The 56,814-nt window shown below is 64.9% G+C and carries 50 protein-coding genes and 4 pseudogenes (2 of these 54 only partly in view); 38 read left to right on the forward strand and 16 right to left on the reverse strand.

Translation table 11 applies throughout. From position 1 onward, the window contains the following. A protein-coding gene (locus tag ACVWZM_RS24055) for an aromatic ring-hydroxylating dioxygenase subunit alpha (protein WP_456855134.1) crosses the window boundary here: on the reverse strand, window positions 1-67 show its beginning. 1,292 nt of this gene lie to the left of the window's left edge; the window shows 67 of its 1,359 coding nt (coding positions 1-67); its start codon is at window positions 65-67; the stop codon falls past the left edge of the window. Window positions 68-190: 123 nt separating this feature from the next. Between ACVWZM_RS24055 and ACVWZM_RS24060 the strand changes: the two are divergent. After that, a pseudogene (locus ACVWZM_RS24060) lies at window positions 191-977 on the forward strand (IclR family transcriptional regulator domain-containing protein). 146 nt (window positions 978-1,123) lie between these two features. Here the strand turns inward: ACVWZM_RS24060 and ACVWZM_RS24065 are convergent. Then, on the reverse strand, window positions 1,124-2,116 hold the full coding sequence (locus tag ACVWZM_RS24065; protein ID WP_256527828.1) for a helix-turn-helix transcriptional regulator: 993 nt from the start codon (window positions 2,114-2,116) through the stop codon (window positions 1,124-1,126). A gap of 80 nt (window positions 2,117-2,196) precedes the next feature. On the opposite strand from ACVWZM_RS24065, the gene ACVWZM_RS24070 reads away from it, so the two are divergent. The 4 genes from ACVWZM_RS24070 to boxB all read left to right on the forward strand — a co-directional run bounded on the left by ACVWZM_RS24070 (window position 2,197) and on the right by boxB (window position 8,026). Beyond that, complete coding sequence (locus tag ACVWZM_RS24070; RefSeq protein WP_456855135.1) at window positions 2,197-3,729, forward strand: benzoate-CoA ligase family protein; 1,533 nt, start codon at window positions 2,197-2,199, stop codon at window positions 3,727-3,729. 164 nt (window positions 3,730-3,893) lie between these two features. Further along, on the forward strand, window positions 3,894-4,703 hold the full coding sequence (locus ACVWZM_RS24075; protein ID WP_253588711.1) for an alpha/beta fold hydrolase: 810 nt from the start codon (window positions 3,894-3,896) through the stop codon (window positions 4,701-4,703). A 176-nt stretch (window positions 4,704-4,879) separates the two neighbouring features. Beyond that, window positions 4,880-6,568, forward strand: coding sequence for a 2,3-epoxybenzoyl-CoA dihydrolase (boxC, locus tag ACVWZM_RS24080; protein ID WP_456855136.1), 1,689 nt, complete (start codon window positions 4,880-4,882; stop codon window positions 6,566-6,568). Between the two features lie 21 nt (window positions 6,569-6,589). Further along, window positions 6,590-8,026 (forward strand): benzoyl-CoA 2,3-epoxidase subunit BoxB, encoded by a 1,437-nt coding sequence (gene boxB, locus ACVWZM_RS24085; protein ID WP_200844636.1) that lies wholly within the window; start codon window positions 6,590-6,592, stop codon window positions 8,024-8,026. A 197-nt stretch (window positions 8,027-8,223) separates the two neighbouring features. On the opposite strand, the pseudogene ACVWZM_RS24090 reads toward boxB, so the two are convergent. The 4 genes and pseudogenes from ACVWZM_RS24090 to ACVWZM_RS24105 all read right to left on the reverse strand — a co-directional run. Beyond that, window positions 8,224-8,513, reverse strand: a pseudogene (locus ACVWZM_RS24090) (type II toxin-antitoxin system RelE/ParE family toxin); the annotation flags it as partial. Beyond that, entirely contained in the window at window positions 8,510-8,818 is a 309-nt protein-coding gene (locus ACVWZM_RS24095; RefSeq protein WP_253588712.1) for a type II toxin-antitoxin system RelB/DinJ family antitoxin, read from the reverse strand. The gene ACVWZM_RS24095 and the pseudogene ACVWZM_RS24090, both read right to left, overlap by 4 nt. A gap of 137 nt (window positions 8,819-8,955) precedes the next feature. Next, a complete protein-coding gene (locus tag ACVWZM_RS24100) occupies window positions 8,956-9,756 on the reverse strand; it encodes an SDR family NAD(P)-dependent oxidoreductase (protein WP_057019459.1) in 801 nt (266 codons plus the stop codon). A 170-nt stretch (window positions 9,757-9,926) separates the two neighbouring features. Further along, complete coding sequence (locus tag ACVWZM_RS24105; RefSeq protein ID WP_057019458.1) at window positions 9,927-10,985, reverse strand: polysaccharide deacetylase family protein; 1,059 nt, start codon at window positions 10,983-10,985, stop codon at window positions 9,927-9,929. 169 nt (window positions 10,986-11,154) lie between these two features. On the opposite strand from ACVWZM_RS24105, the gene ACVWZM_RS24110 reads away from it, so the two are divergent. The 13 genes from ACVWZM_RS24110 (at window position 11,155) to phoB (ending at window position 23,191) form a co-directional block, all read left to right on the forward strand. Then, window positions 11,155-12,549: an OmpA family protein gene (locus ACVWZM_RS24110; protein ID WP_456855137.1), complete on the forward strand. Its 1,395-nt coding sequence runs from the start codon at window positions 11,155-11,157 to the stop codon at window positions 12,547-12,549. A 2-nt stretch (window positions 12,550-12,551) separates the two neighbouring features. Continuing rightward, the gene (locus ACVWZM_RS24115) at window positions 12,552-12,848 is read left to right on the forward strand and encodes a hypothetical protein (protein ID WP_057019456.1); all 297 of its coding nucleotides are present in this window, start codon (window positions 12,552-12,554) and stop codon (window positions 12,846-12,848) included. 107 nt (window positions 12,849-12,955) lie between these two features. Next, entirely contained in the window at window positions 12,956-13,546 is a 591-nt protein-coding gene (locus ACVWZM_RS24120; RefSeq protein ID WP_057019455.1) for a TetR/AcrR family transcriptional regulator, read from the forward strand. Further along, entirely contained in the window at window positions 13,543-14,451 is a 909-nt protein-coding gene (locus ACVWZM_RS24125) for a haloalkane dehalogenase (RefSeq protein ID WP_456855138.1), read from the forward strand. Before ACVWZM_RS24120 ends, ACVWZM_RS24125 begins: the two co-directional genes overlap by 4 nt. 19 nt (window positions 14,452-14,470) lie before the next feature. After that, window positions 14,471-14,701 carry a SelT/SelW/SelH family protein gene (locus ACVWZM_RS24130; RefSeq protein WP_456855139.1) on the forward strand — a complete coding sequence of 77 codons (231 nt, stop codon included), beginning with the start codon at window positions 14,471-14,473 and terminating at the stop codon, window positions 14,699-14,701. A gap of 328 nt (window positions 14,702-15,029) precedes the next feature. Continuing rightward, window positions 15,030-16,085 (forward strand): putative bifunctional lysylphosphatidylglycerol flippase/synthetase, encoded by a 1,056-nt coding sequence (locus ACVWZM_RS24135; RefSeq protein WP_026192163.1) that lies wholly within the window; start codon window positions 15,030-15,032, stop codon window positions 16,083-16,085. 84 nt (window positions 16,086-16,169) lie between these two features. After that, window positions 16,170-17,483, forward strand: coding sequence for a sensor histidine kinase (locus tag ACVWZM_RS24140; RefSeq protein ID WP_456855140.1), 1,314 nt, complete (start codon window positions 16,170-16,172; stop codon window positions 17,481-17,483). A gap of 135 nt (window positions 17,484-17,618) precedes the next feature. After that, window positions 17,619-18,629, forward strand: coding sequence for a phosphate ABC transporter substrate-binding protein PstS (pstS, locus tag ACVWZM_RS24145; RefSeq protein WP_076830985.1), 1,011 nt, complete (start codon window positions 17,619-17,621; stop codon window positions 18,627-18,629). 228 nt (window positions 18,630-18,857) lie between these two features. Beyond that, a complete protein-coding gene (gene pstC, locus ACVWZM_RS24150; RefSeq protein WP_057019452.1) occupies window positions 18,858-19,847 on the forward strand; it encodes a phosphate ABC transporter permease subunit PstC in 990 nt (329 codons plus the stop codon). Window positions 19,848-19,851: 4 nt separating this feature from the next. After that, entirely contained in the window at window positions 19,852-20,697 is an 846-nt protein-coding gene (gene pstA / locus ACVWZM_RS24155; RefSeq protein WP_050386784.1) for a phosphate ABC transporter permease PstA, read from the forward strand. Continuing rightward, window positions 20,694-21,512, forward strand: a complete 819-nt coding sequence (gene pstB, locus ACVWZM_RS24160; protein ID WP_074131128.1) for a phosphate ABC transporter ATP-binding protein PstB — start codon at window positions 20,694-20,696, stop codon at window positions 21,510-21,512. The genes pstA and pstB overlap by 4 nt, the downstream gene beginning before the upstream one ends. Window positions 21,513-21,618: 106 nt before the next feature. Next, the gene (gene phoU, locus ACVWZM_RS24165; RefSeq protein ID WP_016844066.1) at window positions 21,619-22,335 is read left to right on the forward strand and encodes a phosphate signaling complex protein PhoU; all 717 of its coding nucleotides are present in this window, start codon (window positions 21,619-21,621) and stop codon (window positions 22,333-22,335) included. Window positions 22,336-22,480: 145 nt separating this feature from the next. After that, window positions 22,481-23,191, forward strand: coding sequence for a phosphate regulon transcriptional regulator PhoB (phoB, locus tag ACVWZM_RS24170; protein WP_016844067.1), 711 nt, complete (start codon window positions 22,481-22,483; stop codon window positions 23,189-23,191). 295 nt (window positions 23,192-23,486) lie between these two features. Here the strand turns inward: phoB and ACVWZM_RS24175 are convergent, their stop codons facing one another. After that, window positions 23,487-23,999, reverse strand: a complete 513-nt coding sequence (locus ACVWZM_RS24175; protein WP_076830977.1) for a GcrA family cell cycle regulator — start codon at window positions 23,997-23,999, stop codon at window positions 23,487-23,489. Between the two features lie 487 nt (window positions 24,000-24,486). On the opposite strand from ACVWZM_RS24175, the gene ACVWZM_RS24180 reads away from it, so the two are divergent. From ACVWZM_RS24180 to ACVWZM_RS24190, 3 genes are all read left to right on the forward strand, one after another. Further along, entirely contained in the window at window positions 24,487-25,695 is a 1,209-nt protein-coding gene (locus tag ACVWZM_RS24180; protein ID WP_076831076.1) for an aspartate aminotransferase family protein, read from the forward strand. Next, entirely contained in the window at window positions 25,695-26,621 is a 927-nt protein-coding gene (gene argF, locus ACVWZM_RS24185; protein WP_456855141.1) for an ornithine carbamoyltransferase, read from the forward strand. Before ACVWZM_RS24180 ends, argF begins: the two co-directional genes overlap by 1 nt. A gap of 221 nt (window positions 26,622-26,842) precedes the next feature. Continuing rightward, a complete protein-coding gene (locus ACVWZM_RS24190) occupies window positions 26,843-27,844 on the forward strand; it encodes an Hsp33 family molecular chaperone (RefSeq protein ID WP_456855142.1) in 1,002 nt (333 codons plus the stop codon). 109 nt (window positions 27,845-27,953) lie between these two features. Here the strand turns inward: ACVWZM_RS24190 and apaG are convergent, their stop codons facing one another. Beyond that, entirely contained in the window at window positions 27,954-28,352 is a 399-nt protein-coding gene (gene apaG, locus ACVWZM_RS24195) for a Co2+/Mg2+ efflux protein ApaG (RefSeq protein WP_076830971.1), read from the reverse strand. A gap of 287 nt (window positions 28,353-28,639) precedes the next feature. On the opposite strand from apaG, the gene ACVWZM_RS24200 reads away from it, so the two are divergent. From ACVWZM_RS24200 to ACVWZM_RS24255, 12 genes and pseudogenes are all read left to right on the forward strand, one after another. Continuing rightward, entirely contained in the window at window positions 28,640-29,899 is a 1,260-nt protein-coding gene (locus ACVWZM_RS24200) for an OpgC domain-containing protein (protein ID WP_076830969.1), read from the forward strand. Then, a complete protein-coding gene (locus ACVWZM_RS24205) occupies window positions 29,896-30,678 on the forward strand; it encodes an SGNH/GDSL hydrolase family protein (protein WP_141339786.1) in 783 nt (260 codons plus the stop codon). The genes ACVWZM_RS24200 and ACVWZM_RS24205 overlap by 4 nt, the downstream gene beginning before the upstream one ends. Window positions 30,679-30,691: 13 nt before the next feature. After that, complete coding sequence (locus ACVWZM_RS24210; RefSeq protein WP_456855143.1) at window positions 30,692-31,681, forward strand: SGNH/GDSL hydrolase family protein; 990 nt, start codon at window positions 30,692-30,694, stop codon at window positions 31,679-31,681. Between the two features lie 364 nt (window positions 31,682-32,045). After that, window positions 32,046-33,549: pseudogene (glpK, locus tag ACVWZM_RS24215) on the forward strand (glycerol kinase GlpK). 201 nt (window positions 33,550-33,750) lie between these two features. Next, on the forward strand, window positions 33,751-36,195 hold the full coding sequence (locus ACVWZM_RS24220; protein WP_456855144.1) for a penicillin acylase family protein: 2,445 nt from the start codon (window positions 33,751-33,753) through the stop codon (window positions 36,193-36,195). A 745-nt stretch (window positions 36,196-36,940) separates the two neighbouring features. After that, a complete protein-coding gene (locus tag ACVWZM_RS24225) occupies window positions 36,941-37,198 on the forward strand; it encodes a hypothetical protein (protein WP_168858992.1) in 258 nt (85 codons plus the stop codon). A 206-nt stretch (window positions 37,199-37,404) separates the two neighbouring features. After that, complete coding sequence (locus ACVWZM_RS24230; RefSeq protein ID WP_057019444.1) at window positions 37,405-37,998, forward strand: GNAT family N-acetyltransferase; 594 nt, start codon at window positions 37,405-37,407, stop codon at window positions 37,996-37,998. 150 nt (window positions 37,999-38,148) lie between these two features. Continuing rightward, window positions 38,149-38,775 (forward strand): glutathione S-transferase family protein, encoded by a 627-nt coding sequence (locus tag ACVWZM_RS24235; protein WP_456855145.1) that lies wholly within the window; start codon window positions 38,149-38,151, stop codon window positions 38,773-38,775. Window positions 38,776-39,104: 329 nt separating this feature from the next. After that, window positions 39,105-40,520, forward strand: a complete 1,416-nt coding sequence (thrC, locus tag ACVWZM_RS24240) for a threonine synthase (protein WP_456855146.1) — start codon at window positions 39,105-39,107, stop codon at window positions 40,518-40,520. Then, window positions 40,520-41,809 carry a M16 family metallopeptidase gene (locus ACVWZM_RS24245; RefSeq protein WP_076830951.1) on the forward strand — a complete coding sequence of 430 codons (1,290 nt, stop codon included), beginning with the start codon at window positions 40,520-40,522 and terminating at the stop codon, window positions 41,807-41,809. The genes thrC and ACVWZM_RS24245 overlap by 1 nt, the downstream gene beginning before the upstream one ends. 213 nt (window positions 41,810-42,022) lie before the next feature. Next, window positions 42,023-42,610 (forward strand): GNAT family N-acetyltransferase, encoded by a 588-nt coding sequence (locus ACVWZM_RS24250; protein WP_026191927.1) that lies wholly within the window; start codon window positions 42,023-42,025, stop codon window positions 42,608-42,610. 115 nt (window positions 42,611-42,725) lie between these two features. After that, complete coding sequence (locus tag ACVWZM_RS24255) at window positions 42,726-43,376, forward strand: hypothetical protein (protein WP_057019442.1); 651 nt, start codon at window positions 42,726-42,728, stop codon at window positions 43,374-43,376. Between the two features lie 128 nt (window positions 43,377-43,504). Here the strand turns inward: ACVWZM_RS24255 and ACVWZM_RS24260 are convergent, their stop codons facing one another. The 5 genes from ACVWZM_RS24260 to ACVWZM_RS24280 all read right to left on the reverse strand — a co-directional run bounded on the left by ACVWZM_RS24260 (window position 43,505) and on the right by ACVWZM_RS24280 (window position 46,152). After that, window positions 43,505-43,990, reverse strand: a complete 486-nt coding sequence (locus ACVWZM_RS24260; RefSeq protein WP_076830947.1) for a F0F1 ATP synthase subunit B family protein — start codon at window positions 43,988-43,990, stop codon at window positions 43,505-43,507. Between the two features lie 3 nt (window positions 43,991-43,993). Continuing rightward, window positions 43,994-44,560 (reverse strand): F0F1 ATP synthase subunit B, encoded by a 567-nt coding sequence (locus tag ACVWZM_RS24265; protein WP_076830944.1) that lies wholly within the window; start codon window positions 44,558-44,560, stop codon window positions 43,994-43,996. Window positions 44,561-44,672: 112 nt separating this feature from the next. Continuing rightward, window positions 44,673-44,903 carry a F0F1 ATP synthase subunit C gene (locus ACVWZM_RS24270; RefSeq protein WP_016847054.1) on the reverse strand — a complete coding sequence of 77 codons (231 nt, stop codon included), beginning with the start codon at window positions 44,901-44,903 and terminating at the stop codon, window positions 44,673-44,675. A gap of 55 nt (window positions 44,904-44,958) precedes the next feature. Continuing rightward, window positions 44,959-45,708 carry a F0F1 ATP synthase subunit A gene (locus ACVWZM_RS24275; RefSeq protein ID WP_016847053.1) on the reverse strand — a complete coding sequence of 250 codons (750 nt, stop codon included), beginning with the start codon at window positions 45,706-45,708 and terminating at the stop codon, window positions 44,959-44,961. Window positions 45,709-45,780: 72 nt separating this feature from the next. Next, window positions 45,781-46,152, reverse strand: coding sequence for an AtpZ/AtpI family protein (locus ACVWZM_RS24280; RefSeq protein ID WP_028338953.1), 372 nt, complete (start codon window positions 46,150-46,152; stop codon window positions 45,781-45,783). A 274-nt stretch (window positions 46,153-46,426) separates the two neighbouring features. Between ACVWZM_RS24280 and ACVWZM_RS24285 the strand changes: the two genes are divergently transcribed. Continuing rightward, entirely contained in the window at window positions 46,427-47,050 is a 624-nt protein-coding gene (locus ACVWZM_RS24285) for a 2-hydroxychromene-2-carboxylate isomerase (RefSeq protein WP_057019439.1), read from the forward strand. Window positions 47,051-47,080: 30 nt separating this feature from the next. Then, on the forward strand, window positions 47,081-47,602 hold the full coding sequence (locus tag ACVWZM_RS24290; protein ID WP_456782784.1) for a hypothetical protein: 522 nt from the start codon (window positions 47,081-47,083) through the stop codon (window positions 47,600-47,602). A gap of 225 nt (window positions 47,603-47,827) precedes the next feature. Here the strand turns inward: ACVWZM_RS24290 and ACVWZM_RS24295 are convergent, their stop codons facing one another. Then, window positions 47,828-48,913: an IS4 family transposase gene (locus ACVWZM_RS24295; protein ID WP_456851881.1), complete on the reverse strand. Its 1,086-nt coding sequence runs from the start codon at window positions 48,911-48,913 to the stop codon at window positions 47,828-47,830. 201 nt (window positions 48,914-49,114) lie between these two features. Here ACVWZM_RS24295 and ACVWZM_RS24300 point away from each other — a divergent pair, with 201 nt between their 5' ends. After that, on the forward strand, window positions 49,115-49,588 hold the full coding sequence (locus tag ACVWZM_RS24300) for a secondary thiamine-phosphate synthase enzyme YjbQ (RefSeq protein WP_456815065.1): 474 nt from the start codon (window positions 49,115-49,117) through the stop codon (window positions 49,586-49,588). A 92-nt stretch (window positions 49,589-49,680) separates the two neighbouring features. Here ACVWZM_RS24300 and ACVWZM_RS24305 read toward each other — a convergent pair whose 3' ends face one another. Beyond that, on the reverse strand, window positions 49,681-51,345 hold the full coding sequence (locus tag ACVWZM_RS24305; protein WP_035631004.1) for an MFS transporter: 1,665 nt from the start codon (window positions 51,343-51,345) through the stop codon (window positions 49,681-49,683). 316 nt (window positions 51,346-51,661) lie between these two features. Between ACVWZM_RS24305 and ACVWZM_RS24310 the strand changes: the two genes are divergently transcribed. Both ACVWZM_RS24310 and ACVWZM_RS24315 read left to right on the forward strand, forming a co-directional pair. Continuing rightward, entirely contained in the window at window positions 51,662-52,336 is a 675-nt protein-coding gene (locus tag ACVWZM_RS24310) for a response regulator (protein WP_057019436.1), read from the forward strand. Window positions 52,337-52,529: 193 nt separating this feature from the next. Further along, complete coding sequence (locus ACVWZM_RS24315; protein ID WP_456815064.1) at window positions 52,530-53,708, forward strand: YncE family protein; 1,179 nt, start codon at window positions 52,530-52,532, stop codon at window positions 53,706-53,708. A 185-nt stretch (window positions 53,709-53,893) separates the two neighbouring features. Here ACVWZM_RS24315 and ACVWZM_RS24320 read toward each other — a convergent pair. Further along, window positions 53,894-56,814, reverse strand: a pseudogene (locus ACVWZM_RS24320) (PAS domain-containing hybrid sensor histidine kinase/response regulator); it runs 590 nt beyond the window's last position.

A 56,814-nucleotide genomic window follows, 5' to 3' on the forward strand; every position in this document is an offset into this window, starting at 1 on the left:
TCAGCCTGCCACACGGGTCCTTGCGGCCGGTGCGGGTGATCAGATCGTTCGCTTCCTGGCTCATCATGGCGGCGTCTCCCGGATTGGGTTTGTTCGCCTATTGAACGAATGTGCGAATTATGCCATGTCTGGTTTGGACAGCAAGTGCAATTTTTGAACCGTTCAAAGCCGCGACCCAACCTAAAACGCCATGCCCAAGCTGAAGCGGACCGACCAGGACGAGCGCGCCACCGACTTCGTCGAGGCGCTCGATCGCGGCCTGCGCCTGCTGCAGGTGTTTCGGCACCGTGTCGGGTCCTGCGACGCTGAGCGATCTGGCGCGCGCCGCCGATCTGCCGCGCGCCACCGCGCGCCGCATCCTGTTCACGCTCGCGCATGGCGGTTTCGTCGCGACCGACGGCAAGCTGTTCACGCTGACGCCGCATGTGCTGACGCTCGCGGGCTCGTTCCTGCAATCCAACCAGGTGGTGACGGTGCTGCAGCCGGTGCTCGATCGCATCGCGAGCGCGGCACAGGAGATCGCCTCGCTCGCCTTGCTCGACGGCGACGATGTCGTGTTCGTGGCGCGTTCGAGCCCGACCCGCGTGTTCTCCGCCGGTCTCGACATCGGCTACCGGCTGCCGGCGTTCTGCACCTCGGTCGGCCGCGCGATGCTCGGCCGGCTCACTGATGCCGAACTCGCGATGCGGCTGAAGGCGATGCGCCGCGATCCGGTGACGCCGCAGACCACGACCGATCCGAAGAGGCTGCTCGCCACCATCATCGCCGATCGCGCGCAGGGTTATTCACTGGTCGACCGCGAGGCCGAGCCGCATTTCCGCTCCATCTCGGTGCCGGTGCACCGCTACGACGGCACCATCGTCGCCGCCATCAACATGGGCGCGCATGTCGATCGCGTGCCGATGCAGGAATTGATCGACCGCTTCCTGCCGCTGCTGCGGGATGGTGCTGATGATGTGAAGAGCAGACTCTTGTAGGGGGAGGATCTCTCACACCATCGCATGGTTCGTCATTGCGAGGAGCGATAGCGACGAAGCAATCCATGCATCCACACGCGCGGAGAGATGGATTGCTTCGCTTCGCTCGCAATGACGGGGGTAGTGTTTCTTTTTGTGCTGTGAGATTACAGCGCCACGCTGCGCAGACCGAACGCGCGCGCCTCGTTCTGCAGTACCGGCCGCACGGAATCGATCAGCCGCGCGGCGGCGGCGTCGACCGAGAGGCCGGCGGTGTCGACCACCGCCGATGCGCGGGCGTAGAGCGGCTCGCGGCTGACCAGGATGTTGCGCAATTCCGCCATCGCCGAGCGGTCGTCGGCCATCGGGCGCAGATCGCCTTGGCGGCGCACGCGCGCCATGTGCTCCTCCGGCTCGGCCTTCAGCCAGATCGTGTAGAACGACGACAGGATCAAATCGAAGGTCAGCGCCTCGGAGACGATGCCGCCGCCGGTCGCCAGCACCATCAATTCCTTGCGCGCCAACAGCTGCGTCAGCGCGGCCTGCTCCATGCGGCGGAAGCCTTCCTGGCCGTACAGCGCGATGATCTCGGCGACCGAGAGGCCGTTCTGCGCCTCGATCTCCTTGTTGAGCTCGACAAAGCTCCAGCCGATCTTCTTCGCCAGCATCCGGCCGAGCGTGGTCTTGCCGGCGCCGCGCAGGCCGATCAGCGCAATGCCGGAGAACGAGGCGCGCCGCGGCGCCAACGGGCTGCTGCCGGCGAGCATGTCCTTGGCCTGCGCGATCTGGTTCGGCGACGCCTTGCGCAGCAGGTCGCGGATCACGGCCCAGTCCGGCACGGGCTCGCTGGAGGGGATCAGGTCCTCGAGATGCGCACCCATCGCGCCTGCGACACGGCGCAGCAGCACGATCGAGACATTGCCTTTGCCGCTTTCGAGCTGGGCGATGTAGCGTTCGGAAATGCCGGAAACCTTGGCGAGCACCTTGCGCGACATGCCGCGCAGGGCGCGCATCGTGCGCACGCGCTGGCCGAGCTGTTCAAGGAAGTCGGTTTCCGGGTCGTTGGCTGCGGTCATGATCCCTGTGCGACGCGCGGTCCTGACTGAATCAGACCGAGGTTCTAGGAAACATAGTGCCGATAAGGATTGACAGCAAGCCAACGTGGTGGCTTTGTATGAATTATAATTCTTAAATTCACAGGAGAGGGAAGCGTGGCACGTCCGGGTCCGAGGAGCGGAGCATGACTTACAACGCGGTCTCCTGGCTGCTCGACCGCAACGTCGATGAAGGCCGCGGCGACAAGGTCGTGTTCGACGATACGGTGTCGCAAATCACCTATGGCCAGTTGCAGCAGCAGACCCGCCGCGTCGGCAACATGCTGCGCCAGCTCGGCGTCCGCCGCGAAGAGCGGGTCGCCATGATCATGCTGGACACGGTCGATTTCCCGATCGTGTTCCTCGGCGCGATCCGCGCCGGCGTGGTGCCGGTGCCGCTCAACACGCTGCTGACCGCGGAGCAATACGCCTACATCCTCGGTGATTGCCGCGCCCGCGTGCTGTTCGTGTCGGAAGCGCTGCTGCCGGTCGTGAAGGACATCATCGCGCGGATGCCCGACCTCGAGCATGTCGTGGTCTCCGGCAAGGATGCGCATGGCCACAAGAAGCTGTCCGATGAGATCGCGCGCGAGAGCGACGTGTTCGCCACCGCGCCGACCCATGCCGACGAGCCGGCATTCTGGCTCTATTCGTCGGGCTCGACCGGCATGCCGAAGGGCGTGCGCCATCTGCATTCCAATCTCGCGGCGACCGCGGAGACCTACGCCAAGCAGGTGCTCGGGATCCGCGAGGATGATGTCGGCCTGTCGGCGGCCAAGCTGTTCTTCGCCTACGGGCTCGGCAATGCGCTGACCTTCCCGATGTCGGTCGGCGCCACCACGGTGTTGAACTCCGAGCGGCCGACGCCGGCGGTGATGTTCGCGCTGATGAACAAATATCACCCCAGCATCTTCTTCGGCGTGCCGACCCTGTTCGCGGCGATGCTGAACGACGAGGCGACCAAGGCGCAGTCCGGCGGCAATCGCCTGCGCGTCTGCACCTCGGCCGGCGAGGCGCTGCCGGAGTCGGTCGGCAATGCCTGGAAGACGCGGTTCGGCGTCGACATCCTCGACGGCGTCGGCTCGACCGAGCTGCTGCACATCTTCTTGTCGAATGCGCCCGGCGACATCAAATACGGCTCGTCCGGCCGTCCGGTGCCCGGCTACAAGGTGCGGCTGGTCAACGAGATCGGCGCCGACGTCGCGGACGGCGAGGTCGGCGAACTCTTGGTCGATGCGCCCTCGGCCGGCGAGAGCTACTGGAATCAACGGGCCAAGAGCCGCGCCACCTTCGAGGGCGCCTGGACCCGCACCGGCGACAAATACACGCGCGATGCCGACGGCCGCTACACCTTCTGCGGCCGCGCCGACGACATGTTCAAGGTCTCCGGCATCTGGGTGTCACCGTTCGAGGTCGAGAGCGCGCTGATCACCCATCCCGCGGTGCTGGAGGCGGCGGTCGTGCCGGAGGCCGATCCGGAAGGGCTGCTCAAGCCGAAGGCGTATGTCGTGCTGCGGCCGGACAGTTCAGTCGCCGGCCTGCACGAGGCGCTGAAGGAGCACGTCAAGCAGAAGATCGGCCCGTGGAAATATCCGCGCTGGATCGATGTGGTCGACAATCTGCCGAAGACGGCGACCGGAAAGATCCAGCGGTTCAAATTGCGGGAACACGAGCACTAGCTCCCCGCGTCGTCCCGGCCTAGTGCGCAATTGCGCACGGGAGCCGGGACCCATACGCCGCGGCCTTCGTTTCGAGAGGCGCTGTTCAACAGCTTTGCGCAACAACTAACGCCTGTGGTTATGGGTCCCGGCTTTCGCCGGGACGACGATGAGGAAGGCCTACCATGACAAACTTGAAACCCTCCGGCTTCCTCAGCATCGACGGCGCCGATCTCGAATACCGCATGATCGGTCCCTCGCCGGACGCGGCGCCGACCATCGTGATGCTGCATGAAGGCCTCGGCTGCGTCGGGCTGTGGGGCGACTTCCCCGAGAAGCTGCAGGCGGCGACCGGCGCCGGCGTATTCGTCTATTCGCGATCAGGCTATGGCGCCTCGTCGCCGGCGCAGCTGCCGCGTCCGGTCGACTACATGCATCGCGAGGCACTCGACGTGCTGCCGAAATTGCTCGACCGGATCGGCTTCCGCCGCGGCTTGCTGCTCGGTCATTCCGACGGCGCGTCGATCGCGGCGATCTATGCCGGTGCGCATCAGGACCATCGCCTGCACGGCCTGGCGCTGCTGGCGCCGCACTTCATCGTGGAGGACATTTCGGTGAAGTCGATCGCCGAGATCAAGACGGCGTATGAGACCACCAATCTGAAGGAGAAGCTGGCGCGCTGGCACAAGGACGTCGACAACGCCTTCTATGGCTGGAACGGCGCCTGGCTCGATCCGGCATTCCGCGACTGGGATATCTCCGACTATCTCGCCTATATCCGCGTGCCCGTGCTGATCGTGCAGGGCGCGGCCGACCAGTACGGCACCATGCGCCAGGTCGAGATCGCCCAGGAGGAGTGCTACTGCCCGGTCGATGTCACGGCCATCGATGGTGCCGGCCATTCGCCGCATCGCGAGGCGCCCGCGGTGACGCTCGAGGCGGTCGCCGAATTCGCCAAAGCGGCGCTGCGCGACGACCCGGCACTGGCGGCCTGACCTTTGGTGCCGGTGCCAGGTCATTGGCCGAGCGAGTGAATTTCGTGAACATGAAACAAAATGCATGTTTTTGCGTTTTGAACTAGACCAGATCAAAAACATGCATTATTGTGCATGAAGACCTCGACGACGAACCTTCAAACGAACAACAGCAAGACAACAGATAAGGGTGGCCCATGGCTGGTGACGAGCGCGTCCTTGCAGGCGGGGCGAAGTACATCGACTTCCAGACCGACCCGTCGCGCTACCGGCACTGGAAGCTCGACGCTGCGGGCGACGTCGCGACGCTGACCATGGACGTCGACGAGAACGCCGGCCTGTTCGAAGGCTACCAGCTCAAGCTCAATTCCTATGACCTCGGCGTCGACATCGAGCTTGCCGACGCCGTGCAGCGGCTGCGCTTCGAGCATCCCGAGGTCAAGGTGGTGGTGATGCGCTCGGGCAAGAACCGGGTGTTCTGCGCCGGCGCCAACATCCGCATGCTGGCGGGCTCGACCCATGCCCACAAGGTCAACTTCTGCAAATTCACCAACGAGACCCGCAACAGCCTGGAAGACTCCAGCGAGAATTCCGGGCAGAGCTTCATCACCGTCGTCAACGGTACCGCGGCCGGCGGCGGCTATGAACTGGCGCTCGCGACCGACCACATCATGATGGCCGACGACGGCGCTGCCGCCGTCGCGCTGCCGGAAGTGCCGCTGCTCGCGGTGCTGCCGGGCACCGGCGGGCTCACGCGCGTCGTCGACAAGCGCAAGGTGCGCCGCGACCATGCCGATTTCTTCTGCACCATCGAGGAAGGCATCAAGGGCAAGCGCGCCGTTTCCTGGCGCCTGGTCGACGAGATCGCGCCGAACTCCAAGCTCGAGGGCAAGCTGGCCGAGCGCGTCAAGGAATTCGCCGCGAAGTCGAAGCGCAACGGCGCCGGCAAGGGCATCGCGCTGGCGCCGCTGACGCGCACCATCGACGACAGCGCCATCCGCTATGGCTTCGTCAGCGTCGACATCGATCGCGCGGCGCGCATCGCCACCATCTCGATCAAGGCGCCGGAAACCACGGCGCCCGCCGACATCGACGGCATGATCGCGCAGGGCGCTGCGTTCTGGCCGCTGCAGGTCGCCCGCGAGCTCGATGACGCGATCCTGCATCTGCGCATCAACGAGCTCGAGATCGCGATGCTGGTATTCAAGAGCCATGGCGACCGCGCCAATGTCGTGTCCTATGATGCGTTCCTGGAGGCCAACAAGGCGCACTGGCTGGTCAACGAGGTCAGGCATTACTGGAAGCGCGTGCTCAAGCGCATCGACGTCACCTCGCGCACGCTGGTGACGCTGGTCGAGCCCGGCTCCTGCTTCGTCGGCACGCTGGCCGAGCTCGTGTTCGCCGCCGACCGCTCCTACATGCTGATCGGCCAGAAGCAGGGCGACAACCGCCCGCCGCCGGCGATCGAGCTGACGGCGATGAATTTCGGGCCCTATCCGATGAGCCACGGCCTGACCCGACTGCAATCGCGCTTCCAGGCCGATCCGTCGGATCTGGAGCGCGCGCAAGGCTCGATCGGCAAGGCGCTCGACGCGGAGGAGGCCGAGGAGCTCGGTCTCGTCACCTTCGCGCTCGACGACATCGACTGGGACGACGAGGTCCGCGTGTTCTTCGAGGAGCGCACCTCGTTCTCGCCCGACGGTCTCACCGGCATGGAAGCCAATCTGCGCTTCGTCGGCCCGGAGACCATGGAATCGAAGATCTTCTCCCGCCTCACGGCGTGGCAGAACTGGATATTCCAGCGGCCGAACGCGGTCGGTGAGGACGGCGCACTGCGCCGCTACGGCACCGGCCAGAAGGCGCAATTCGACATGACGCGAGTTTAAGGGAGCACGGCCATGAACATCATGAACGTCGATTACTCGACCAAGATTCCGAACAATGTGAATCTCGCCGAGGACCGCCAGGTGCTCAAGGCGCTGGAAGGCTGGCACCCCGGCTACATGGACTGGTGGAGCGACATGGGTCCGGACGGCTTCCAGGAATCGCTGGTCTATCTGCGCACCGCCTATTCGGTCGATCCGCGCGGCTGGGCCAAGTTCGACTATGTGCGGATGCCCGAATATCGCTGGGGCATCTTGCTCGCGCCGCAGGAAGAGAACCGCGTCATTCCGTTCGGCGAGGACTATGGCAAGCCGGCCTGGCAGGAAGTCCCCGGTGAGCACCGCGCCATGCTGCGCCGCCTGATCGTGATCCAGGGCGACACCGAGCCGGCCTCGGTCGAGCAGCAGCGCCATCTCGGCAAGACCGCGCCCTCGCTCTACGACATGCGCAACCTGTTCCAGGTCAATGTCGAGGAAGGCCGCCATCTCTGGGCGATGGTCTACCTCTTGCAGAAGTATTTCGGCCGCGACGGCCGCGAGGAGGCCGATGATTTGTTGCGCCGCCGCTCGGGCGACGCGGATTCTCCGCGCATGCTAGGGGCCTTCAACGAGGCGACGCCGGACTGGCTGTCGTTCTTCATGTTCACCTACTTCACCGACCGCGACGGCAAGATGCAGCTGCACTCGCTGGCGCAGTCGGGCTTCGATCCGCTGTCGCGCACCTGCCGCTTCATGCTGACCGAGGAAGCCCACCACATGTTCGTCGGCGAGACCGGCATCACCCGCGTCGTGCAGCGCACCTGCGATGCGATGAAGGAAGCCGGCATCATCGATCCGAACGACATCGCCAAGATCCGCGCGCTTGGCGTGATCGACCTGCCGACCATCCAGAAGAAGCTGAACCTGCACTATTCGCTGTCGCTCGATTTGTTCGGCTCGGAAGTGTCGACCAACGCGGCCAATGCCTTCAACGCCGGCATCAAAGGCCGCTACAAGGAGACCACGATCGACGACGACCATCAGCTCAAGAGCTCGACCTATCCGGTCATGAAGATGGTGGACGGCCAGATCAAGATGGTCGACGAGCCGGCGCTGACCGCGCTCAACATGCGGCTGCGCGACGACTACACGCAGGATTGCGTCAAGGGCATGCTGCGCTGGAACAAGGTGATCTCGACCGCCGGCATCGACTACAAGCTCGCGGTGCCGAACACTGCCTTCCACCGCCAGATCGGCGAGTTCAAGGACGTCCATGCGACGCCCGATGGCCTCTTGATCGACGACGCCACCTGGGCCAAGCGCAAGAACGACTGGCTGCCGTCGACCGCGGACGGCGACTTCATCGCCTCGCTGATGAAACCGGTGACCGAACCCGGCCAGTTCGCCTCCTGGATCTCGCCGCCCAAGGTCGGCATCGACAACAAGCCGGGCGACTTCGAGTATGTGAGGATCGAGAGCTGATCGGCGCGAGCATGATCCGGAAAAGTGTGACGCGGTTTTCCGAAGAGATCATGCTCAAACAACGGATAGGTCATGATGCGAAAATCGGATCGTGACCTAACAGTTTCTTTCCGCAGGGAGAGAACAGGAAGGGGCGAGCCGAAAAGGTCCCGGGGCTCGTCCCTTTCTTTTTGGTCAGATGCCGGTACGGAGGCGCGGCCGTCATTTGTAAGTTCGTCGGGCCACATCTGCGCACCGTGAAGCACGCGCAAGATGCGAACGGTCTCACCGTCAACAAGGTACGCCGTGACATAAGGTGTGCGCGGGATGACCAACTCGCGCGTGCCGGCAACACGCCCGGGCCGGCCACAGGAAAGTCGAGCAGGCGCCGCGCAGCATCGGCAATCTGTTCGTCAACATGGACCGCCGCGCGAGGATTCTCGGCCTCGATGTAGCTGAAAATGTCGTCGCGATCGGATAACGCGAAGCGCGACCAGACGAGTTTCACCGCTTACGCCTTGTCGCTTTTCGAAGCGCGGCGGCGCGGCGTTGCGCGAAATGCGCTTCGACCTCGGAATCATCGAGACCGGGCCGGGCATCCGCCAACGCCTGGTGCACCTTCTCGCGAAACCAGCTGTCGTAAGCCTGGCTGTTGCTCACGAGTTCCAGTGGAAGCATTCCTTCATTGGCCGTGCGTGTCAGCAGAATCCGCACGGCGTCGGATACCGTGAGACCCATGTTCTCCAGAACCTCGGTGGCCTTTTCCTTTACGTCCGCATCGATGCGGGTTTGGACCAGGGCATTCGAAGCCATAGCGATCTCCTTCACTCGCATCCAATGTAATGCATTTGAATGACAAGCGCCCATAGCCCTATGGAAGCAGGTGAGCCAGCGACGAAAACGGCCCGCCCTTCGGCGGAGCCGTTGCCGTAGGTCGGTCGCGCGGCCGCTTAGCCCGCGATCTCCAGCCCTGCCGTCGCATAGACCACGCCGCCATCAACCGCGACGGTGTTGCCCACGACATAGTCGCCGGCGCGCGAGGCGAGATAGATTGCGGTACCCGCCATATCCTCGTCGGTGCCGACGCGCTTCGCCGGCACGCGCTTGGCGACCTCGTCGGCGTGGTCGCGCGCGGCGCGGTTCATGTCCGACTTGAAGGCGCCGGGCGCGATCGCGGTGACGTTGATGTTGTCCTTGATCAGGCGGGTCGCCATGCGGCGCGTCAGATGGATCACCGCAGCCTTGCTGGCGGCATAGGAATAGGTCTCCATCGGGTTGACGAAGATGCCGTCGATCGAGGCGATGTTGATCACCTTGCCCGGCTTGTCGTGCGTCGCCGCCGCACGCAGCGGCTTGGCCAGTGCCTTGGTCAGGAAGAAGATCGACTTGACGTTGAGGTTCATCACCTTGTCCCAGCCGCTCTCCGGAAATTCGTCGAAGTCCGCGCCCCAGGCCGCGCCGGCATTGTTGACGAGGATGTCGAGTTTCGGTTCGCGCTTGATGATCTCGCCCGCGAGCTTCTCGCAGCCCTCGACGGTCGAGATGTCGATCGGCAGCGCGATGCATTCGCCGTCATAGGCGGCGGACAGCTCCTGGGCGGTCGCCTCGCAGGGACCTGCCTTGCGCGCGGTGATATAGACCCTGGCGGCACCCTGCGCGAGGAAGCCGGCCGCGATCATCTTGCCGATGCCGCGCGATCCCCCGGTCACCAATGCGACGCGGCCCTTCAGCGAGAACAGATCCTTGAACATGCGCTCCTCCTTTGCGTTGCCAGTGGTTCTGGGCGCGCCCGGGGAACGAGTCAAGGAGAGGGAAGGGATCGGTAGCCCGGATGCAGCGGAGCGAAATCCGGGGAAAATGCTGTCCGCGGATGTGACTGTCCCGGATTACGCTTCGCTGCATCCGGGCTACGAAGAGTAGCTTACGCCGCGTCGATGCGGCGAAAGCCGTTCCACACCGCTGTAGCGGCGCCTGATGTCAGCACCGGCAGCAGGCGCGCGTCCTGGTAATTGCCGTTCAGCGAGACCCGCTGCAAGGCGGTCAGATGGTCGGCGCTTTCGGGAAACAGCATGCCCGGCCGCGTCGTCACCGCGGTCCGAAAGCCGATCGACCGGGCGAGGGCGAATTCACGCTGCCCGGCGGCGATCCGGTCGCCATAGGGATAAGCGAGATGCAATGCCGGCCGCTGCAGCGCATCCTCGATCCGCGCTCGGCTGGTTGCGAGCTCGAACGATGCGATGGTCTCGCTCTGCTTGGCGAGATTGCAATGGGTGATGGTGTGCGCGCCGATCGTCACCAGCGGATCCTCGGCAAAGCCGCGCAACTCGTCCCAGGACATGCAGAGCTCGCGCGCGATGCCGGTCTCGTCGACGCCGTGACGGGCGCACAGCGCGGATATCTCGGCCTGCATCGCCTGCTCGCCGGGCAGTGAACGCAGCCAGTCGTGGATGCGGCCGAAGGCAGTACGCTTGGCCTGCGGTGTCGCAGTGTCGATCCGCGTCATGGTGCCGTCGATCGGCACCTCGATCGCGGACGCCGCCGCGATCACCCGCTCCAGCGCGATCCACCACAATCTGCCGCAGCCCTCGGCGAAATCGCTCGCGACATAGACCGTGAACGGGGCGCCGAACTCGCGCATCACGGGCAGCGCGAAATCGCGGTTGTCGCGATAGCCGTCGTCGAAGGTAAAGCAGGCGAAGCGCCGCGCGAAATTCCGTTCGGCGAGACGGCGATGCGCCTCGTCGATGCTGATTACGTCGACGTCGAGCGCGCGCAGATGCGTCAGCATCGCGCGCAGGAAGTCCGGCGTGACCTCGAGATGATGGTTCGGCTGGAACGCGTCGCCGCGCCGCGGGCGGACGTGGTGCAGCATGAAGATGGCGCCGACGCCGGCGAAGATCGGCCGCAGCAGGATATGCGCACCCGAGAAATACAACGCCTCCATGCCGGCACGGATCACGGTGTTGCGGAGTTGTTTCATGTGGGCGCGGGCCGGCCGATTTGCATTCCGCGGCAAACTTAGCGAAAGACCACTGAAGAAACTGTTATCCCGGTCCGACATGGCGCCCCCGCCATGGCGCGTCATTTGGGGTTTGACAGTCAGCCAAGGGTTTGTTTTCTCTCTGGTTCCCGACCCCGCAGGACGCTGAATGCACGGACTTTTCAAGTGGAGTAGCAAGTGGTGGCCGGGGGTGATTCCACTGGTCGTGCTTTGGGGTATCGCGGCCTGGACGAGCACCACAACGGTCGAAGCGGACCTTGCCGCGCGCTCTAATGCCGCACTGAAGGACACCGTCCTCGACAAGCGCCGCATCAGCGTCGACGGCCGCGACGTGACGTTCGCGGCCAACGCCTTCTCCGAAGACGGCCGCCTCAGCGCGGTGGCGTCGGTCGAAGCCGTGCCCGGCGTGCGGCTGGTCAACGACGAGACCCGCCTTGTTCCCGAAGCCAAGCCATTTGTCTGGTCCGCCGAACGCGACGTGGTGCGGGTCACACTCGGTGGCAATGCGCCGCTCCCGTCGAGCAAGGGCAAGTTGACCGAGGCCGCGAAGGCCGGTCTCGGCGGCGTCGAGGTGGTGGATCAGATGGTGCTCGCCCGCGGCGCGCCGCTGCGGTTCGACGCGGCGGCGCTGCTGTTGCTCGACCAGATCGGCAAGCTGAAGGAAGGCAAGATCACGCTGACCGACAACAAGGTCAATCTCGCCGGCATGGCGCGCGAGCTCGGCGGACGCGAAGCGGTCGCCGCGGCGCTGAAGAACCTGCCGGAAGGCTATTCGATCGCCGCCAACGACACCAAGGCGCCGCCTTACGTGTTCCAGGCCTACAAGGACCCGGTTGCGGTGACGCTGACGCTGACCGGCTACGTGCCCGACAACAACGTACATGCCGCGCTGGTCGCCGCCGCCGGCCGCAAGTTCTTCAGCGAGAAGGTGGTCGACAATCTCAAGGCCAGCATCGGCGCGCCGTCGGGTTTCGCGGCCGCGGTGGGGCCCGCGCTCGGCGCGCTGTCGCGGCTGTCGACCGGAACGCTGGTGGTATCGGACCGCGAGGTGAAGCTGTCGGGCGATGCGCTCTACGATGCCGCCGCCGGCCAGATCCGCGACGGGCTCGGCAAGGATTTTCCGCAGGGCTGGCAGTACAAGGCCGAGGTCACGGTCAAGCCGGCGGCTGCCCCGGTCGATCCCACGGTGTGCCAGCAGCTGTTTTCCGAAATTCTCTCGAAGGGCAAGATCCGCTTCGAGTCCGGCAAGGCCGACATCGTGCCGGATTCCGCCGGCCTGCTCGACCGCCTGATCGAGACCGCGTTGCGCTGCCCCAATGCGACGATCGAGATCGCCGGCCATACCGACAGCGACGGCGAGGAGGCCGCCAACCAGGCACTGTCGGAACGCCGCGCGCAGGCCGTGGTGGATTACCTCGTGCGCGCCGGGCTGCCTGCCAGCCGCTTCACGCCGATCGGCTATGGCAGCACGCAGCCGCTGGCCGGCAACGAGAGTGAAGACGGCAAGGCGCAGAACCGCCGCATCGAATTCGTGGTGAAGTAGCGATGACCGTGCTCGCGACATTCTTCTGGGGTTGGCTGCTCGGCGCGGCGCTGCTCGGCTTTTGCATGGGCTGGATCGCGGTGGTGCATCGGGCGCGGGGCGTCTCGAAGGTCTGGATGCGCTGGCTGGCGCTGCTCGCCGCCGCGCTGGTGGCGGCGTCGTTCGCGCGGATCGTGCCCGGCCGGTTCGGCTACTGGCTCGATCTCTTCCTGGTCATGTTCGCGCTCTATCTCGTCGGCTGCGCGATCGGCTCCTGGCTGCGCGACTGGGTGGTTTCGCGCAGCAAGCCCGCGAGCTGACCTCAATCCCCTGATCCGACAGGCCTGAGCGGCGTCGCCAAGCGCAGGGCGAACTGCATTGATTTTAGTGCTTGACAATAATACGTACGTACGTATTAAATCCGTCCATGCCAAAACCCTCTCTCCGCGATGCCATCCTCGACGCCGGCCTGAAGGAAATGTTCCGGACCGGCTATCACGGCACCAGCGTGCGCGACGTCACCGCCGCCGCCGGCGCGCCGCAGGGCTCCTTCACCAACCATTTCCGCTCGAAGGAGCTGTTCGCATCCGAGGTGCTGGACCGCTACTTCGTCTATGTGCGCGGCCTCGTTGCCGAAGCGCTGGGCGACACGACGCTGACGCCGCGCGAAAGGCTGAGGAGCTATCTCGATCTGATCACCGGCAAGCTCGCGCATGACGGCTTCACCCGCGGCTGCCTGATCGGCGATTTCAGCCTCGAGGCGTCGGGCTCGAGCGAGATGCTGCGCGAGCAGCTCGACGACATCTTCCGGGAATGGCGCGCGCCGTTTGCGGCCTGCATCGCCGAGGCTCAGGCCAAAGGCGAGATCGCCTCCGACTTCGATCCCGATCAGCTGGCCGATTTCCTGCTCGCATCCTGGCAGGGCGCGATGCTGCGCATGAAGGTCGAACGCAGCGAAGCTGCGCTGACGCGTTTCAAGACGATCGCATTCCAAACCGTGTTCAAGGAGTTGCCATGACCAGATCCCCCGATATCAGCCTGCATCATCGCGCCGTGCTTGGGTCTACGATGGCCTATCGCGAGATCGGCCGCAGCGACGCGCCGCACGTGCTGTTCCTGCACGGCAATCCGACGTCGTCCTACATCTGGCGCAACATCATGCCGCTGGTCGCCCCCGTCGGGCACTGCATCGCGCCCGACCTGATCGGCTACGGCCAGTCCGGCAAACCCGACATCGGCTATCGCTTCTTCGACCAGGCGGACTATCTCGATGCGCTGATCGACGAGCTGGGCATTGCCTCGGCCTATCTCGTCGCCCAGGATTGGGGCACGGCGCTCGCCTTCCACCTCGCGGCACGCCGTCCGCAACTGGTGCGCGGGCTCGCCTTCATGGAGTTCATCCGCCCGATGCGCGATTGGTCGGACTTCCACCAGCACGACGCCGCGCGGGAGACGTTCCGGAAATTCCGCACGCCGGGCGAGGGCGAAGCGATGATCCTCGACAACAATGCGTTCGTCGAACGCGTGCTGCCCGGCTCGATCCTGCGCACGCTCGGCGACGAGGAGATGGCCGCCTACCGCGCGCCGTTTGCGACGCGAGAGAGCCGCAAGCCGACCTTGATGCTGCCGCGCGAGCTGCCGATCGCCGGCGAGCCGGCCGATGTCGCCGAGGCGCTCACGGTGGCGCATGCGGCGCTCGCGGCATCGACCTATCCGAAGCTGCTGTTCGCGGCGACGCCCGGGGCGCTGGTGTCACCGGCCTTTGCCGCCGAATTCGCCAAGACGCTCAAGCATTGCGCGGTCATTCAACTCGGTGCGGGCGCGCACTATCTGCAGGAGGATCATCCGGAGGCGATCGGCCGCTCTGTGGCCGGCTGGATCGCCGGCGTCGAGGCTGCCTCCGCGCAGCGCCACGCCGCATGAGGGGCACGGAGCGCGTGACATGAGGGATGTCTCGATCACCTATTGCCGGCCGTGCGGCTACGAGAAGCGTGCCAAAGAGGCCGCGGCGCTGTTGCGCGAGCGCCTCGGCGTCGATGCGACGCTGATCCCCGGCAAGGGCGGCATCTTCCAGGTCAAGCTCGGCGACGAGGTTGTCGCCAGGCGCACGAAGGGACATTTTCCCGATGCCGCCGAGATCGTCGCCGCGGTCACGGCCGCGCGGGATTGCTGATCGGCGGAGCGCCTCTCGGCGGGTACGGAAGATCATTCTCTATTCGGCCGTGCCGGTACTTCACCGTAGTTTTCCGGATGGCCTTGCGGACCGTTCGGCGGGCTAACTGCCGCACGCGCATGTCAAGTCTTGTCGAAGGCGGCGGGAAACGCGCATATTTGTGCACCCGCTGTCATGAATCATCCGTAATATCTTGAAGATGCGCGTTTTATTGTCTTTTGACGAATTCCACTCCGGTTTAAAACGCGCTACACGGGCCAGGGCACAGCGAAGCGCCGGCGGAGATCGCCCGGGGGCCGTCGTCGCGGGATCGCAATTCGAGGTCTAGATGCTGGAAGCAATACGCAGGGCGATGGCGTTTCTGCGCCAGAAGCAAATCCTGCATCGGCTGGGTGTTGTCATCAGCATCGCCGTCATCGGCATCGCCTGCTACGTCCTTTATCACATGCTGCGCGGCATCGACACCAACGAGGTGCTCGAGGCCATCAAGAGCACCGAGCCGCGGCAGATTGCCCTGGCGGGACTGTTCGTCGCGGCGGGCTACTTCACGTTGACCTTCTACGATCTGTTCGCGGTGCGCGCGATCGGCCACGCCCATGTGCCCTATCGCATCAACGCGCTCGCGGCCTTCACCTCCTATTCGATCGGCCACAATGTCGGCGCCAGCGTCTTCACCGGCGGCGCGGTGCGCTACCGGATCTATTCGGCGTGGGGGTTGAATGCGATCGACGTCGCCAAGATCTGCTTTCTTGCCGGGCTCACCTTCTGGCTCGGCAATGCCGCGGTGCTCGGGCTCGGCATCGCCTACCACCCGGAGGCGGCCGCCAACATCGACCAGCTGCCGCCCTGGCTCAACCGGGCGCTGGCATTCGCGATCATCACCGCGCTGGTCGCCTATGTGGTCTGGGTCTGGACCCAGCCGCGGGTGGTCGGCCGTGGCCCCTGGACGGTGACCCTGCCGGGCGGCCCGCTGACGCTGCTGCAGATCGCGATCGGTATCCTCGACCTCGGCTTCTGCGCGCTGGCGATGTACGTGTTGGTGCCGGACGAGCCAAATCTCGGCTTCGTCGTGGTCGCGGTCATCTTCGTGTCGGCGACCCTGCTCGGCTTCGCCAGCCACTCCCCCGGCGGCCTCGGGGTATTCGACGCCGCCATGCTGGTCGGCCTCTGGCAGATGGACCGCGAGGACCTGCTCGGCGGTATGCTGCTGTTCCGGCTCCTCTACTATATTGCGCCGTTCGTCATATCTGTAATCTTGCTGACGTTTCGGGAGGTTATCGTCGGCGCCCGACTCAAACGGCTGCCGCAGGCTGATTCGGGTCCCCGCGCCGAGCCGCACCATGAGGCGGTTCTGGTTCGAAAGCGCGGTGACTCCGGGGTCTGATGAAGCGGCCCGATGCCTCCCGAGGGAAGGTCGCTATGACCGCGCCTGGGCGAGACATGAACCGACGGGATGAAAGCCGCCGCGATGGCAATTGACGATTCGCATTCCTCCATCTTCTCGCCCTGGCCCGACCGGTTGCGCCATTCCGCGCTGATCCTGCTTGCCGCAGCGCTGGCCTTGAGCGTGGTGGTCGCGCTCGGCGAATTGTCGCTGGTGCGCGCCTGCGCCGTGTTCGTCTGCATCGCGGCCGCGGCGCTGGTGCCATGGCGGCTGCATGATGCCGGAACCTCGCGCGAGGATGTCCGCGGCGTCAATCCGGTCGAGGCCGCCGCCGTCAGCGCGGTCGTCGCCGGCATGCCGGATCCGGCCGTATTGCTCGATCGCGCCGGCCGCGTCATCCATCTCAACGCCGCAGCGGCGCAGCTCGCGCCTGCGCTGCGCAAGAACGAACTGGCGCAATTTGCCCTGCGCTCGCCGGAGATCATCACCGCGCTGCGCGAGGCGATCGCGACCACCGAGCCGCGCCGCGCCACCTACACCGACCACGTTCCGGTCGATCGCTGGATGGAACTGGTGATCACGCCGGTGCCGGTGCCGACCCAGTTCGGCGGCACCGAGAAGTGCATGCTGATGACCTTCCACGACCTGACGCCGCTGCGCCGGGTCGAGGAGATGCGAGCCGACTTCGTCGCCAATGCCAGCCACGAGCTGCGCACGCCGCTCGCCGCCTTGTCCGGCTTCATCGACACGCTGCAGGGGCCGGCGCGCGAGGACGCGCGGGCGCGGGAGCGCTTCCTCGGCATCATGCACACCCAGGCGACCCGCATGGCGCGGCTGATCGACGATTTGCTGTCGCTGTCGCGGGTCGAGTTGTCGGCCCATGTGCGGCCCGAGGCCTCGATCGACATCGTGCCGATCATCCGCCAGGTGGCCGACGGGCTCGAGGCACTGGCCAGCGAGCGCCAGGTCGAGATCGATGTCGACCTGCCTCACGCCCCAGTCATGATCGCCGGCGACCGCGAGGAACTGCTCCGCCTGTTCGAGAACCTGATCGAGAACGCCCTCAAATACGGCGCCTCCGGGGGCCGCGTCATAGTGTCGCTGAATCAGGCCGTTTCGGGCGCATCGGGCGAGGGGGCCCCCGAAATCCGTGTCATGGTACGGGATTTCGGCCCCGGCATCGCCCCCGAGCACCTGCCGCGGCTGACCGAGCGCTTCTACCGGGTCGACGTCGGCGACAGCCGCAACCAGGGCGGAACGGGCCTCGGATTATCGTTGGTGAAACATATTCTTAACCGTCATCGCGGGCGTCTTTTGATCGAGAGCGTGCCGAAGAACGGGGCCACTTTTACCGCCTGTTTTCCCCGGCCGAAGACCCCGTTACCAACTCAAAGCTAAGCGTTTTCAGAAGCTTAGTACTGTCATCCAACTGTCATCCAACCTTCGTAAAAGCAGCACCGACCGCTCCTAGATGGACCGGCGTGAGCGCGATCGGGCGCATTCGGCGCTTCGCTCACTGGATGGAGACCACCCATGAATTTCATCAAAGCAATCGTCGCAGCCGGCGTGATCGCCGCTTCGACGTCGGCCTTCGCTGCCGATATTACCGGCGCGGGCGCGACGTTTCCGTTCCCGATCTATTCGAAGTGGGCTGACGCCTACAAGAAGGAGACCGGCAACGGTCTGAACTACCAGTCGATCGGCTCCGGCGCCGGCATCAAGCAGATCCAAGCCAAGACCGTGACCTTCGGCGCCACCGACGCGCCGCTCAAGCACGAGCAGCTCGAGAAGGACGGCCTCGTCCAGTGGCCGATGGTGATGGGCGCGATCGTCCCGGTCGTGAACCTCGAAGGCATCAAGCCGGGTGACCTGATCCTGTCGGGCGAAGTGCTCGGCGACATCTATCTCGGCAAGATCACCAAGTGGAATGACGCGGCGATCGCCAAGCTCAATCCGAAGCTGACCCTGCCGGGCGATGCCATCACCGTCGTGCGCCGTTCGGACGGTTCGGGCACCACCTTCAACTTCACCGACTATCTCTCCAAGTCGAACGCCGACTGGAAGTCCAAGGTCGGTTCCGGCACCGCGGTCGAATGGCCGGTCGGCGTCGGCGCCAAGGGCAACGAAGGCGTTGCCGGCAACATCAGCCAGACCAAGAACGCTATCGGCTATGTCGAGTATGCCTACGCCAAGCAGAACAAGCTGACCTACACCGGGCTGGTCAACAAGGCCGGCAAGACCGTGCAGCCGACCATGGCTGCCTTCCAGGCTGCCGCCTCGAATGCCGACTGGGCCAAGGCTCCCGGCTACTACGTGATCCTGACCGACCAGCCGGGCGAAGCCTCCTGGCCGATCACCGCGGCGACCTTCATCCTGATGCACAAGGACTCGACCGACAAGGCGGCCTCGCAGGAAGCGCTCAAGTTCTTCAAGTACGCCTTCGAGAAGGGCGACAAGGCGGCCGAAGAGCTCGACTACATCCCGATGCCGGACTCGGTCGTCAAGCTGATCGAGAAGACCTGGTCGTCGGACATCAAGAGCTAAGTCCGACGCTGCGACAGGGCCTGTGCCGACTCGATCGCGGCACAGGTCGAGCGACCAAGACCCGGTCTCCATCACCGCGGCAACAAGCGCGGGATCGAGGCCGGGGTTCGCGCCTCAGGGGCGTGGCTGGAACGACGGCGCCCGGCCAAATGCGTCAGTGAAGATCGCTTCGGGGCGTAGCGGTTTGCGTGGCTTTTGCATACTAAAGAGGGGATTGGCGTGGCAGACATGGCTGTTCAGAGCGATGTGATGGAAGCCGCGGGACCTTACGATCGCGCCAAGGCCCTCAGCGCCTTCAAGCTCGGTGACCTCACCTTCTATTGGATCACCCGTATCTCGGCGATTTCGGTTCTGTTGATCCTCGGCGGCATCATCCTGTCGCTGATCGTCGGCGCCTGGCCGGCGATGAAGGAATACGGCTTCGCCTTCCTCTGGACGCAGCGCTGGGCGCCCTCGGCCGATCCACCGGTGCTCGGCGCGCTCGGCCCGATCTACGGCACGCTGATCACCTCGGTCATCGCGATGCTGATTGCCATTCCGGTCGGCATCGGCATCGCCGTGTTCCTCACCGAGCTCTGCCCGCAAATGCTGCGCCGCCCGATCGGCATCGCGATCGAGCTGCTCGCCGGCATCCCCTCGATCATCTACGGCATGTGGGGCTTCTTCGTGCTCGGCCCGTTCCTGGCCAACACGTTCCAGCCCTTCATGATCCGGATCTTCGAGGGCGTCCCGGTGCTGGGCGCGGTGTTCGCAGGCCCGCCGTCCTATCTCAGCCTGTTCAACGCCGCGCTGATCCTTGCGATCATGGTGCTGCCCTTCATCACCGCGATCTCGGTCGACGTGTTCAAGACCGTGCCGCCGGTGCTGAAAGAGGCCGCCTACGGCATGGGCTGCACCACCTGGGAAGTCGTCCGCAGCGTCGTGATCCCCTACACCCGCGTCGGCGTGATCGGCGGCATCATGCTGGCGCTCGGCCGCGCCCTCGGCGAGACCATGGCGGTGACCTTCATCATCGGCAACTCGTTCCGGATCTCGTCGTCGATCTTCGCGCCGGGCACCACGATCTCGGCGGCGATCGCCAGCGAATTCGCCGAGAGCGACGGCCTGCACCAGTCCGGCCTGATCCTGCTCGGCCTGCTGTTGTTCGTGCTGACCTTCTTCGTGCTCGCCGGCGCGCGGCTGATGCTGATGCGGCTTGAAAAGAAGGCGGGGAAGTAACGCCATGAACCCGATCTACAAATCCCGCCGCCGCAGCGACATCGTCATCCGCGCACTCTGTGTCGGCGCGGCGCTGTTCGGCGTCACCTGGCTGGCGCTGATCCTGATCACGCTGCTCTATAACGGCCTTGCCGGCCTCAGCGTGCAGCTGTTCACCCAGAACACGCCGCCGCCCGGCTCGACCGAAGGCGGCTTGCTCAACGCCATCGTCGGCTCGGTCATCATGACCGTGATCGGCGTCGGCATCGGCGCGCCGCTTGGCCTGTTCGCCGGCACCTACCTCGCCGAATACGGCAAGCACGACAAGCTGACCTCGGTGATCCGCTTCATCAACGACATCCTGCTCAGCGCGCCGTCGATCATCATCGGCCTGTTCATCTATGGTGCGGTGGTGGTGCCGATGCGCGGCTTCTCGGCGATCGCAGGCAGCCTTGCGCTCGCGGTGATCGTGATCCCGGTCGTGCTGCGCACCACCGAGGACATGCTGCTCTTGGTGCCCAATCCGCTGCGCGAGGCCGCCTCCGCGCTCGGCCTGCCGCGTTCGCTGGTGATCAAGCGGATCGCTTATCGTGCCGCGCGATCGGGTCTGATCACCGGTGTGCTGCTGGCGACCGCCCGCGTCGCCGGCGAGACCGCGCCGCTGCTGTTCACCGCGCTGTCGAACCAGTTCTTCAGCCTGGATCTGACCAAGACGATGGCCAACCTGCCAGTGACCATCAACAACTTCGTGCAGAGCCCCTACGCCTACTGGAAAGAGCTGGCGTGGAGCGGCGCGCTGCTCATCACATTCACCGTGCTCGCGTTGAATATCGGCGCGCGTATCCTTGGTGCCGAAAGGGCCGCAAAATGACCGAGCTTTCCGTCTCCACGACTGCCGCAGGCCACATTCCCCAGGTTCCGCTGCCGGAAGCGCCTCCGAAAGTCACGGTGCGCAACCTCAACTTCTATTACGGCGAGCACCACGCGCTGAAGAACATCAACCTGACGCTCGGCACCAACCGCGTCACGGCGTTCATCGGCCCGTCTGGCTGCGGCAAGTCGACCCTGCTGCGCATCTTCAACCGGATGTACGACCTGTATCCGGGCCAGCGCGCGGTCGGCCAGCTGATGCTGGACCAGACCAACATTCTCGACCCCAAGCTCGACCTCAACTTGCTGCGCGCGCGGGTCGGCATGGTGTTCCAGAAGCCGACGCCGTTCCCGATGACGATCTACGAGAACATCGCCTTCGGCATCCGCCTCTATGAGAAGATCTCGAAGTCCGAGATGGACGACCGGGTCGAGAAGGCGCTGCGCGGCGGCGCGCTGTGGAACGAGGTCAAGGACAAGCTGAACGCCTCCGGCCTGTCGCTCTCCGGCGGCCAGCAGCAGCGCCTGTGCATCGCGCGCACCGTGGCGGTGCGCCCCGAGGTGATCCTGTTCGACGAGCCGTGCTCGGCGCTCGACCCGATCTCGACCGCCAAGGTCGAGGAGCTGATCCAGGAACTCTCCGAGGACTACACGATCGCGATCGTCACCCACAACATGCAGCAGGCGGCGCGCGTCTCCGACAAGACCGCCTTCATGTATCTCGGCGAGCTGATCGAGTTCGACGACACCAACAAGATCTTCACCTCACCGAGCGATCGGCGCACCCAGGACTACATCACCGGCCGGTTCGGTTGACCGGCGCATGATCCGGAAAAGTGGAAACCGGTTTTCCGATCAGGTCATGCTAAAATTCAGGACACGAAACCATGATCCCCGGGATCATGGTTGAGGGAGACAAGCGATGGCTTCTGAACATACCGCCAAGGCATTCGACAGCGACCTGCAGGAGTTGACCCGCCTGGTCGCCGAGATGGGCGGCCTGGTCGAACGGATGATCACCGAGTCGGTCGACGCGCTGATCCGTCGCGACGTCGCGCTCGGCAAGCGCGTGGTCGCCGCCGACATCGAGATCGACAATCTGCAGCGCAACATCGAAGAGCGCGCGGTGCTGACGATCGCGCGCCGCCAGCCGATGGCGATCGACCTGCGTGAGATCGTCAGCGCGATGCGCGTCGCCACCGATCTCGAGCGGATCGGCGACCTCGCCAAGAACATGGGCAAGCGCGTCGCGGCGCTGGAGAGCGATTTCCAGCCGCTGAAGTTGATCCGCGGCCTCGAGCACATGACCGACCTCGTGCTGTCGCAGGTCAAGTCGGTGCTCGACGCCTATGCCGCCCACGACCTGCCGGCGGCGATGAACGTCTGGAAGGGCGACGAGGAGGTCGATGCGATCTGCACCTCGCTGTTCCGCGAACTGCTCACCTACATGATGGAAGATCCGCGCAACATCTCGTTCTGCATCCATCTGATGTTCTGCGCCAAGAACATCGAGCGGATCGGCGATCACGCCACCAATATCGCCGAGACCGTGTTCTACATGATCGAGGGCCAGCAGATCACCGACAAGCGCCCGAAGGGCGACATGACCACTTTTGCCACCACGGTGCCGGGCAACTGAGGCATGATCGGCAAGCACGGAACCGGCAAGAGCGAAACTGGACGATCCTCGCGACAAATCGTTTCCGCGGGGACTATGCTCAAGGAAGTAAGCGTTTCGGTTTGCGTCTGGGCAACGGATCACCACAGAGAAAGAACTTAAACCGATGAGCGCACGCATTCTGGTAGTCGAAGACGAGGAAGCGCTGACGACGCTGTTGCGCTACAATCTCGATGCGGAAGGCTACGATGTCGAGACGGTGGGGCGCGGCGACGATGCGGATACAAGGCTGAAGGAGCGCGTTCCCGACCTCGTGGTGCTGGACTGGATGCTGCCGGGCCTGTCCGGCATCGAACTGTGCCGCCGCCTGCGGGCGCGGCCCGAGACCAAGCAGCTTCCGATCATCATGCTGACCGCGCGCGGCGAGGAAAGCGAGCGCGTGCGCGGGCTTGCCACCGGCGCCGACGATTACATCGTCAAGCCGTTCTCGGTGCCGGAGCTGCTGGCGCGGGTGAAGGGCCTCTTGCGCCGCGCCAGCCCGGAGCGGCTTGCGACCGTGCTGACCTACGGCGACATCGAGCTCGACCGCGAGAAGCGCCGCGTGGCGCGCTCGGGCCGTCCGATCGATCTCGGGCCGACCGAGTATCGCCTGCTCGAATTCTTCCTCGAGCATCCCGGCCGCGTGTTCAGCCGCGAGCAATTGCTCGACAGCGTCTGGGGCCGCGACATCTACATCGATGAGCGCACCGTCGACGTGCATATCGGCCGCCTGCGCAAGCTGCTCAATCCGGGCCGCGAGCAGGATCCGATCCGCACCGTGCGCGGCGCCGGCTACGCGCTCGACGACCGCTTTGCCAAGGCCGAGCCGCAGCCGTAACGGCCATGCGGCATTCATAAACCGCAACACGGCGTCGTCCCGGCGCAAGCCGGGACCCATACGCCGCGGCCAGCGCAATCGGCACGCGGCCAGACGGCTTTCTAACAACACCCATTCGTGGTTATGGGTCCCGGCCTGCGCCGGGACGAGGCCGGTGATGTAGCGGTAGTCCGGATGGAGCCGACGGGTCGCGCGAACGAGCGCCCCGTTGGCTCCATCCGGGCTGCGTCACACAAAAAAATCCCCGCTTTCGCGGGGATTTGTCTTTGAGGTCTTCCGTCGTTTTCCCGAGTGCTCACTTGATCTGCGGTTTCGCCGACGGCCGGCGGCGATCGGCGGCGGGCTGGTAGGCGACGCGCGAGTGATGCGCGCAATAGGGCAGGCCGCCGAGCGCTTTGCCGCCGCAGAAGAAGAATTCCGGGCTCGAGGGATCGCCGACCGGCCAGTGACAGGTGGCCTCGTTGAGCTCGAGCAGCGACAGCCGCTGGCTCATCGGCACCACATTGTCGTAGGAGATCGGATCGGGCTCCATCTCGGCCTCGAAGGCGTGCGCCAGCGCGGTGTTGCCGCGCGAGACCGGGCGCGCCACCCGCATCATGTGCTGGGCGGGGCGGGCCTTGCGCTGCCGCGGCGCGGCCGTGGAGGGTGCCTTGGCGCGGCCGGAGAGGCCGAGCCGATGCACTTTGCCGATCACGGCGTTTCGCGTCACATTGCCAAGTTCCGCCGCGATCTGGCTGGCCGACAGGCCGGACTCCCAGAGTTTCTTCAGCTGCTCGACGCGATCGTCGGACCAGGTCAATACAGTCATCGCATTCTTCCCTTCGCGTAGCGCCGGCCAATCATTGGAGCGGCGCTGCGAGCCAATCTGGACAAATATCCCTGCGGCCAGAATCCCTTAGCCCTCGCCGGGCACGGTGTTGCGCCCGAACGTTTACGCGAGACACAAAGGCTACTTAGAGGGTCCAGTACCGCCGCACGAGATGTCGTACCCGACAGGCCAAACGCTACAATATGGCGTGACTCTGGCGCAAGAGTCCGCGGTCGTGCGTCCACATGTTCCCACACAGTTAAGCATCGCGATGAGGCTTTTCCACCGCACCGGAATGCTCCGGATTGCGCTCGTTTCGCATTGCAGGAAGGCCACTTCGTGGCGATTGACACTTACCGACCGCAGCATAGAATGCCCGCCACGTGCCGCCCGCAAAGGCGGCCGTTTTGTTTTCCGAAGCTGGCCGTTGCTGCGCTGGCGTCAAGGCGCGCGGCAATTGTCGGCTTAAAAACCGTCAGTGATCGCCATGACCAACGCTGCCACGTCGCATCTGCTCCCCGTCTTCGCCAGGGTCGATCTCGGTTTCGAGCGCGGTGAGGGCGCCTGGCTGATCGCAACCAACGGCGACCGCTATCTCGATTTCACCTCGGGCGTCGCGGTCAACGCGCTCGGGCACGCGCATCCGCATCTCGTCAAGGCGCTGCAGGAACAGGCGACCAAGCTCTGGCACATGTCGAACCTGTTCAAGAGCCCGGACGGCGAGGTGCTTGCCGCGCGGCTGTGCGAGCAGAGCTTTGCCGACTTCGTGTTCTTCTGCAATTCCGGCGCGGAAGCGATGGAGGGCGTGATCAAGCTGGTCCGCCACTATCACTTCTCCAAGGGCCATGGCGAGCGCTACCGCATCATCACCTTCGAGGGCGCCTTCCACGGCCGCACGCTGGGCACGCTGGCGGCGACCGGCTCGGCGAAATATCTCGAAGGCTTCGGCCCGCCGATGGACGGCTTCGACCAGGTGCCGCATGGCGACATCGACGCGGTGAAGAAGGCGATCGGTCCGCACACCGCCGGCATCCTGATCGAGCCGGTGCAGGGCGAGGGCGGCGTGCGCTCGGCGCCACAGGCGTTCTTCAAGGCACTGCGCGCGCTGTGCGACGAGCACGGCCTGCTGCTCGCCTTCGACGAGGTGCAGACCGGCATGGGCCGAACCGGCGAGCTGTTCGCCTACAAGCGCACCGGCGTCACGCCGGACGTGATGTCGCTGGCCAAGGCGCTCGGGGGCGGTTTCCCGATCGGCGCGGTGCTGGCGACCGCGCAGGCCGCGGCCGGCATGGCGCCCGGCTCGCACGGCTCGACCTTCGGCGGCAATCCGCTCGCGGTCGCCGCCGCCAATGCCGTGCTCGACGTCATGCTGAAACCCGGCTTCTTCGAGCATGTGCAGAAGATGTCGCTGCTGCTCAAGCAGAAGCTCGCCTCCGTCGTCGACCGCTATCCCGGCGTGCTGTCGGAGGTACGCGGCGAGGGGCTGTTGATCGGCGTCAAGGCCGTGGTGCCGTCGGGCGACCTGATCGCAGCGCTGCGCAGCGAGAAGCTGCTCACCGTCGGCGCAGGCGACAATGTGGTGCGGTTCCTGGCGCCGCTGATCGTGACCGAGTCCGAGATCGACCAGTCGATCACCGCGCTCGAGCGCGCCTGCGCGACATTGTCGGTGGCGCAGCCGAAGAAGGCGGCTGGATAATGAGCAAGCCGGTCCGTCACTTCCTCGATATCAACGAGCTGCCGCTCGGCGAACTGCGCAACATGCTGTCCGCCGGAGCCGCCATGAAGGCGAAGCTGAAGGCGCATGAGAAGGGCAGGAAGCCGCTCGAAGGCAAGACGCTGGCGATGATCTTCGAGCGCCCGTCGACCCGCACAAGGGTGTCGTTCGACGTGGGCATGCGCCAGCTCGGCGGTGAATCCATCATGCTGACCGGCGCCGAGATGCAGCTCGGCCGCGGCGAGACCATCGCCGACACCGCGCGCGTGCTGTCGCGCTATGTCGATGCGATCATGATCCGCATCCTCAACCATGACGCGCTGCTCGAGCTCGCGGCTCACGCCACCGTTCCCGTCATCAACGGCCTGACCCGGCGTTCGCATCCCTGCCAGGTGATGGCCGACCTCATGACCTATGAGGAAAACCGCGGCTCGATCGAGGGCAAGACCGTGGCCTGGACCGGCGACGACAACAACGTGCTGGCCTCCTGGGCGCATGCCGCCGAGCGGTTCAAGTTCCAGCTCAATGTTGCGACCCCGCCGGAGCTGTCGCCGAAGAAGCCGATGCGCGACTGGATCAAGGCGACCGGCGCGCCGATCATGCTCGGCACCGATCCGGAAGCCGCCGTGCGCGGCGCCGACTGCGTCGTCACCGACACCTGGGTGTCGATGGGCGACAAGGAGGGCGAGCACCGCCACAACGTGCTGCGGCCCTATCAGGTCAATGTCAAGCTGATGTCGCTCGCCAAGCCGGACGCACTGTTCATGCACTGCCTGCCCGCGCATCGCGGCGAGGAGGTCACCGACGAGGTGATCGACGGGCCGCAATCCGTGGTGTTCGACGAGGCGGAAAACCGCCTGCATGCGCAGAAGGGCATTCTGGCCTGGTGTTTCGACGCGGTCGCGTAGTCGGAGATCAGTAAGCGTTGTCGTCCCGGGCAAGCGAAGCGCGACCCCGGACCCATAACCATCGCTGTCAATTGTTGCGAAGGCTGGGGCACCAGCTTGATGCAAGCAACTCACATCGGTGGTTATGGGTCCCTGCTTTCGCATGTTTTCGCAGGGACGACGGAAACATCCGCGTTAGTGAACCCCTTTATTTCATGGTCCGAGACCCCAGATAGAGCGCCATGGTTTCACAATCCCCCGACATCAAAAACACGCCCGAGGCGCCGGTTCGCGCGCCCTCAGCGGTTCCGGTCGACGATGCCGTGCTGGCATTCGAGGTCGGCGCGCTGGACCTGCGCGGCCGGCTGACCCGGCTCGGCCCCGCGCTCGACGAGATCCTGCACAAGCACGATTATCCGCCCGCGGTCGGCAAGCTGCTCGGCGAGGCGATCGTGCTGACCACGCTGCTCGGCTCGTCGGTCAAGTTCGAGGGCCGCTTCATCCTGCAGACCCGGACCGAAGGTCCGGTCTCGCTCCTGATCGTGGATTTCCAGGCGCCCGACCGGCTGCGCGCCTATGCGCGCTACGACGCATCGCGCCTCAAGAATGGCCAGAGCTCGGGCGAACTGCTCGGCAAGGGCCACCTTGCGATGACCATCGATCAGGGCTCCAACACCAGCCGCTACCAGGGACTGGTCGCGCTCGACGGCGGCGGCCTGGAAGAGGCGGCCCACGAATATTTCCTGCGCTCGGAGCAGATTCCGACGCGGGTGCGGCTTGCGGTCGGCGAGGAGATGCGCGGCGGCGAGGGCGGCAAGCTGCACTGGCGTGCCGGCGGCATCCTGCTGCAATTCCTGCCCAAGGCGCCCGAGCGCGCCAAGCAGGCCGATCTGCATCCCGGCGATGCGCCGGAAGGCACGGCCACGCATAGCGTGCCGGACGATGACGCCTGGGTCGAGGGCCAGTCGCTGATCTCGACCGTCGAGGACGTCGAGCTGATCGATCCCGATCTGTCCGGCGAGCGGCTGCTCTATCGCCTGTTCCACGAACGTGGCGTGCGTGTCTTCAACCCGCAAACGCTGCGCGCGCAGTGCTCCTGCTCGCGCGACGCGGTGTCGTCGATGCTGAAGAGCTTTGCGCCGAACGACCGCGCCGAGATGGTCAAGGACGGCAAGGTCGTCGTGACCTGCGAGTTCTGCTCGTCGGTGTATGAATTCACGCCGCTGGAAGCCGGCGTGGAGTAGACGCGTTCGTCATCGTAGCCCGGATGAAGCGCAGCGAAATCCGGGGCCGCTCCAACCGCGGATGCACCTGCCCCGGATTGCGCTTCGCTCCATCCGGGCTACGCAGGCGTCAGTTCAGCACCCTTTTGCCGCCCGGGCTCGGGCTGTCCAGCGAAAATGTCGGCACGTCGATGTCGAAGCGCTCGCCGGCTTCGGTGACCATCTGATAGCTGCCGGTCATGAATCCGGAGGCGGTCGGCAGCGGCACGCCGCTGGTGTATTCGAAGCGTTCGCCGGGCGCGAGCACCGGCTGCTCGCCGACCACGCCCTCGCCGCGCACCTCCTGGCGGCGGCCGGTGGCGTCGGTGATGATCCAGTGCCGCGTCCGCAGCTGCACCGTATCCGGGCCCGAATTGACGATCACGATCTTGTACGACCAGAAATATTCGCGCCGGTCGACCGACGAGCGCTCCGGCATGAAGTTCGGCTCGACGGTGACTTCGATCTGGCGGGTAACGGCGCGGTACATGCGGCTCAATCCGATGGTCCTGGCGCATGGTCCGTTTTCGACCGGATCATGCTCAAACAGGGCGCTATCATAGCCAATTGAACCGCCGGAACCAATCGCCTGCCAGGCCGCGAAAGGGCGGGCTTGGAAAGCCGGATTTGGGGCGGCCCGTTCATCGCGGTTTCAACATAGTTCCGCTCTAAAGCGCGGCCGCATGCCGCCGCACTCCGTGCTTTGTCGGCAACTCGCGGACCGATATTATCTTTTCAGCACGGCGTGCGGGGCGTCCGCGGCCGACACGGTGTTTGATGAGCTCGATTGCCGATCCCATAGCCGGTTCGCCGGTGGCTGACGTCAAGGCCGAAGTAAAGGCAGAGGCCGAGGCGAAGGTTGCTGCGCCCGCGATCACGCTGCCGGCGACCGGCGAGCGCGAGCTCCGCCTCGATCTGTTCCGCGGGCTCGCGCTGTGGCTGATCTTCATCGATCATCTGCCGACCAATCTTCTGACCTGGCTGACGATCCGCAATTACGGCTTCTCCGACGCCACCGAGATCTTCATCTTCATCTCCGGCTACACCGCGGCCTTCGTCTACGGCCGCGCGATGCTGGAGGGCGGCTTCGTGATCGCGACCGCGCGCATCCTGCGCCGGGTCTGGCAGATCTACGTCGCGCACGTCTTCCTGTTCACGATCTTCCTCGCCGAGATCTCCTATGTCGCGACCTCGTTCGAGAACCCGCTCTACAGCGAGGAAATGGGGATCATGGACTTCCTCAAGCAGCCCGACGTCACCATCGTCCAGGCGCTGCTGCTGCGCTTCCGTCCGGTCAACATGGACGTGCTGCCGCTCTATATCGTGCTGATGCTGTTCCTGCCGCTGATCCTGTGGCTGATGAAATGGAAGCCCGACGTCACGCTCGGTCTCTCGGTCGTGCTCTACGCGCTGACCTGGCAGTTCGACCTTTATCTCTCGGCCTATCCGAACGGCTTCTGGGCGTTCAATCCGTTCGCCTGGCAATTGCTGTTCGTGTTCGGCGCCTGGTGCGCGCTCGGCGGGGCGCGGCGGATGTCGCGGATCCTGTCGTCGAACATCACGATGTGGATCTGCATCGTCTATCTGGTCGCGGCGTTCTTCGTGACCCTGACCTGGTACGTGCCGCAGCTCGGCCACATCATGCCGAAGGTGATCGAGCAATGGATGTATCCGATCAACAAGACCGACCTGGACGTGTTGCGATTCGCGCACTTCCTGGCGCTCGCCGCGCTCACCGTGCGCTTCCTGCCCAAGGACTGGCCGGGCCTGAAATCGCCCTGGCTGCGACCTTTGATCCTGTGTGGCCAGCATTCGCTTGAGATATTCTGCCTCGGGGTCTTCCTCGCCTTCGCCGGTCACTTCGTGCTTGCCGAAGTATCTGGCGGTGCCGCACTGCACGCCTTGATCAGCGTCTGCGGCATCCTCATCATGTGCGGCATGGCGTGGATCATTTCGTGGTACAAGCACTCCGCCGACAAAGGCGCCTCGAAAAAAGGCGCCGCCGGCAACGCCGATCTGGCGGGAGGGGGAGCATGAAGTCCGCGCGGACGATGCTGGGCCTGACGCTGCTCGCAGCCTGCCTGACGGCCGGTTTGGCGGCGGCGCCCGCGTGCGCCGGCGACACCGCGGAGCCGCCCCCGCCGCCGCCCTGCGACGTGCCCGCCTATCTGCTTACGAGCGAGAGCTCGCTGCCCAAGGTCACCGACGCCATCAAGTCCAACCGGCCGCTCAACGTGCTGGTGGTCGGCAGCCGCTCCTCGACCATCCAGGGCAACGAGGCGAGCGCCTATCCGGCCACGCTGCAGGCGGCGCTGAAGGAAGCGTTGCCGTCGTCGACGATCGATCTATCCGTAGAATTACAGGGAAAGAGCACCGCCGAGGAGACCGCGGGAACTCTTGTTAAGCTTGTTGAAGCAAAAAAGCCTACTTTGGTTATCTGGCAGACCGGAACCGTCGATGCTATGCGAGCAATCGATCCCGACGATTTCCGTACCGCCATCAACGAAGGCGTTGTTGCGTTGCGGGACGCCGGGACCGACGTGGTGCTGGTCAATCTGCAATACAGCCCGCGTACGGAGACGATGATCTCTGCACCGCCCTATCTCGACAACATGAAGGTGGTGGCGCAGCAGCACGACGTTCCGCTGTTCGACCGGTTCGCGATTATGAAGCAGTGGAGCGACGCCGGATATTTTGACCTGTTCAGCACCTCGCATGGTGTCGATCTGGCCAAGAAGGTTCATGCCTGTCTCGGCCGCGCACTGGCGAAATTCGTGATCGATGCGGCCCATCTGGGCCCGGTGCAGCAGAATTAAGGAAGCAGAGTAAATGCGTTTTGCCTTCCCTTTTCGCGCTTCCGCAGGGCGGGGTCTCTGTGCCGTTGCGGTGCTGACGCTGCTCGCGGTCGCACCGTCGCGCGCGCAGACCGACCAGCATGCAGCGCTTTCGTCCGACGGCAAGACCGAGGCCGCAAAGCCTGATGCAACGCAGCCCGCTGCGACGGCCGATGCGACCAATCCGCCGCAACCCGGCGTCGCCGCGAAGGCGCTCGACAGGGTGAAGCAGGCCGCGAAATCCGCCAGCGACATCTTCCACCGCGTGCCCTGTCAGCAGCCCAAGGGCGTGCCGAACAGCACCGGTTCGCTGCCGCATGTCGCGGCCAAGCTCGCCGCCGGCAAGCCGGTCGTGATCATCGCATTCGGCTCGTCCTCGACCCAGGGCTATGGTTCGTCGGCGCCGGAATTCACCTATCCGAACCGGCTCGCCGGACAGTTGCGCCGGCAGTATCCGTCCGCCGACATCACCGTGCTCAATCGCGGCAAGGGCGGCGAGGACGCGCCCGAGATGATGAAGCGGCTGCAGACCGAAGTGATCGACGTCCATCCCGACATGGTGATCTGGCAGGTCGGCACCAACGCGGTGCTGCGCAACCTCGATCCGACCGAGACCGCCAGGCAGGTCGAGGACGGCGTGGCGCGCCTTCAGGCGTCCGGCGCCGACGTCGTGCTGGTCGATCCGCAATATTCGCCGCGCGTCACCGAGCGTCCCGAAAGCGCGCGCGGCATGGTGAAGCTGCTCGGCCGCATCGCCGCCCTGCGTCATGTCGGCATCTTCCCGCGCTTCGAGGTGATGCGCGACTGGCACGAGAAACAGGCGATCCCGATCACCGATTTCGTCATCGCCGACGGCCTGCACATGAACGACTGGGGCTATGCCTGCTTCGCCCAGCTGCTCGGCGACGACATCATCCGCTCGGTCGGCGCGATCAAGATCGGCGTCAACGTCCCCGCCGATGTGCGGACCTACCGGCCGATGTGATCGGGCTGCCCGGCCGCTCCAACCGTCATTGCGAACGAAGCGAAGCAATCCATTCGTCCGCTTGCGCTGATGTATGGATTGCTTCATCGCTTCGCTCCTCGCAATGACGGTTGAGGCAGTGCGCTCATTTCCATCACCGTCACCCTGAGGTGGCCGCTTCTTCAGCGGCCCTCGAAGGGTCGACGGCCCGACTTGGGGGGTCGTGCATCCTTCGAGGCTCGCTCCGCTCGCACCTCAGGATGACGGGACTGATACCCTCGCGGACTCTTGCCTCGACCATCCGGCCACGCCCGCCTCCAATCTTGACCTCGCCGCGGTAATCCGCTCCCTTGACGCCTGCACCCAAGCCTTAAGGGAAACGCTCATGTCTTTCGTGCTGGCCATCGATCAGGGCACCACATCGTCGCGCGCCATGGTGTTTCGCGGCGACATCTCCATCGCCGCCGTCGCGCAGCAGGAGTTTCCGCAGCATTTCCCCGCCTCCGGCTGGGTCGAGCACGAGCCGGAGGACATCTGGACCTCGACCGTGATGGTGTGCCGTGAGGCGCTGGAGAAGGCCGGCCTCAAGGCGAAAGATATCGCCGCGATCGGCATCACCAACCAGCGCGAGACCACCGTGGTGTGGGACCGCGCCACCGGACAGGCCGTGCACCGCGCCATCGTCTGGCAGGACCGCCGCACCGCCGACATCTGCGCAAAACTCAAGGCCGAGGGCCATGAGTCGGTGATTTCGGCCAAGACCGGTCTGATCATCGATCCCTATTTCTCCGGCACCAAAGTCGCCTGGATCCTCGATCACGTGCCGGGCGCGCGCGAGCGCGCCGAGCGCGGCGAACTCTTGTTCGGCACCGTCGACTGCTATCTGCTGTGGCGGCTCACCGGCGGGAGAGTCCACGCCACCGACGCCACCAACGCCTCGCGCACGCTGCTGTTCAACATCCATACCGGCGCCTGGGACGATGACCTCATCAGGCTGCTGCGCGTACCGCGCTCGATGCTTCCCGAGGTGAAGGATTCCTCCGCCCGGTTCGGCGAGAGCACGGCGGACTTGTTCGGCGGCCCGATCGCGATCTCCGGGATTGCCGGCGACCAGCAGGCCCGCGACCATCGGCCAGGCCTGCTTCGAGCCCGGCATGATGAAGTCGACCTACGGCACCGGCTGCTTCGCGCTGCTCAACACCGGCACCACGCCGGTGGCCTCGAAGAACAAGCTGCTCACCACCATCGCCTACCAGCTCGGCGGCCAGCGCACCTACGCGCTCGAGGGCTCGATCTTCGTCGCCGGCAGCGCGGTGCAGTGGCTGCGCGACGGGCTCGGCATCATCAAGCACGCCGCCGAGACCGGACCGCTTGCCGACAAATCGGACTCCATGCAGAGCGTCTACTTGGTGCCCGCCTTCGTCGGCATGGGCGCGCCGTACTGGAATCCGCGCGTGCGCGGCGCGCTGTTCGGGCTCACCCGCAACACCGGCCCGGCCGAGCTCGCGCATGCGACGCTGGAGAGCGTCTGCTACCAGACCTTCGATCTGTGGGCCGCGATGCGCACCGACTGGCCGGAGGCCAACGCCGCCAACACCGTGCTGCGCGTCGACGGCGGCATGACCGCCTCGGACTGGACCATGCAGCGGCTCGCCGATCTGCTCAACGCCCCGGTCGACCGCCCGATGATCCAGGAGACCACCGCACTCGGGGCTGCCTATCTCGCCGGCCTCGATGCCGGCGTCTATCCGGAGCCCGCCAAGTTCGCCGACAATTGGCGGCTCGAGCACCGCTTCCGGCCGGCGATGAGCCAGGCGACGCGCGAGCGCAAGCTCGCCGGCTGGGCCCGCGCCGTGAAGGGCGTGCTGGCGAGCGACGAGGGGGAATGATGAACTGATGCTGCGGCAAGCTCGCTGCACCTCTCCCGCTAGCGGGGTCGAGACGAGCGAAGCTCGCTCTTAGGTCGTAGTGCATCATCAGATGCGCTACGGGTGGGGTCTCTTTCCACACCAAGCAAGCGGCGACGCTACGGCTGCCGCTCAATCTCGCCAAGTGTGCGCAATAATCAATAACAACCATCGGAGAACAACATGAACACGGATCTCAACCGCGTCGCCAAGCTACTCACTGCCGCACTCTGCGCCGCAATACTTGTTGCACCCGCCACCGCGCGCGAGAAGCCGAGCCCGCTCGTCGCGGCGCGCGAGGTCAAGACCGACGTCGCCGGGCTGAAGGCGCCGGGGCAGATCCTGGTCGATGTCTGGGGCATCCCGCACATCTATGCCGGCAACGAGCACGACCTGTTCTTCCTGCAAGGCTTCAACGCCGCGCGCGATCGGCTCTGGCAGATCGATCTCTGGCGCAAGCGCGGGCTCGGCCTCTTGGCGAAGGATTTCGGCCCTGCCTATGCCGAGCAGGACAAGGCGCTGCGCCTGTTCCTCTATCGCGGCGACATGAATGCGGAATGGGCCGCCTATGGCCCGAAGGCGAAATCCTATGCGGAGGCGTTCGTCGCCGGCGTCAACGCCTATGTCGCCGACGTCCAGGCGGGCAAGCGCGCGCTGCCGATCGAGTTCAGGATCGCAGGCACGATGCCGGATTTGTGGTCGGCAGAGGATGTCGTGCGCGTCCGCAGCCATGGCCTGACCCGCAACGTCGCCTCCGAGGTGAAGCGCTCGCGGGTCGCCTGCGCTGCCGGCCTCGATGCCGATCGTTTCCGCGTCAAGCTGGAGCCCACCTGGACCACCAGGATCCCCGACGGGCTCGATCCCTGCAGCGTGCCGAAGGCGGTGCTCGCCGCCTACGATCTTGCCACGCGGCCGGTGAAGTTCGCCGCGCCGAAGGACCAGAAGGCGGCGCTGGCGCATGATCCCGACACCTACCTCGCCGAGGCCGACCAGCAGCGCGACACCATCGGCTCCAACAACTGGGTGATCGCGGCATCGCGCACCGCGACCGGACGTCCGATCCTCGCCAACGATCCGCATCGCGAGCACTCGGTGCCGTCGCTGCGCTACATCGTCGGCCTCAACGCGCCCGGCATCTCCGTGATCGGCGCCGGCGAGCCGGCGCTGCCGGGCATCTCGATCGGCCACAACGACACCATCGCGTTCGGGCTGACCATCTTCAACGTCGATCAGGAAGACCTCTACGTCTACGAGCTCAACCCCGACAATCCGAACCAGTACCGCTACGGCAGCGGCTGGGAGGACATGCGGATCGTGCATGAGAAGGAAGCGGTGAAGGGCGAGGCCGACCGCGACCTCGAGCTGAGGTTCACCCGCCACGGCCCGGTGATCTTCGTCGACGCCGACAAGAAGCATGCGTTCGCCGTGCGCTCGATCTGGTTCGAGCCGGGCACCTCGGCCTATTTCGGCTCGTCCGACTACATGACGGCGAAGAATTGGAACGGCTTCCTCGGCGCGATGCGGCGCTGGGGCGCGCCGTCGGAGAACCAGGTCTATACCGACACGTCAGGCAATATCGGCTGGGTCGCCGCCGGCAAGACGCCGCGCCGAGCCAGTTTCGACGGCCTGATGCCGGTGCCCGGCGACGGCCGCTACGAGTGGCAGGGCTTTCTGTCGCTCGACGAATTGCCGAAGCTGTACCAGCCGAAGCAGGGTTTCATCGCCACCGCCAACCAGATGAACCTGCCGGCAGATTATCCGGTGGGTGAGCGCAGGGTCGGATTCGAATGGGCCGACAGCGCGCGCTGGCAGCGCATCACCGAGGTGCTGCAGGCCAACAGCAAGGTGACGCTGGCGGACGCGATGGCGCTGCAGAACGACGACACCGGCATGCTCGCGCGGCGCCTCGTCGCGCTGCTGAAGCCGCTCACGTCGGATGATGCGAACGTCAGGAAGGGCCTCGATCTGCTCAAGGCGTGGGATGCGCGTGATGCAGCCGATAGCGCGGCCGCCGCGGTCTATGAGGTGTGGATCGCAAACCATCTCGGCCCGGTGCTGCTCAAGACCACCGCGCCGAAGGCGGCCGAGCTGATCGCGCCGGAGGCCTCCAGCATCTCAGCCATTGTCGGCTATCTCGAAAAGCCGGACGCGGCGCTCGGCAGCGATCCCTCAGGCGAGCGCGACCGCGTGCTGCGCGACAGCCTCGGCGAGGCGGTCACCGATGTTGCCGACAAGCTCGGTCCCGATGCGTCGACCTGGCGCTGGGGCCGGCTGCATGTCGCGCAATTCAATCACGCGCTGATGCCGCTCGCCGACAAGGCGACCGCGGCGCAGATGCAGGTCGGCCCGCTCGCCTTTGGCGGCGCCGCCAACGTGCCGCGCGCCGCCACCTATCGCCGCACCGACTATCATCTGATCTCCGGCGCTTCATTCCGCATGGTGCTCGATGTCGGCAATTGGGATGCGAGCCGCGCCGTCAACACGCCGGGCCAATCCGGCGATCCCTTCAGCGGCCACTACCGCGACCTCGCGCCGCTATGGGCGACGGGCCAGTACGTGCCGCTGCTCTACAGCCGCGGCGCCGTGGAAGCTGCAACCGCTGACGCGATCACGCTGACGCCGAGGTGAGGGGCGAGTAAGTCTCACCGGCTGCGCCACAAACTCCAACGTCGTCCCGGCGAAAGCCAGGCGAAAGCCGGGACCCATAACCACCAATGCCGATTGCTTTGCGGTGCTGGGGCCACAGCGTGCCTTAACAACCCAACTCTGTGGTAATGGGTCCCGGCCTTCGCCGGACGACACCGAGTGTTCGGCACACTGTAGCCGCAACCGCGGACGCGATCAGCTGACGCCGAGATGAGGGAGCGAGTGCGTCTCATCGGCTGCGCCACAAACTCCGCCGTCGTCCCGGCGAAGGCCGGACCCATAACCACGAATGCCAATTGTCCTGCGATGTTGGGGCCGCAGCAGCGTCGTTCAACAACCTAGTCCTGTGGTAATGGGTCCCGGCCTGCGCCGGGACGACGTCAAACGTGTGGCGAGCACCGCGCTCACTTTTCGTGCTTCTCCTGAAAGCGGAAGCGCGACCCTGGATTCATCCATGCGAATGCCGACGCGGACTGCGGCGGCCAGCCACTATTCACTTCGTGCCATCAACGCGGCGGCGCATCTGGATCACTACAAGTTGACGTTTGCGATTTGCGCACGGACTTCCCGCAACACTGTGCGCGGGCGTCCAAGAAGCGTTGGCTTCTGCCTGTTAGTCTGACCGATCGTGATCGCCGCCGGCCTGTGACGGTTTTCACATCCGGCGCGAGCACGCATTTTCTGGAAGCGATTGAAAGCTCAGCTGGTTACTTCACAGGAGCTGACCATGACGAAAACTATTCTTGTTTCGATCGCAGTTGTTTGTCTGTCCACGGCGGCACTCGCCGATGCACGCACGGCACAACACCGGACCCACCAGCGTCTCGTGATGGGTACCGCACTGAGTCCTGCCGTGCTCAATGCCAACGCCAGTCTCAATGGCGATGTCAGCGACCGCGCGATGCGCATGCGGAGTCTTCGCGAGTCCGGCTACAACCCGAAGAACGATTTCGACGCGAACGGCAACGTGTGGGTCGGCAACTAACCGGGTACGGGAGGGCCTGGGGAGCCCTCCCTCAAAGCGCGTTCAAACTGGTTTATCCCGCTCGTTGGACCTGGCCGCTCGAATGAGCAGCGGCGGATGCGGCGGGTTACCTCTTCTCCTGACCAGGCATTGCGTGCAGCGTTGCATTGCATCTGCGGCGACGTGCGGTTATGTCCCGCCGACAGCCTGCAAACAGAGGTCGCGCGATGCTGCTGCCCGATGGTTACTCCGACATCCCCCACGGCAAGATCGCTGCCGTCGTCACCCATCTGGAAATGACCGCGCGTCCGCCGCTGCGCGTCGACCCGCCCGGCGCGTGGCGCCTGCGCAAGGTCGATCCGCCCGCGCTCGACTGGTATCGCGATATCTATCGCCGGGTCGGCGAGGAGTGGCTGTGGTTCACCCGCACCGGGCTCGATGATTCCGATCTCGCCTCGAGGATCCACGCCCCCGGCAACGAGCTCTACGGGCTGGCCGTCGACGGCCAGGATGAGGGCCTGCTCGAACTCGATTTCAGCGTGGCCGGCGAATGCCAGCTGCTCTATTTCGGCGTCACCGCAAAATTCATCGGCACCGGCGCCGCGCGCTTCCTGATGAACCGCGCGCTCGAGATCGCCTGGTCACGCGACGTCAGCCGCGTCTGGGTGCACACCTGCACCTTCGATCATCCCTCGGCCGTCGCGTTCTACCAGCGCTCCGGCTTCCGTCCGTTCCTGCGGCAGATCGAGGTGGCGGATGATCCGAGGCTCGACGGCAAATTGCCGCGCGATGCGGCGAGGCACGTGCCGGTGATTGGGTAGCTCGCCTAACGGACCGGATCAGGATCCGGTTGCAATGCGGCGCGGCCCATCTACGATGGTGCAAAGTGCAACCTTTGTCCCCGGCATTCGCACACTTCGAAATCTCTGTTTTCGAGGCGGCTTGCTGCGGCATGACCGACGAGATGACAGATGTTTTTGATCGGCCAGTACGACTCGCCCTTTGTCCGCCGCACCGCGATCGCGCTGCGGCTCTATGGATTGCCGTTCGAGCACAAGCCGTGGTCGACCTTCGGCGATGCGGAGATGGTTGCGGCCTACAATCCGGTGCGGCGGGTGCCGACGCTGGTGCTCGATGACGGCGAGGCGCTGATCGAGAGTAGTGCGATCCTGGATTATCTCGACGAACTGGTCGGGCCGGACAAGGCGATGATCGCGCGTTCGGGGCCGGAGCGGCGCAAGCATCTGCGCATCACGGCGCTGGCGACCGGGCTTGCCGACAAGGCGGTGAGCCTTGTCTATGAGCGCGTGCTGCGCAAGGAGCAGTTGAAGCTCTGGGTCGAGCGCTGCGAGGCGCAGATCGCGGGCGTGCTCGCGGTGCTAGAGCAGGAGCGCGCGGCGGTGCAGACGCCGTACTGGCTGGGCGATCGCATCGGTCATGCCGACGTCGCGGTGGCCTGCGCGCTACGCTTCACCGGCGAGGCGCATCCGCATCTGTTCGACGCGCGCTATCCGGCGCTCGAGGCCCACGCCGCGCGCTGCGAGGCGCTGCTGCCGTTCCAGGAGATCGTGCAGCCGCTGGCGCCGCCGAGCGGTTAGTGGATGGCGCGACCCACGCTGATTGGCGTGTACCCCTCGCGCGCGGATGTCGCGAGAACGCATGATTATGACTCACAAGCGGCACCACACATTTGCTGTCGTCCCTGCTTTCGCGTGCTTTCGCGGGGACGACGGTTGTGTTTGCGGCGCGCCCGCCAATCTCCCTCAGCAACGCCACGCACTCGCCCGCGACCCCGAGGCGCGCGCTTCGGGCTACCCATTGCTGGTCCGATCTTCTATGGTGAACCGTTCGGGTCGCATGGAGCGAACTCGATAATTCCATGATATCAAAGGCTTAAGGCTTCGGATCGAAGCCTTTGGAGGGCGGTTTGACGCGGTATATTTCGACCAGGGGTGAGGCCCCGGTGCTCGGCTTCTGCGATGTGATGCTGACCGGGCTTGCCCGTGACGGCGGGCTCTACGTGCCCGAGACCTGGCCGCAACTGTCGCCCGAGACCATCGCCACCTTCTTCGGCCGTCCCTATTGGGAGGTCGCGGTCGAGATCATCCGTCCGTTTGTCGCCGGCGAGATTTCTGACGCCGAGCTCGGCCGCATGGCCAACGAGGCCTATGCCACCTTCCGCCATCCCGCGGTGGTGCCGGTCGATCAGGCCGGGCCGAACCAGTTCCTGCTCGAACTGTTCCACGGGCCGACGCTGGCGTTCAAGGACGTCGCGATGCAGCTGATCTCGCGGCTGATGGATCACGTGCTGGCCAAGCGCGCGCAGCGCACCACCATCGTGGTCGCGACCTCGGGCGATACCGGTGGCGCCGCGGTCGAGGCTTTTGCCAATCTCGACAATGTCGACCTCGTCGTCCTGTTCCCGAACGGCCGCATCTCCGAGGTGCAGCGCCGCATGATGACGACGACCGGCGCCGCCAACGTCCACGCGCTCGCGATCGAAGGCACCTTCGACGATTGCCAGGCGCTGGTGAAGGCGATGTTCAACAACCATCGCTTCCGCGACCAGGTGGCGCTGTCGGGCGTCAACTCGATCAACTGGGCGCGCATCGTCGCGCAAGTGGTCTATTACTTCACCTCGGCGGTCGCGCTCGGCTCGCCGCATCGCACCGTCGATTTCACGGTGCCGACCGGCAATTTCGGCGACATCTTCGCCGGCTATGTCGCCAAGCGGATGGGGCTGCCGATCCGGAACTTGCGCATCGCCGCCAACGTCAACGACATCCTGGCGCGCACGCTGAAGACCGGCATCTACGAGGTCCGCGAGGTGCACGCCACGACGTCGCCGTCGATGGACATCCAGGTGTCGTCGAACTTCGAGCGGCTGCTGTTCGAGGCGAGCGGCCGCGACGCCGATCAGGTCCGCCGCCTGATGGCCTCGCTGAAGCAGTCCGGCCGTTTCGTGCTGCCGGATGCGACGCTGGCCGCCGTGCGCCGTGATTTCGACGCCGGCCGCGCCGACGAGACCGAGACGGCGGCCGCGATCCGCGCCGCCTGGCGCGAGGCCGGCGATCTGGTCGATCCCCACACCGCGGTGGCGCTCGCGGTCGCCGACCGCGACACCTCGGATTCCAGGATCCCGAACATCGTGCTGTCGACCGCGCACGCGGCCAAATTCCCCGATGCGGTGGAAGCCGCCTGCGGGGTGCGTCCGCAGCTGCCGGTCTGGCTCGGAGGCCTGATGAGCAAATCCGAACACATCACGGTCATGAAGAATGATTCCGCCGAGGTCGAGCGCTTCGTGCTGTCGGTCAGCCGTGCTGCCAAGCAGGGAGTCGCCTGATGGGCGTTGAAATCACCAAGCTGCCGAGCGGACTGACAATCGTCACCGACACCATGCCGCATCTGGAAACCGCGGCGCTCGGGGTCTGGGCCGGCGTCGGCGGGCGCGACGAGAAGCCGAACGAGCACGGCATCTCGCATCTGCTCGAGCACATGGCGTTCAAGGGCACGGCGCGGCGCTCCTCGCGCGAGATCGTCGAGGAGATCGAGGCGGTCGGCGGCGACCTCAATGCCGGGACCTCGACCGAGACCACGGCCTATTATGCGCGGGTGATGAAGGCGGATGTGCCGCTGGCGCTCGACGTGCTCTCCGACATCCTCGCCAACCCGTCCTTCGTGCCGGACGAGCTGGAGCGCGAGAAGAGCGTCATCGTGCAGGAGATCGGCGCGGCGCAGGATACGCCCGACGACGTCGTGTTCGAGCATCTCAACGAGCTCTGCTATCCGGAGCAGCCGATGGGGCGCTCGCTGCTCGGCACCGCCAAGACGCTGAAGGTCTTCGATCGCGACATGCTGCGCGGCTATCTCTCGACGCATTACCGCGCCCCCGACATGGTGGTCGCGGCCGCCGGCGCGGTCGATCACGCGCGGATCGTCGAGGACGTCACGCAGAAGTTTGCGAGCTTCGACGCCACCCCGGCGCCGAAGCCGCAGGTCGCGATGTTCGGCAAAGGCGGCTCGCGGGTGGTGCATCGCGATCTCGAGCAGGCGCATCTGACGCTGGCGCTCGAAGGCGTGCCGCAGACCGACCCGTCGCTGTTCTCGCTGCAGGTCTTCACCAACACGCTCGGCGGCGGGATGTCGTCGCGGCTGTTCCAGGAGGTGCGCGAGAAGCGCGGGCTGTGCTACTCGATCTACACCTTCCACGCGCCCTACACCGACACCGGCTTCTTCGGCCTCTACACCGGGACCGATCCGGCCGATGCGCCGGAAATGATGGAAGTCATCGTCGACGTCATCAACGACGCGGTCGAAACCCTGACCGAGGCCGAGGTCGCCCGCGCCAAGGCGCAGATGAAGGCCGGCCTGTTGATGGCGCTGGAAAGCTGTTCATCGCGGGCCGAACAATTGGCACGTCATGTGCTAGCCTATGGCCGGCCGCAGACGGTGGAAGAACTGGTGGCCCGGATCGACGCGGTCAGCGTCGAATCGAGCCGCAACGCCGCCCGTGCCCTGCTGGCGCGCAGCCGGCCCGCCGTTGTCGCGCTCGGCAGCGGCAGGGGTCTGGACACGGCGGTGGCTTTTGCGGAAGGATTGACGAATTCGAAGGCAAAGACGCTGTTGCATTGAGAATTCTGCTTACCTCGCCCCGCGCTTGCGGGGAGAGCATAGGCCGCCTACCGGCGGCCGTTGACGGACATACGCCGAGGCGGAGCCTCAGCTATGGCCGAAGGCTTCGGGTGAGGGGTAGAGCCGCAAGACCGAATCTGCGGTAAGACCCCTCACCCCGACCCTCTCCCCGCAAGGGCGGGGCGAGGGAGAAGTGGCGGGGAGTGTTGGGCCATGGCCCTGTTTCGTTTGCCGTCCAATGGACCCGCTGCACTGATGCCGCGCGGTCACGGGCTCTTGCTGCGCGCGCCGCAGATGTCGGATTTCCCGCAATGGGCGCAATTGCGCGAATTCAGCCGCGCCTATCTCACGCCATGGGAACCGATCTGGCCCTCCGACGACCTGACCCGCGCCGGCTTCCGCCGCAGGCTGCGCCGCTACACCGAGGATATCGCCGCCGACCGCTCCTATCCGTTCATCATCTTCCGTGAATCGGACGGGGTGATGATCGGCGGCATCACGCTCGCCAATGTCCGGCGCGGCATCGTGCAGGCCGGCACGATCGGCTACTGGGTCGGGCTGCCGCATGCCCATCGCGGCTACATGACGACGGCGCTGCGGGTGCTGCTGCCCTCGCTGTTCGGCGAGCTCAATCTGCACCGCATCGAGGCGGCCTGCATTCCCTCCAATGCCTCGTCGATCCGCGTGCTGGAGAAGTGCGGCTTCACCCGCGAGGGCCTGGCGCGGCGCTATCTCTGCATCAACGGGATCTGGCAGGACCACCTGCTGTTCGGCCTGCTGCACGAGGATTTCCGCGGCTGATCCGTAAGCCTTTTTACGGATGGCGGTGCCGCCTTCGATGCCTTGGGTTCGCCGCCATTGCCTTGCTATAACGGCCGCGAAACAGGGAACCCGGTTGGGAAATTTGAGGACATTGATGGGTGAAAGGGTGATCAGGTTCGCGCTCGCAGCGGCGGTATCGATCGGTCTCGGTGCCACTTTGTTGCCTTCGGCAGCTCCTGCGCAGTCGCTGAGCGACCGCTTCAAGAGCCTGTTCGGCGGCGGCTCGTCCGACCAGGACAAGCCGGCGACGCCCGCAGCGCCGCAGCAGCTCAACGATGCCGACGCCGAACTGACCTGTCCGCCGGTGCAGATCCGCTCCGGAGCCTCGACCTATTCGGTGGCCGCGAACGGCAAGGAAGCGGTCGGCAACGACGTCAAGTTCCTGGCCTCGATCACGCGCACGGCGCGGCAATGCAATCTGAACAGCGGCCAGATCACGGCCAAGATCGGTATTCAGGGGCGGATCATTGTCGGTCCCCAGGGCGCGCCACCGAGCATTCAGGTGCCGCTGCGCGTTGCCGTGGTGCAGGGCGGCGTCGGCGAGAAGACCATCATGACCAAGGCCTACACCACCACGGTGCAGATGGACGAAAGCGGCAGCGTGCCGTTCAGCCTGGTCGCCGAGGACGTCGTCTATCCGGCGCCGTCTCCGGCCGACAACGACAATTACATTTTCTATATCGGCTTCGACCCGCAGGCCCTGAAGCCGGAGCCCAAGGCCCGCGCGCCGCACAAGAAGAAGTAACAGCGCGTTTTCGAGCGAAGTGGACGCCGGTTCGCGTGACGAAAACGCGTCAAACGGACGAATTTGGACAAAACAAAAGGCCGGCGCGATGAGCTCGCGCCGGCCTTTTTTAAGGAGTTCAGATAGCGTCAGTTCAGCTTGGAGCGGACTTCGGCGATGCCCTTGCCGACGAGGTCGTCGGCAACCGAGCCCTTGACCGACTGCGACAGGATGGTCGAGGCGGCCGTCACCGCGGCGTTGGCCGCGGCGGCGCGGACATCGGCCACGGCCTGGGCCTCGGCCTGGGCGATCTTGCTCTCGGCGGTCTTGGTCCGCCGCGCGACAAAATCTTCCATCTTGGTCTTGGCTTCGGCCGCGATCCGTTCGGCTTCGACCTTGGCGTTGGAGATGATCTCCTCGGCCTCGCGCTCCGCGCTGGCGCGGCGCGCCTTGTACTCGCCGAGCAGCTTGTTGGCCTCGTCCTTCAGACGGCGGGCGTCTTCCAGCTCGGCCTTGATGCGCTCGGCGCGGTGGTCGAGCGCCGTCAGCAGGGTGCGATGAACGCCGAGATAGCCGAACACGACCAGCAGAAGGACGAAGGCGATCGCAACCCAGGTTTCCGGTTCGTAAAACATCGTCTATCCCTTCAGCGACGCGTCGACGGCGCTGTTGACCGCATTGGCGTCCGGCGTGACGCCGGCAAGTTGCTGGACGATGGCGCCGGCCGCATCCGCCGCGATGCCGCGGACGTTGCTCATGGCGTTGGTCCTCGTCGTTGCGATCTGCTTCTCGGCGTCGGCGAGCTTTGCCGCCAGCTTCTCTTCCAGCGCCTTGCGCTCGGCTTCCGAGGCCGCGTTCAGCTTTTCGCGGGTCTCGTTGCCGATCGCCTGCGCGTTGGCGCGCGCATTCGCCAGCTCGGTCTCGTAGGCCTTCAGCGCCGCGTCGGACTCGTCCTTCAGCTTCTGCGCCTCGGCCAGATCGCCCTCGATCTTGTTCTGACGTGCATCGATCGTCCCGCCGACGCGCGGCAGGGCGATACGCGACACGATCAGGTAGAGCGCGACAAATGCAATCGCCAGCGAGACCAGCTGCGAGGCGAAGTTGGACGAATCGAACGGCGGAAAGGCTCCGCCGTGATGTCCGCCGTCGGTCTCGGTGTGGGCGCCGGCTTTCTGGCCTTTTGCCTCGCCATGACTCTCAGCCACGGTGTTCTCCTGTTGCTGTCATGCGCGCCGCCCTTGGAACGAACCTTGGGCGGCGCGAAGGGGTTACCGCAAAGCGGAACCGGGTTACCGCAGAGCGGAACCGGCGTGCCGCTCAGAGCGGAACGAACAGCAGGAGCAGCGCGATCAGCAGCGAGAAGATGCCGAGCGCTTCGGTCACGGCGAAGCCGAAGATCAGGTTGCCGAACTGGCCCTGAGCGGCCGACGGGTTACGCACCGCAGCGGCGAGGTAGTTGCCGAAGATGATGCCCACGCCGACGCCCGCGCCGCCCATGCCGATGCACGCGATGCCCGCGCCGATAAGTTTTGCTGCTGCCGGTTCCATATGTAGCTCCTTGAGAAAGATAGACAGATTGGTGGGTGGAGATTCCCCGGACCGCTTAGTGTCCCGGATGAATGGCGTCGTTGAGGTAGATGCAGGTCAGGATCGCGAACACGTAGGCCTGCAGGAACGCGACCAGCAGTTCGAGGGCATACAGCGCAATCGTGAGCGCCAGCGGCAGCACGCCGCCGACCCAGCCGAGCGCGCCCAGCGAGAAGCCGAGCATCGCGACGAAGCCCGCGAACACCTTCAATGCGATGTGGCCGGCCAGCATGTTGGCGAACAGACGAACGCTGTGCGAGACCGGCCGCAGGAAGAACGACAGGATCTCGATGAACATGACCAGCGGCAGGATGTAGATCGGAACGCCGTGGGGGACGAAGATGCTGAAGAATTTCAGGCCGTTCTTGTAGACGCCGTAGATCAGGACGGTGAAGAACACCAAAAGCGCGAGCGCCGCGGTGACGATCAGGTGGCTCGCGATCGTGAAGGTGTAGGGGATGACGCCGACCAGGTTCGAGACGCAGAGGAACATGAAGAGCGAGAAGATCAGCGGGAAGAACTTCATGCCTTCCGCGCCAGCCGTGCTGCGAATCGTGGTGGCGACGAACTCGTAGGAGATCTCGGCGACCGACTGCAGCCGTCCCGGAACCAGTTCCCGGCCGCTCGCCAGCATCAGCAGCGCAATCAGCAGCACCGCGATGAGCATGAAGAGCGAGGAATTGGTGAAGGCGATCGTGTGATTGCCGATGTGGCCGAGCGTGAAGAGGGGCTCGATATTGAACTGGTGGATCGGGTCGATTTTCATCCGCGCGGCTCTTGGTCCACCGGCTATCGTGCCGGTAATCGAATTTCAAATGTCGTGACTTCCCGCCAGCGCTCAGCGCTTGCCCGAGGCCACGCCCGCGGACCTCACCACGTTGACCACCCCGGCGACGAAGCCGAGCAGCGTTAACACGATGAAGCCGAATGGCGACGTCGACAGCAAACGGTCGAACCCCCAGCCAATCGCCGCTCCGACGGCAACGCCCGCGATCAGCTCCGAGGAAAGACGAAAACCGAGCGCCATAGCCGAAGCTCTGGCCGCACTGTCCCCGCTTTCATTACCGGATTGATCAGTCTTGCTCCTGCGGCTGTCGCGAATTTCTGACAACCGATGATCGAGACTTCCGAGCCTTGCGGAAAGCGCAGCTTCGTCAGGAGGCGATTGATCGCGACTTCCATTTGCGCCGTCGTTGGTGTTCTCAGCCATGCTGGAAACACTAACCGATGCCGCGGATGATGGAAATTGCGCCCGTCCCCGTCAAAAGCCGCGCGGACCATACTTACCGCGTCTAATCAAGTCAAGATTGCGTCGTAACCAGTTATTGCTTTGATTCTGCTGGTTTTATTTGGAGATATTCAAGGTCAGAGTGACGCAGTGATCGCAGTGCAACAGCTTGCGTGGCATTGAGCGATATTGCGTGGCTATTCCCGCTCTGCTGGGATCGCCGAAAGTCCCGTCCTCTCACGCAGTCAGGTTCCGCATGTCGCGCCAGATCGATTACTACTTCTCGCTGCAATCCCCCTGGGCCTATATCGGCCACAAGCCCTTCGTTCGACTCGTAAGCACTTACGATCTCAAGGTAAATTACCGGCCTGTGCTGCTGGTCGATCTGTTCTCCGAGACCGGCGGACTGCCGCTCGCCAAGCGCCATCCGGTGCGGCAGCGCTATCGGATGATCGAGTTGCAGCGCTGGCGCGACAAGCGCGGACTGAATTTTCATTTGCAGCCGGCCAACTGGCCGTTCAACGGGCGCCTTGCCGATGGCGTGGTGATCGCGATGCTCGAGGCCGGCCTCGACCCCGAGCCGTTCTTGCAACGGGCCTATCCCGCGGTGTGGGAGCAGCAGCTTAATCTTGCTGATCCTGCGACGCTGGTGAAGCTCGCCGACGATGCCGGTTTGCCCGGCCGGCAGCTGGTCGAGCGCTCGAGCACTGAAGCGATCAGCGCGGCCTATGAGCAGAATCGCCAGAATGCATTGGACGCCGACGTGTTCGGCTCGCCCGGATATGTGCTCGATGGCGAGGTGTTCTGGGGCCAGGACCGGATCGAATTGCTTGAAGACGCGTTGAAGTCAGGCCGTAAGCCCTATAGCTCTGTGGTCTAGGGCAGGAATCAGGTTGAGGCGGAGCAAGCCATGCCCATCGCGATGTCACCGTCGAAATTGTCCATCGCAATTGCTGCCATCCTGATCGCAAGCGGCGCGGCGATCGCGCAAACCGTGCCGGACACCGAGAATGGCCGCTACGCCTTATCACCCGCCGGCGATGGTTTCCTGCGGCTCGACACGCGCACCGGCGCGGTGTCGACCTGCACCAATTCCAGCGCCGGCTGGGCCTGTTACATGGTGCCGGACGAGCGGGCGGCGCTGGATGCCGAGATCGGGCGCCTGCAAGCCGACAATGACAAGCTCAAGGATGAGCTCGCCGCGCGCGCACCGTCGGCCAAGACCGACGAAGCGTTGCCGAAATCCGATCAGCTGAAGAAGCCGGAGCCCAAGACCGAGCCGAAGGTCGCCGAGGGCGAGCGCAAGATCGAGATCCCGCTGCCGAGCGACCGCGACATGGATCGCATGATGTCGTTCGTGGAGCGGGCCTGGCGGCGACTGATCGAAATGGCCAACCGCGTGCAGCGCGACATCAATGGCGGCAAGATTTGATGTTGTGCTGGCGCTGTCTCTCCAGCGTCGTCCCGGCGAAAGCCCATAGGCGCTAAGATAGTTTGATCATAGTCTGATAGTGGCGCTTATGTCTGGGTGGCTCGCGTAGATGTCGCCGGAGAGCGTGACTGGCTCTGCAGAGTAGAGCGATTGCGGGCTGTGGAATGATCGCTTGCCGTAGCGAAGCGACGAGCTGGCGCAGCAGACGCCACGTCACTGGGTGGGTCAGGCGGCGTCGGGCAAGCGGGGAGAGTCTTCGAGTTCGTCGACGAGCGGCTCGAGCAATAGAATGATCAGCAGATGAGCGAGGATATGGGGTCTGGCGGACCGCTCGTCGGTTCCGGGAGGTCCCTTCAGGCCAATCAGGCTTTTCAGCCGCTTGAAGCCGAGCTCAATGCGCCATCGCAGCCGATAGAGGGCGAGGATATCTGCAGTCGTGAAGTCCTCTGGCCTGAGTGAGGTCACCAGGATCACCCAATCTGCGGCGTCAAGTGTTTGCCTGGAGAGCTGATGACCTCCCTTTTGTGCAGTCCGGCGCGCCTTGCGTCGCGCAGCCGCAGCAGCTTGCGCCGGCTTCTTCGCGGCAACCAGACGCACTGCGAGCGGCGGCGCACCTGACTTGCGCTTTATCCAAATCGGCCGATCGATCAGGCCACGCGCCGAGGCGTTGCGCAGTTCGGCAGTGAGGTCAACAAGATTACCTTCGGCATCGAGCCAGCGCGCGCTCTTCCAGCCGGCCCGGATCACGAAGTCTGCATCGGCATCGACGAGATGCGCCATGCGCTCCGGTTGCAGATAGGCGCGATCGGCAAGACGGATCTCACCGGCAACCGCCGGTATCCGATCCAGCGTCTCGCCCGCTCGCTGATCGGTCAGCTCGAAGTGACCAAAGCGCTCCTGCGGAAGATCGAACGCGCTATGGATACGCCACACTGCGTTCTTGTTCCTGCCGCTCGTCCCAGCCTTGGGGACCGTCGTGGCGTCAACAATACGGATCAGACGACCGCGGCTCGCCTTCGGCGCCGCGTCGGCAAGCGCCTGCTCGACCAAGATTGCCAGCCAATCTCCGCACTGACGTAAGCGATACAACAGAGCCACGTTGGAGATATCGACAAGCCCAACCGACGTGGCCCATGCCGCCGTCAACCGCAGCCCTTTCTCACCAAGGCAATAAGCCAAGATCAGGCGCAGCAAGTCGACCGCATTGCTGATCTCCCGCGGACGGACAAACGCCTTCGTCTTGCGCGCGCTAATGTTCAGAGCCTCGGCTCCGCCAAGTCGGGCGACAACGCGCGCCCAATCTTTGTTCACAAGCGATTCGTGTGCCATTCCATCTTGGAATCACAAACGAATCCAAGGCGCAAATCCTATTTTAGCGCCTATGGGCGAAAGCCGGGACCCATACGCCGTAGCCTCTCGATTTCGACGACTCGGAGTTGATATCTCGCGTAACCAATGAACATCGGTGGTTATGGGTCCCGGCCTTCGCCGGGACGACGGTCTAGAGGTAAGATGAGTTCATCGAAGCAAATGTCGCACTCGGCGCCATCCTCCGTCGCGGCAACCAGCATCGTGTCGTCGCGCCTGGCGGTCGAAACGTCGGGCGCCGGCTTTACCGACATCACGCGCGAGGTCGCCAAATTCCTGCGCGAGGCGCGTGCCGGCGAGGGTGTGGTCACGCTGTTCATCCGCCACACCTCGGCCTCGCTGACGATCCAGGAGAATGCCGATCCGACCGTGCTGGTCGATCTGAAGACGGCGCTCGACCGCGCAGCGCCCGAAGACGGCGGCTGGCGTCACGACACCGAAGGCCCTGACGACATGCCGGCGCACATCAAGACCATGCTGACGGCGACCTCGCTGCAGGTCCCCGTGCTCGACGGCGAGATGGCGCTCGGCACCTGGCAGGGCATCTATCTGATCGAGCATCGCGCCCGTCCGCACCGGCGCGAGATCGTGCTGCAATTCATCGGCGCCACGCGCTGACGCGCGCGACCTGTCTTTTAAGACGCGGCCTCCAAATGACTCGGCCGCGGATCGCTCCGCGGCCGATGCAATTCTGATCGCGATGTCGACGGTCAGGTCTTGGTGATGTCGACGTCCTTGGTTTCCGGAATGAACAGCGCGCCGACCACGACGGTGATTGCGGCGAAGATGACCGGATACCAGAGACCGGAGTAGATGTCGCCGGTCGAGGCGGTGATCGCGAACGCGGTCGCCGGGAGCAGGCCGCCGAACCAGCCGTTGCCGATATGATAGGGCAGCGACATCGAGGTGTAGCGGATGCGGGTCGGGAACAGTTCGACCAGCATGGCGGCGATCGGGCCGTAGACCATGGTGACGTAGAGCACCAGGATGAACAGCAGGCCGATGACCGCGGCCACCTGCGGACGGAAGACATCGAACGGGTGCGACATCTTCACGATGCCGGCGTCACCCGGCTTCGGATAGCCCGCCGCCTGCACCGCCGCGAGGATTGCGGGGTTCGACGTCTTGGCGTCCGTATACGGCACTTCCTTGTCGTTGATCAGGATCTTCACCGGCGAGCCGGCCGGGCCCGGCACCGTCGAATATTTCACCGACGATTGGGCCAGGAAGGCGCGGGCGGTGTCGCAAGGCGCGCTGAAGACGCGGGTGCCGACCGGGTTGAACAGATCGCCGCAGCCGGCCGGATCCGCAACCACCTGCACCTTGACAGTCTCATAGGCCTTCTCCAGCGCCGGATTGGCGTTGGTCGTGATCATCTTGAAGATCGGGAACAGCGTGAGTGCGCCGATCAGGCAGCCCGCCAGGATGATCGGCTTGCGGCCGATCTTGTCCGACAGCGCGCCGAACACCAGGAAGAAGCCGGTGCCGAGCAACAGAGACCAGGCGATCAAGAGGTTGGCGGTGTAGCCGTCGACCTTCAGAATCGATTGCAGGAAGAACAGCGCGTAGAACTGGCCCGTGTACCAGATCACCGCCTGGCCCATGGTCAGGCCGAGCAGCGCGAGGATCACGATCTTGGCGTTGCTCCAGGTCGCGAAGGCCTCGGTCAGCGGCGCCTTGGAGGTCTTGCCCTCCTCCTTCATCCGCTGGAACACCGGCGATTCGTTCAGCCGCAGCCGGATCCAGACCGAGATGCCGAGCAGCAGCACCGACACCAGGAATGGAATGCGCCAGCCCCAGTCGGCGAAGTCCTTTTCGCCGGTGAGGGTTCGCGTGAACAGGATCACCAGCAGCGACAGAAACAGTCCAAGCGTTGCCGTGGTCTGGATGAACGAGGTGTAGTAGCCGCGCTTGCCGGGCGGGGCATGCTCAGCGACATAGGTCGCGGCACCGCCATATTCGCCGCCGAGCGCGAGGCCCTGCAGCAGGCGCAGCGAGATCAGGATGATCGGCGCCGCGATGCCGATGGTCTTGGCGTTGGGCAACAGGCCGACGATGAAGGTCGACAGACCCATGATCAGGATGGTGACGAGGAAGGTGTATTTGCGGCCGACGATGTCGCCGACCCGGCCGAACACGATCGCGCCGAACGGGCGCACCAGGAAGCCCGCGGCGAATGCCAGCAACGCGAAGATGTCGCGGGTCGCCGGCGGATAGTCCGAGAAGAACTGCGCGCCGATGATGCCGGCCAGCGAACCGTAGAGATAGAAGTCGTACCACTCGAACACGGTACCGAGCGACGACGCGAGGATGACGAAACGCTCATCCTTTGTCATGCCGGCGGGCCGCGCCGAAGTTGCAGTCATAGTGGACATCTGGATTGCTCCCCCCGAAATATTGCTGCCATGCTCGCCCCCGGCTGGCGGGTGAGGCCCGAATAGGCCCTCGGCTTGAGATGAAGGTAACATCGCAGTGAAACCCGCCCCAATAAGACTTTTGGCCTTTTCAGGATCGAACCTATCTTCTGAAGGAAGAGCAGGATGGAACGCCTCCGCAGGCGTCTATTGCGGCGCACAAGCTGCGCGGGTTAACCGCGTTGGCATCTGGTATTATCAAGCGCTTGCGTGATACTGCCGCGCGGGCGAAAACCGAGCGACGCGGGTTTGCCTAAAGCCCGCTTGTGGGACTGAGATGACTGCTGCTGCCAATACTCATCTTGTCATCGCCGACGACCATCCGCTGTTCCGCGATGCGTTGCGTCAGGCGGTGTCGAGCGTCGTGAGTTCGGCCACGATCAGCGAGGCCGGATCGTTCGAGGATCTGACCGCGCTGCTGGAGCGGGACTCCGAGGTCGACCTGATCCTGCTGGACCTGAGCATGCCGGGGATCAGCGGTTTCTCCGGCCTGATCTATCTGCGGGCGCAGTATCCGGCGATCCCGGTGGTGATCGTATCCGCCAGTGACGATGCCGGGACCATCCGCCGCTCGCTCGACTTTGGCGCTTCCGGTTTCATCCCCAAGCGCTTCGGCGTCGAGACGCTGCGGGATGCCATCATGAAGGTGATGGAGGGCGACGTCTGGGTGCCGCCGGACACCGATCTGTCGGCGGCCGGCGATCCCGACATGACGCGGCTGCGCGACCGGCTGGTGACGCTGACCCCGCAGCAGGTGCGGGTGCTGATGATGCTGTCCGAGGGGCTGCTCAACAAGCAGATCGCCTACGAGCTCGGCGTTTCCGAAGCGACCATCAAGGCCCATGTCTCGGCGATCCTGCAGAAGCTCGGCGTCGAAAGCCGCACCCAAGCCGTGATCGCCGCCGCCAAGATCGCCGGCGGCCAATGGCGCCAGGGCACGCCGCCGACGTAGTCCCGAGCAACTCCAGCTGTGATTTCCGGGCTCGGGCCACGGCATTGCGAGCCGGCGGGTGGCGCGAAAGCGCGCCCGATGGCACGCTTTCGCGAAGCCATCCAGATCCCATTCAAACTGCGCATCGGTCGAAAACCGAGTATCCTGTCCGGCACCGGCCCGTGAGAGGCCGCGTGCTTTTGGGGAGAACGCCATGATTTCCGTCACTCGCGTCGCCGGACTATCTCTGGCTGCGGCAATCCTTCTCGGTACCAGCTCTTTCAATTGCGCTCAGGCCAAGCCCTTCATGATCGTCGGCCTGGACGAGAAGCTGTTGTGGGACGACGACGGCAAGCCGGTGCTGTCCGCGCCCGGCAAGGATCAAGTGCTGATCATCGATCTCGCCGATCCCGAGAACCCGAAGATTGCGGCTTCTCTCCCATTGAAGAACTCGGTAGTCGGCCCCCCGGTCAACGTCGCTATCGATCCGACCGGAACGGTGGCGCTGGTCGCGGATTCGGTCGACGTGGTGAAGGAAGGCGACGCTCTGAAGCAGGTGCCGGATAACAAGATCTATGTGATCGATCTCAAGGCGACCCCGCCCAAGCTGGCAGCGACCATTGCCGGTGGAAAGCAGCCATCAGGGTTGAGCTTCAGTCCCGATGGCAAGATGGCGTTGGTTGCCAACCGCGGGGACAATTCGATCAGCGTACTTTCAGTCAACGGCACTGACGTCAAGATCACGGACACGATATCGATGCCTGACAGTGTCGCACATGTCGCGTTCGCGCCAGACGGCAAGCACGCGCTGGTTGCGCGTTTTCCCGGGCACAAGATATCGGTGCTCGATATCGCCGGCGACAAAGTCACCTACGCCAAGATAGACCTGCCGACCGGCCAATGGCCTTACAATGTGGCAGTGACCCCGAACAGCAAGATCGCGTTGACGTCGGACAATGGCAACTCAGGCGCGTCGGACGGCAGCGTCGACACGGCCAGCGTCATCGATCTCGAAGCGAAGCCGCCGCGCATCATCGATCGCGTGGTGGTCGGCGATGGACCGGAGGGGCTTGGCGTCAGTCCGAAGGGGGATCTCGCAGTCTCGGTGATCCTGCGCGGCTCGAACATGAAGAATGCGTTCTTCCATGAGAAGAACGGCAGCGTCTCGGTCCTGAAGATCGACGGCAAGAAAGTGACCAAGACCGGAGATATCGAAGTCGGCGGACTGCCTGAGGCCGCGGTCTTCACGCCTGACGGAAAATACATCCTGGTCGGGAACTACCTCAGCCAGGATTTCTCGATCCTCAAGGTCGACGGAACCAACGTCACCGACACAGGCAAGCGCTTTCAGGTGCCAGGGCACCCGGCGTCGGCCGGAATGGGGCCGAACTAACCCGACGCTTGGCGATCTTGCTGGAGCATGTGATTTTCGGTTGAGCCGGCCACTGCGCAGGCTCGCTTCACCTCTCGCGCTTGCGGGAGGGAGCGCCGTGTCTTTGCCGTGCCTTCATGATGCGATTCGATCCAGTCGCATCATGATCCAATGCGAGATCCGCGCCTGGATTGCGCCGCCGCGCGCTACTCCGCCGCCACCATCTGCTGGGTGCGCCATTGTCCGAGTAGGGCGCGGAGCGAGGCGGGTTTCACCGGCTTGTTCAGCACCGCGATGTTTTCCTCGCGCGCGGCGGCGCGCACCGCAGGGCTGCGGTCGGCGGTGATCAGGATCGCCGGAATGCCGTCGCCGAAGCGGCGGCGGATCTCGCGGATCGCGGCGACGCCGTTGCCGCGGTCGAGATGGTAGTCGACCAGGACGCCGGTGACGCGGCCACCGGCGGCCTCGATCGCGCTGATCGCGCCGTCGGCGTCGAGCACCGCGATCACCTCGGCGTCCCACGCCGTCAGCAGCGTCTTCATGCCGTCGAGGATGGCAGGATCATTCTCGATGCAGACAATCAGCGAGCGCGCTCATCGGCGTCTTCGACAGGGGCGTGGCGGTGGTGACGGCCGCAGTATGGTTGACCGCGGTCGCGACCGGCACGGTGACCGAGAACGCCGAGCCGCCGCTGACATTGGCCGAGATCGCGATGCGGTGGTTGAGCACCCGCGCCAGCCGCTCGACGATCGACAGGCCGAGGCCGAGGCCGCGGGCGATCCGGGCGCCCTGCTCGAGGCGGTGGAACTCCTTGAAGATCTCGCCGCGCTTCTGCACGGGAATGCCGACGCCGGTGTCGAAGATGCTGATCTGGAGCGTGGTGCCGCGGCGGCGGCAGCCGATCAAGACGCGGCCGCGCGGGGTATATTTGATCGCGTTGGAGATGAAGTTCTGCAGCAGCCGGCGCAGCAGCGAGCGGTCGGATTCGACCGGCAGCGAGCACGGCACGAAGCGCAGGTCGAGGCCCTTGTCGCGGGCGATCGGCATGAACTCGATCTCCAGCGAGCGCATCAGGTCGGCCATCCGGAAGCTCGTGATCGCCGGCGTCATGGCGCCGGCATCGAGCCTGGAAATGTCGAGCAGCGCGCCCAGGATGTCCTCGATCGCCTCGAGCGAGTCGTCGATGTTCTCGACCAGGCGCGAATCCTCGCCGCCGTTCTGGCGCTCGACCAGGCTCGTGACGTAGAGGCGCGCCGCATTGAGCGGCTGCAGGATGTCGTGGCTGGCGGCCGCAAGGAAGCGTGTCTTCGAGGCGTTGGCGTCTTCCGCGATGCCCTTGGCGAGCGCGAGCTCCGAATTCAGCCGCGTCAGCTCCTCGGTGCGGTCGCGCACCCGCTTTTCCAGCGTCGCGTTGGCGCGCTCCAGCGCCTCCGCCGCCTCGAAGCTCGGCGTGACGTCGGAGAAGGTGATGACGAGCCCGCCGCCCGGCATGCGGTTGGCACGCACCTCGATCACCAGATGGCGGTCGGTGAAGCGTTCCAGATAAGGCTCGCCCTCGGTGGTGTAGGCGCGCAGGCGGGCCTGCAGCAGGCTGTCGCCGTCGCCGGACGCAGGCGGACTGATCGCGCCCATGAATTCGAGGATTTCGGACAGCGGGATGCCGAGCTGCACCAGATGCTGCGGCAGCCCCAGCAATTCGGAGAACTGGCGGTTGGAACAGATCAGCTGCAGATCGGCGTCGAACACCGCGATGCCCTGGCGCACGTGATTGAGCGCGGTCTGCAGGATCTCGCGGTTGAAGTGCAGGGCGGCGTGGGAGTCGTCGAGCAGTTTCAGCGCGGCCTTGGCCGACACCGTGCGCCGTTGCAGCAGCAGCGACATCACAAGGCGCGAGGACGCGGCCCCGATCGAGGAGGCGATCAACCGCTCGGCATGCTGCAGCAACTCGAAATCGGCCGGAGCCGACGCCAGCAGCACGATGTTGCGGTCGACGGCGAAGGAGGCGAAGGCCTCGCGGGTGCGGTCGGGGCCGAGATATTGCGTCACCGTGCTCTGGATATCCTCCACCGTCACCGTGGTGCGCCAGCGCCGGAAGCTGGGCGCGATCGGGGCCAGCGCGTTGGGCACGAACACGTCGGCCTGCAACAACTCGATCGAGGACGGCGCGCGCGCCAGCGAGAACAGCACATAGGTGAGGATGTTGAGCGCAAGGCTCCACAGCACGCCGTGCAGCAGCGGCGGCAGGTCGGCGCCGAACAGCGCCTGCGGCCGCAACGCCTCGATCCCGAACGGCCCGTGCTGCAGCAGCATCAGGCCGGTGGTCGAGGTTTCCAGGAAGCTCGGGATGAACAGCGTGTAGAGCCACGTCGCGAAGCCGACCAGCATGCCCGCCATGGCGCCGCGTGCGGTGGCTCTGCGCCAGAACAGGCCGCCGAAGAACGCCGGCGCCAGCTGGGTGATCGCGGCAAACGACAGCAGGCCGATCGCGACCAGCTGGGTATTGCCGAGCGCGCGATAGTAGAAATACGCCAGCACCATGATGGCGAAGATCGAGAAGCGGCGCGCCTTCAGCAGGAAATCGCCAAAGTCCTTCTGGCCGGCGCTGGCGTCGTCGCTGCGCGGCAAGACCAGCGGCAGCACGATGTCGTTGGAGACCATGATCGACAGCGCGACGCATTCGACGATCACCATCGCGGTCGCCGCCGACAGCCCGCCGACGAACACGGCGAGGCTGAGCAATTGCGAATTGCCCTCGATCGGCAGCGCCAGCACGAACATGTCGGCATCGACCGCGCCGAACGGGAAGATGACGAGGCCTGCGATCGCGATCGGAATCACGAACAGGTTGATGGCGATGAGGTAGAGCGGGAACAGCCAGCGCGCCCGGGTGACTTCGGCGGGCGTCGAATTCTCCACCACGCTGACATGGAACTGGCGCGGCAGCAGCATGACCGCGCAGAACGACAGCAGCGTCATGATCAGGAAATTGCCGATCGACGGGACATATTCGATCGCGCGCACCGCCTCCGGCGTCTTCAGGGCACGCTCGTAGAGCTCGACCGGCGAGAACATCCAGAAGGTGACGAAAGCGCCGGCGGCGATGAAGGCGACCAGCTTGACGATGGAC

It is taken from the genome of Bradyrhizobium sp. USDA 4501 (genome assembly GCF_054062115.1).

Excerpts from the sequence above, each read along its gene's own strand:
- ACVWZM_RS24070 (WP_456855135.1), top strand. The coding sequence starts at position 2,197 with ATGACTTACAACGCGGTCTCCTGGCTGCTCGACCGCAACGTCGATGAA.
- ACVWZM_RS24075 (WP_253588711.1), top strand. The coding sequence starts at position 3,894 with ATGACAAACTTGAAACCCTCCGGCTTCCTCAGCATCGACGGCGCCGAT.
- boxC (WP_456855136.1), top strand. The coding sequence starts at position 4,880 with ATGGCTGGTGACGAGCGCGTCCTTGCAGGCGGGGCGAAGTACATCGAC.
- boxB (WP_200844636.1), top strand. The coding sequence starts at position 6,590 with ATGAACGTCGATTACTCGACCAAGATTCCGAACAATGTGAATCTCGCC.
- ACVWZM_RS24095 (WP_253588712.1), bottom strand. The coding sequence starts at position 8,818 with ATGGCTTCGAATGCCCTGGTCCAAACCCGCATCGATGCGGACGTAAAG.
- ACVWZM_RS24100 (WP_057019459.1), bottom strand. The coding sequence starts at position 9,756 with ATGTTCAAGGATCTGTTCTCGCTGAAGGGCCGCGTCGCATTGGTGACC.
- ACVWZM_RS24105 (WP_057019458.1), bottom strand. The coding sequence starts at position 10,985 with ATGAAACAACTCCGCAACACCGTGATCCGTGCCGGCATGGAGGCGTTG.
- ACVWZM_RS24110 (WP_456855137.1), top strand. The coding sequence starts at position 11,155 with ATGCACGGACTTTTCAAGTGGAGTAGCAAGTGGTGGCCGGGGGTGATT.
- ACVWZM_RS24115 (WP_057019456.1), top strand. The coding sequence starts at position 12,552 with ATGACCGTGCTCGCGACATTCTTCTGGGGTTGGCTGCTCGGCGCGGCG.
- ACVWZM_RS24120 (WP_057019455.1), top strand. The coding sequence starts at position 12,956 with ATGCCAAAACCCTCTCTCCGCGATGCCATCCTCGACGCCGGCCTGAAG.
- ACVWZM_RS24125 (WP_456855138.1), top strand. The coding sequence starts at position 13,543 with ATGACCAGATCCCCCGATATCAGCCTGCATCATCGCGCCGTGCTTGGG.
- ACVWZM_RS24130 (WP_456855139.1), top strand. The coding sequence starts at position 14,471 with ATGAGGGATGTCTCGATCACCTATTGCCGGCCGTGCGGCTACGAGAAG.
- ACVWZM_RS24135 (WP_026192163.1), top strand. The coding sequence starts at position 15,030 with ATGCTGGAAGCAATACGCAGGGCGATGGCGTTTCTGCGCCAGAAGCAA.
- ACVWZM_RS24140 (WP_456855140.1), top strand. The coding sequence starts at position 16,170 with ATGGCAATTGACGATTCGCATTCCTCCATCTTCTCGCCCTGGCCCGAC.
- pstS (WP_076830985.1), top strand. The coding sequence starts at position 17,619 with ATGAATTTCATCAAAGCAATCGTCGCAGCCGGCGTGATCGCCGCTTCG.
- pstC (WP_057019452.1), top strand. The coding sequence starts at position 18,858 with ATGGCTGTTCAGAGCGATGTGATGGAAGCCGCGGGACCTTACGATCGC.
- pstA (WP_050386784.1), top strand. The coding sequence starts at position 19,852 with ATGAACCCGATCTACAAATCCCGCCGCCGCAGCGACATCGTCATCCGC.
- pstB (WP_074131128.1), top strand. The coding sequence starts at position 20,694 with ATGACCGAGCTTTCCGTCTCCACGACTGCCGCAGGCCACATTCCCCAG.
- phoU (WP_016844066.1), top strand. The coding sequence starts at position 21,619 with ATGGCTTCTGAACATACCGCCAAGGCATTCGACAGCGACCTGCAGGAG.
- phoB (WP_016844067.1), top strand. The coding sequence starts at position 22,481 with ATGAGCGCACGCATTCTGGTAGTCGAAGACGAGGAAGCGCTGACGACG.
- ACVWZM_RS24175 (WP_076830977.1), bottom strand. The coding sequence starts at position 23,999 with ATGACTGTATTGACCTGGTCCGACGATCGCGTCGAGCAGCTGAAGAAA.
- ACVWZM_RS24180 (WP_076831076.1), top strand. The coding sequence starts at position 24,487 with ATGACCAACGCTGCCACGTCGCATCTGCTCCCCGTCTTCGCCAGGGTC.
- argF (WP_456855141.1), top strand. The coding sequence starts at position 25,695 with ATGAGCAAGCCGGTCCGTCACTTCCTCGATATCAACGAGCTGCCGCTC.
- ACVWZM_RS24190 (WP_456855142.1), top strand. The coding sequence starts at position 26,843 with ATGGTTTCACAATCCCCCGACATCAAAAACACGCCCGAGGCGCCGGTT.
- apaG (WP_076830971.1), bottom strand. The coding sequence starts at position 28,352 with ATGTACCGCGCCGTTACCCGCCAGATCGAAGTCACCGTCGAGCCGAAC.
- ACVWZM_RS24200 (WP_076830969.1), top strand. The coding sequence starts at position 28,640 with ATGAGCTCGATTGCCGATCCCATAGCCGGTTCGCCGGTGGCTGACGTC.
- ACVWZM_RS24205 (WP_141339786.1), top strand. The coding sequence starts at position 29,896 with ATGAAGTCCGCGCGGACGATGCTGGGCCTGACGCTGCTCGCAGCCTGC.
- ACVWZM_RS24210 (WP_456855143.1), top strand. The coding sequence starts at position 30,692 with ATGCGTTTTGCCTTCCCTTTTCGCGCTTCCGCAGGGCGGGGTCTCTGT.
- ACVWZM_RS24220 (WP_456855144.1), top strand. The coding sequence starts at position 33,751 with ATGAACACGGATCTCAACCGCGTCGCCAAGCTACTCACTGCCGCACTC.
- ACVWZM_RS24225 (WP_168858992.1), top strand. The coding sequence starts at position 36,941 with ATGACGAAAACTATTCTTGTTTCGATCGCAGTTGTTTGTCTGTCCACG.
- ACVWZM_RS24230 (WP_057019444.1), top strand. The coding sequence starts at position 37,405 with ATGCTGCTGCCCGATGGTTACTCCGACATCCCCCACGGCAAGATCGCT.
- ACVWZM_RS24235 (WP_456855145.1), top strand. The coding sequence starts at position 38,149 with ATGTTTTTGATCGGCCAGTACGACTCGCCCTTTGTCCGCCGCACCGCG.
- ACVWZM_RS24245 (WP_076830951.1), top strand. The coding sequence starts at position 40,520 with ATGGGCGTTGAAATCACCAAGCTGCCGAGCGGACTGACAATCGTCACC.
- ACVWZM_RS24250 (WP_026191927.1), top strand. The coding sequence starts at position 42,023 with ATGGCCCTGTTTCGTTTGCCGTCCAATGGACCCGCTGCACTGATGCCG.
- ACVWZM_RS24255 (WP_057019442.1), top strand. The coding sequence starts at position 42,726 with ATGGGTGAAAGGGTGATCAGGTTCGCGCTCGCAGCGGCGGTATCGATC.
- ACVWZM_RS24260 (WP_076830947.1), bottom strand. The coding sequence starts at position 43,990 with ATGTTTTACGAACCGGAAACCTGGGTTGCGATCGCCTTCGTCCTTCTG.
- ACVWZM_RS24270 (WP_016847054.1), bottom strand. The coding sequence starts at position 44,903 with ATGGAACCGGCAGCAGCAAAACTTATCGGCGCGGGCATCGCGTGCATC.
- ACVWZM_RS24275 (WP_016847053.1), bottom strand. The coding sequence starts at position 45,708 with ATGAAAATCGACCCGATCCACCAGTTCAATATCGAGCCCCTCTTCACG.
- ACVWZM_RS24280 (WP_028338953.1), bottom strand. The coding sequence starts at position 46,152 with ATGGCTGAGAACACCAACGACGGCGCAAATGGAAGTCGCGATCAATCG.
- ACVWZM_RS24285 (WP_057019439.1), top strand. The coding sequence starts at position 46,427 with ATGTCGCGCCAGATCGATTACTACTTCTCGCTGCAATCCCCCTGGGCC.
- ACVWZM_RS24290 (WP_456782784.1), top strand. The coding sequence starts at position 47,081 with ATGCCCATCGCGATGTCACCGTCGAAATTGTCCATCGCAATTGCTGCC.
- ACVWZM_RS24300 (WP_456815065.1), top strand. The coding sequence starts at position 49,115 with ATGAGTTCATCGAAGCAAATGTCGCACTCGGCGCCATCCTCCGTCGCG.
- ACVWZM_RS24305 (WP_035631004.1), bottom strand. The coding sequence starts at position 51,345 with ATGTCCACTATGACTGCAACTTCGGCGCGGCCCGCCGGCATGACAAAG.
- ACVWZM_RS24310 (WP_057019436.1), top strand. The coding sequence starts at position 51,662 with ATGACTGCTGCTGCCAATACTCATCTTGTCATCGCCGACGACCATCCG.
- ACVWZM_RS24315 (WP_456815064.1), top strand. The coding sequence starts at position 52,530 with ATGATTTCCGTCACTCGCGTCGCCGGACTATCTCTGGCTGCGGCAATC.